General features: G+C 41.7%; 36 protein-coding genes. 20 read left to right on the forward strand and 16 right to left on the reverse strand.

Features of this window, described 5'->3' with window-relative positions:
- The first annotated feature begins 71 nt into the window (after window positions 1-71).
- On the forward strand, window positions 72-887 hold the full coding sequence (locus M23134_RS33390) for a GlxA family transcriptional regulator (RefSeq protein ID WP_002704433.1): 816 nt from the start codon (window positions 72-74) through the stop codon (window positions 885-887).
- Between the two features lie 4 nt (window positions 888-891).
- On the forward strand, window positions 892-1275 hold the full coding sequence (locus M23134_RS33395; RefSeq protein ID WP_002704435.1) for a hypothetical protein: 384 nt from the start codon (window positions 892-894) through the stop codon (window positions 1273-1275).
- A gap of 17 nt (window positions 1276-1292) precedes the next feature.
- Here the strand turns inward: M23134_RS33395 and M23134_RS33400 are convergent, their stop codons facing one another.
- Entirely contained in the window at window positions 1293-1496 is a 204-nt protein-coding gene (locus M23134_RS33400) for a YwbE family protein (RefSeq protein ID WP_002704437.1), read from the reverse strand.
- A 123-nt stretch (window positions 1497-1619) separates the two neighbouring features.
- On the opposite strand from M23134_RS33400, the gene rsmI reads away from it, so the two are divergent.
- A complete protein-coding gene (gene rsmI, locus M23134_RS33405) occupies window positions 1620-2303 on the forward strand; it encodes a 16S rRNA (cytidine(1402)-2'-O)-methyltransferase (protein WP_002704439.1) in 684 nt (227 codons plus the stop codon).
- A gap of 723 nt (window positions 2304-3026) precedes the next feature.
- Window positions 3027-3269: a hypothetical protein gene (locus M23134_RS33415; RefSeq protein WP_002704441.1), complete on the forward strand. Its 243-nt coding sequence runs from the start codon at window positions 3027-3029 to the stop codon at window positions 3267-3269.
- Window positions 3270-3476: 207 nt separating this feature from the next.
- Here the strand turns inward: M23134_RS33415 and M23134_RS33420 are convergent, their stop codons facing one another.
- The 4 genes from M23134_RS33420 to M23134_RS33435 all read right to left on the reverse strand — a co-directional run bounded on the left by M23134_RS33420 (window position 3477) and on the right by M23134_RS33435 (window position 8421).
- Window positions 3477-4808, reverse strand: coding sequence for a DUF4856 domain-containing protein (locus M23134_RS33420; RefSeq protein WP_002704443.1), 1332 nt, complete (start codon window positions 4806-4808; stop codon window positions 3477-3479).
- A gap of 90 nt (window positions 4809-4898) precedes the next feature.
- Window positions 4899-5213, reverse strand: a complete 315-nt coding sequence (locus tag M23134_RS33425; RefSeq protein ID WP_002704445.1) for a four helix bundle protein — start codon at window positions 5211-5213, stop codon at window positions 4899-4901.
- A 319-nt stretch (window positions 5214-5532) separates the two neighbouring features.
- The gene (locus tag M23134_RS33430) at window positions 5533-8172 is read right to left on the reverse strand and encodes a TonB-dependent receptor domain-containing protein (protein ID WP_053337440.1); all 2640 of its coding nucleotides are present in this window, start codon (window positions 8170-8172) and stop codon (window positions 5533-5535) included.
- 24 nt (window positions 8173-8196) lie between these two features.
- Window positions 8197-8421: a hypothetical protein gene (locus M23134_RS33435; RefSeq protein ID WP_002704450.1), complete on the reverse strand. Its 225-nt coding sequence runs from the start codon at window positions 8419-8421 to the stop codon at window positions 8197-8199.
- A 97-nt stretch (window positions 8422-8518) separates the two neighbouring features.
- Here M23134_RS33435 and M23134_RS33440 point away from each other — a divergent pair, with 97 nt between their 5' ends.
- The 5 genes from M23134_RS33440 (at window position 8519) to M23134_RS33460 (ending at window position 17571) form a co-directional block, all read left to right on the forward strand.
- On the forward strand, window positions 8519-10183 hold the full coding sequence (locus tag M23134_RS33440; RefSeq protein ID WP_045114856.1) for a hypothetical protein: 1665 nt from the start codon (window positions 8519-8521) through the stop codon (window positions 10181-10183).
- Window positions 10184-10461: 278 nt separating this feature from the next.
- Window positions 10462-13836 carry a SpoIIE family protein phosphatase gene (locus tag M23134_RS33445; RefSeq protein ID WP_002704454.1) on the forward strand — a complete coding sequence of 1125 codons (3375 nt, stop codon included), beginning with the start codon at window positions 10462-10464 and terminating at the stop codon, window positions 13834-13836.
- Window positions 13837-14077: 241 nt separating this feature from the next.
- On the forward strand, window positions 14078-14932 hold the full coding sequence (gene kdsA / locus M23134_RS33450; protein WP_002704457.1) for a 3-deoxy-8-phosphooctulonate synthase: 855 nt from the start codon (window positions 14078-14080) through the stop codon (window positions 14930-14932).
- Between the two features lie 289 nt (window positions 14933-15221).
- Window positions 15222-16256 (forward strand): transaldolase family protein, encoded by a 1035-nt coding sequence (locus M23134_RS33455; protein ID WP_002704459.1) that lies wholly within the window; start codon window positions 15222-15224, stop codon window positions 16254-16256.
- 340 nt (window positions 16257-16596) lie between these two features.
- Complete coding sequence (locus tag M23134_RS33460) at window positions 16597-17571, forward strand: phosphatase PAP2 family protein (protein ID WP_002704461.1); 975 nt, start codon at window positions 16597-16599, stop codon at window positions 17569-17571.
- Window positions 17572-18404: 833 nt separating this feature from the next.
- On the opposite strand, the gene M23134_RS33465 is transcribed toward M23134_RS33460, so the two are convergent.
- Complete coding sequence (locus tag M23134_RS33465) at window positions 18405-19178, reverse strand: MerR family transcriptional regulator (protein WP_002704467.1); 774 nt, start codon at window positions 19176-19178, stop codon at window positions 18405-18407.
- Between the two features lie 878 nt (window positions 19179-20056).
- Here M23134_RS33465 and M23134_RS33470 point away from each other — a divergent pair.
- Complete coding sequence (locus M23134_RS33470; protein ID WP_157558778.1) at window positions 20057-22579, forward strand: DUF5686 and carboxypeptidase-like regulatory domain-containing protein; 2523 nt, start codon at window positions 20057-20059, stop codon at window positions 22577-22579.
- An 87-nt stretch (window positions 22580-22666) separates the two neighbouring features.
- On the opposite strand, the gene mnmD is transcribed toward M23134_RS33470, so the two are convergent.
- Both mnmD and M23134_RS33480 read right to left on the reverse strand, forming a co-directional pair.
- Complete coding sequence (mnmD, locus tag M23134_RS33475; protein WP_045114869.1) at window positions 22667-23353, reverse strand: tRNA (5-methylaminomethyl-2-thiouridine)(34)-methyltransferase MnmD; 687 nt, start codon at window positions 23351-23353, stop codon at window positions 22667-22669.
- 89 nt (window positions 23354-23442) lie between these two features.
- On the reverse strand, window positions 23443-24198 hold the full coding sequence (locus M23134_RS33480) for a hypothetical protein (RefSeq protein ID WP_045114858.1): 756 nt from the start codon (window positions 24196-24198) through the stop codon (window positions 23443-23445).
- Window positions 24199-24441: 243 nt separating this feature from the next.
- On the opposite strand from M23134_RS33480, the gene M23134_RS33485 reads away from it, so the two are divergent.
- Window positions 24442-24849, forward strand: coding sequence for an OsmC family protein (locus M23134_RS33485; RefSeq protein WP_002704476.1), 408 nt, complete (start codon window positions 24442-24444; stop codon window positions 24847-24849).
- A 63-nt stretch (window positions 24850-24912) separates the two neighbouring features.
- On the opposite strand, the gene M23134_RS33490 is transcribed toward M23134_RS33485, so the two are convergent.
- Entirely contained in the window at window positions 24913-26316 is a 1404-nt protein-coding gene (locus M23134_RS33490; protein WP_002704479.1) for a sensor histidine kinase, read from the reverse strand.
- The gene (locus M23134_RS33495; RefSeq protein ID WP_002704481.1) at window positions 26306-27682 is read right to left on the reverse strand and encodes a sigma-54-dependent transcriptional regulator; all 1377 of its coding nucleotides are present in this window, start codon (window positions 27680-27682) and stop codon (window positions 26306-26308) included. The genes M23134_RS33490 and M23134_RS33495 overlap by 11 nt, the downstream gene beginning before the upstream one ends.
- 404 nt (window positions 27683-28086) lie before the next feature.
- On the opposite strand from M23134_RS33495, the gene M23134_RS33500 reads away from it, so the two are divergent.
- From M23134_RS33500 to M23134_RS33510, 3 genes are all read left to right on the forward strand, one after another.
- Window positions 28087-28569, forward strand: coding sequence for a TonB family protein (locus tag M23134_RS33500; RefSeq protein ID WP_002704483.1), 483 nt, complete (start codon window positions 28087-28089; stop codon window positions 28567-28569).
- A 193-nt stretch (window positions 28570-28762) separates the two neighbouring features.
- On the forward strand, window positions 28763-29563 hold the full coding sequence (locus M23134_RS33505; RefSeq protein ID WP_045114859.1) for a helix-turn-helix transcriptional regulator: 801 nt from the start codon (window positions 28763-28765) through the stop codon (window positions 29561-29563).
- Between the two features lie 163 nt (window positions 29564-29726).
- Window positions 29727-30482 carry an SDR family NAD(P)-dependent oxidoreductase gene (locus M23134_RS33510; protein ID WP_045114860.1) on the forward strand — a complete coding sequence of 252 codons (756 nt, stop codon included), beginning with the start codon at window positions 29727-29729 and terminating at the stop codon, window positions 30480-30482.
- A 238-nt stretch (window positions 30483-30720) separates the two neighbouring features.
- Here the strand turns inward: M23134_RS33510 and M23134_RS33515 are convergent, their stop codons facing one another.
- Window positions 30721-32247, reverse strand: a complete 1527-nt coding sequence (locus M23134_RS33515) for a PAS domain-containing protein (protein ID WP_002704489.1) — start codon at window positions 32245-32247, stop codon at window positions 30721-30723.
- Window positions 32248-32722: 475 nt separating this feature from the next.
- Here M23134_RS33515 and M23134_RS39335 point away from each other — a divergent pair, with 475 nt between their 5' ends.
- The 6 genes from M23134_RS39335 (at window position 32723) to M23134_RS33555 (ending at window position 45510) form a co-directional block, all read left to right on the forward strand.
- Window positions 32723-37282 carry a GEVED domain-containing protein gene (locus M23134_RS39335; protein WP_157558779.1) on the forward strand — a complete coding sequence of 1520 codons (4560 nt, stop codon included), beginning with the start codon at window positions 32723-32725 and terminating at the stop codon, window positions 37280-37282.
- Window positions 37283-37346: 64 nt separating this feature from the next.
- Window positions 37347-37916 carry a hypothetical protein gene (locus M23134_RS33525; protein WP_002704493.1) on the forward strand — a complete coding sequence of 190 codons (570 nt, stop codon included), beginning with the start codon at window positions 37347-37349 and terminating at the stop codon, window positions 37914-37916.
- 413 nt (window positions 37917-38329) lie between these two features.
- Complete coding sequence (locus M23134_RS33530) at window positions 38330-40276, forward strand: RecQ family ATP-dependent DNA helicase (RefSeq protein ID WP_002704500.1); 1947 nt, start codon at window positions 38330-38332, stop codon at window positions 40274-40276.
- A 1230-nt stretch (window positions 40277-41506) separates the two neighbouring features.
- Entirely contained in the window at window positions 41507-42076 is a 570-nt protein-coding gene (locus M23134_RS33535; RefSeq protein ID WP_045114861.1) for a hypothetical protein, read from the forward strand.
- 443 nt (window positions 42077-42519) lie between these two features.
- Window positions 42520-44139, forward strand: coding sequence for a vitamin K epoxide reductase family protein (locus M23134_RS33540; protein WP_002704504.1), 1620 nt, complete (start codon window positions 42520-42522; stop codon window positions 44137-44139).
- Between the two features lie 1128 nt (window positions 44140-45267).
- Window positions 45268-45510, forward strand: coding sequence for a hypothetical protein (locus M23134_RS33555; protein ID WP_002704506.1), 243 nt, complete (start codon window positions 45268-45270; stop codon window positions 45508-45510).
- A gap of 78 nt (window positions 45511-45588) precedes the next feature.
- Here the strand turns inward: M23134_RS33555 and M23134_RS33560 are convergent, their stop codons facing one another.
- The 5 genes from M23134_RS33560 to M23134_RS33580 all read right to left on the reverse strand — a co-directional run.
- Window positions 45589-46383 carry a leucine-rich repeat domain-containing protein gene (locus M23134_RS33560; protein WP_002704508.1) on the reverse strand — a complete coding sequence of 265 codons (795 nt, stop codon included), beginning with the start codon at window positions 46381-46383 and terminating at the stop codon, window positions 45589-45591.
- A gap of 148 nt (window positions 46384-46531) precedes the next feature.
- Entirely contained in the window at window positions 46532-47188 is a 657-nt protein-coding gene (locus M23134_RS33565) for a response regulator transcription factor (RefSeq protein ID WP_002704510.1), read from the reverse strand.
- Between the two features lie 163 nt (window positions 47189-47351).
- Window positions 47352-48158, reverse strand: a complete 807-nt coding sequence (locus tag M23134_RS33570; RefSeq protein ID WP_045114864.1) for a sensor histidine kinase — start codon at window positions 48156-48158, stop codon at window positions 47352-47354.
- Window positions 48131-48796, reverse strand: coding sequence for a hypothetical protein (locus M23134_RS33575; RefSeq protein ID WP_045114865.1), 666 nt, complete (start codon window positions 48794-48796; stop codon window positions 48131-48133). Before M23134_RS33575 ends, M23134_RS33570 begins: the two co-directional genes overlap by 28 nt.
- Window positions 48797-49015: 219 nt before the next feature.
- Window positions 49016-49596, reverse strand: a 581-nt coding sequence (locus M23134_RS33580; protein ID WP_045114866.1) for a hypothetical protein, incomplete at its 5' end; no start/stop codon positions are given.

Raw genomic sequence — 49596 nt, forward strand, 5'->3', positions numbered from 1 at the left:
AAACATTGCCCAAAGCCTGGGCTGTCCCTTGATTATCAATTGGTGTCTCCCAAAATAAACGCAATTTTGAGATGTCACCGTTTACAGTAAAGGCAGATACCACTATTGCCGAGGTGACAGCAGCTGATTTGGTGATTGTATCACCTATTGATACCAATGAGCCTGTAGATGCGGTGTTACAAGAAAATCCTCCATTGTTTGAATGGATTAGGCAACAGTATGCTCAGGGAGCCGAAGTAGTATCTTTGTGTACAGGGGCTTATATATTGGCTGCTACTGGTTTGCTCAACGGTAAAGAAGCCGCTTCGCATTTTTCGGTAATGAGTGATCTTAGGCAAAGGTTTTCGGAGGTAAATTGGCAAAAAGGGGCAATTATTACCGAAAAAGACAGGGTGATTACAAGTGGTGGTGCGTTGTCGTCGCTCAATGCCTTGATCTATTGGTTGCTTAAATATTACGACCGTCATAAGGTGTTGAGCATAGCCAAAAAACTACAAATAGATTATCCACGCACTTCACAAAAGCCTTATTATATCTTTAGTAACCAAAAAAGCCATCAAGATGAACTAGTACTAAAGGTGCAGGAGTATATGGAACAATACCAGGGCGAATCACTCAATTTTGATACATTAGCCGAAAGGCATCATATTAGTCGGCGTAGCCTTAACCGGAGGTTTAAAAATGCCACTGGAGAATCATTGCGCTCATATCAGCAACGCATCATCATAGAAAAAGCTAAAGAACAGCTAGAGCACAAAAACATTACAGTACAAGAGCTTGCTTATAGGTTGGGTTATGTAGATGTGGCTTCTTTTAGGAACCTGTTTTATAAAGTGACAGGTACTTTACCCAATGAATACCAAAAGAAATTTGCACCAATAAGATAGAGAAATGGGAACATACAGCAACCAGGAATGGTATATAAAAGCCGTTCAGCAGTTAACAACAGAATATGGTGATGTGCCGCCTCCTTGGGTATATTCGCCCAATGGACACCCTTATAGTATGGAATGGCGCATGGGAGGGGGCGAATCTCATATAATGATATTAGGTGAATGGCTTGATCAACAAAACTTTGATCAAGAAGCCCGCATTGCCTATATGAGAAAATACCCGCCTCCACCTCGTTGGTTACAGTGGGCAGCACGGTTTATCTGGGCACTCCAAACAACCAAAGATATTGATTTTACTCCTTATTTTGAACAATTGAAATCGTTGGGTTTTGAGGGAGTAGACAATTTTGAAGAAGACTCTAATGATGAGCGTTGGGAATAATTACCTAAACAGTGATTTTACTCCTCTTCTGGCAATATATTTTTTACTCGTCCTACTTCGCCAGTTTCCAGTTGTACCTTGATGCCGTGTGGGTGAGTGGGCGACTTGGTCAATAGTCGTTGTACTACCCCTTTGGTCAGGGCTCCTGTTCGCTGATCGGCTTTCATTACTATTTCTACCAGTTGCCCAGGGCGTATATCTTTTCGGTTTTTACCATCCATAACTTAAATATTTGCTTTTTTTGTTGGAAAACATCTGCCTTTTGGCGAGAATTTGCTGCAAAGTAGTGCGAATTATTTTTTAGCTATAACTTTGCAAACTTAAAGATTTGACTTGTTATAACAATGGATACAACCCAAGAAACGGTTTTATATTTAGTGCCTACCCCCATTGGCAACCTCGATGATATCACTTTGCGTGCCATTAAAATACTACAATCGGTAGATGTAATTTTGGCAGAAGACACCCGCACTTCAGGGGTATTGCTTCGACACCTTGACATTGGCAAGCCTTTGCAAAGTTACCATATTCATAACGAGCACAAAGTACTACAACAACTGGTAGAGCGAATGCAAAAAGGCGAAAAAATGGCGTTGATTTCAGACGCTGGTACACCTGCCATCTCTGATCCTGGTTTTTTGCTGGTGCGTGAATGTCTTAAGCATGAGATACAAATAGAGTGTTTGCCAGGAGCTACAGCCTTTGTGCCTGCTTTGGTCAAATCGGGCTTACCCAACGACCGTTTTATTTTTGAAGGTTTTTTGCCCCATAAAAAAGGCCGACAAACCCGTTTGCAACAACTTGCCGCCGAAACCCGCACTATGGTATTTTATGAGTCGCCCCACCGACTGGTAAAAATGCTCCATCAATTGGCCGAAGTTTTGGGTAAAGACCGCCAGGCATCTGTATCGCGTGAACTCACTAAAATCTACGAAGAAACTGTAAATGGTACTCTGGAAGAAGTAGCTCAGCATTTTGAAGCTAAAAAAGTAAAAGGCGAAATAGTAGTAGTAGTGGCAGGGAGTTAATTACGAATGAATCAATTACGAACCGACCGCAGGGAGCTCTGCGTAAGCTAATTACGAATTTTTCAATTACGAACAGGTCAATCACGAATGAGGAGGAGCAAGCCAAGACAATTCAACCTTAAAAAACATTCCCCTACTTTGGTCTTAGTAAAACGAGACCAAAGCACGCCAACACTCGGAACATCATACACAAGTTGTTGATGGTGTTTCCGATCGGCATTGTTCAGGTCACCCTTTGGTAACACCTTCACAGGAAGTCGTTTATTGGCAGGGGCAAGCCAAGACAATTCAACCTTAAAAAACATTCCCCAGCTTTGGTCTTAGTGAAGCGAGACCAAAGCACGCCAACACTCGGAACTATTTTAATTACAAATGGGTTAATTACGAATTTTTTAATTATGAACCGACCGTAGGGAGCTCTGCCTTTGGCTAATTACGAATGGGCGCGAAGCGAAGCTAAAAATCATCGTATACAGACTGAATTAAAAACATGTCAACTACGGATGAGGAGAGGCAAGACAATTCAACCTTAAAAAGCATTCCTCTACTTTGAAGGCTTATTGTTAATACATTGATTAGCAATGATTTAACTGTATTTTCTCTTGCAAAAGGCAGGTGTTTTTACTATATTTGTTCATACTTTCACGGTGAAAGTAAGCCCAAGAGGTTCAGTTTTCGAAGACATACCTCAAGGGCTTTTGTTACAAATAAAACTTATAACAAATGCAATTTACTGAATTAAATACAGAGGTACAAAACATTGCCATCCCTGAGTCAATTGTAAACATATTTGCCCAAAGCCTTCGTGCCAATTTTGAGGCATTAACGTTTGACGTGGACACCTCTTTAGAGTTGTTCGAAAACCAAGAATATACACAGGTAAAAACTCACCTACAGGCAAGCATTCAACAAATGCAATATTTGCTTAACAACGTAGGTTTGCTGGGTGAACTGGAAAATAAATAAAGTCCTGTAGTTTCAAGTGTTCTATAGGTTCACTTAAACAATTACGAATTGGTCAATTACGAATGGGTTGTTATCTACTTCAGAAAGCTCATCAAATAAGCCACTGAATTTGTTGAAATCATCAAAAAAAAATCCCTTGCAAAACCATCAAGATTTTGCAAGGGATAAATAAACTATCAGTAAGTGTAGACTCAGGACCCAGGCTGTTTACCAGGTAATCACGCTACTATCGTCAAAGCTATAAGTATTTTTCAACGAGGTACGTACTTCTTCTAACTTGGTTTTGTAAGTGGCATCATTCGCCACTACCGGAGCCGTTCCTACCTTGGTTTGCAGGTCTTGCAAAATAGTGTCCGTCATTAGTTTATACTTGGCACTACCATATTGTAGGGCTACCAAAAACCCCTTCATTTCTGACCAGTGTTTTGCCAGGTTAGGAATGTTTTCGTTGGTGGTACCCACCGCCGTCATATCGTTCAATGTTTCGTTGATGTAGTGAATAATAGTAGCGGCAATTACTTTTTCCCAGGTTTGGGCAGCTTTTTTTATTTCTGGCTCTATTACCGTAGCAAAATCGGCTTTGTTGTAGATAGCAGTACGTCCTGCCAAAAAAGCATCAAAGGCTTCTTTAGTAAAGTTGGTATTTTTTGCTCCACCACGGTCACGTTTTCCCGCATTGCGCGAAAAACCAAAGTTATACTCCGAGTGAAAATCAACTTTACTATCACCATTGGCATCTTTGTAAAAAGTCAAGCCGTTTTTAGCTGCCAACGCATCGTCACTATAAGCAGCATAATCGCGAGCAGCTCCAAAATAGCCAAAACCTTCGTCAAAAACGTGTTCCATCACCGTAAAAGGGTCAGCAGATTTACCCTCTCTTTGGCGAGGCTCTGTATTGTTTTCTTCTCCTACCCGATTGAGATAATACCCTGCCCCTTGCGAGTAAGTCAATGCGCCTAACAACACCTTGTTGATCAACTGATTGTAATCTACCTTGGTAGTAGCATCAATGTAAATGTCTTTGCCTGTTTTACCTGCTTGTACATTGGCATCTATTTTATCCAACCATCCCTTGACCAAAGCATCTGCTGTTTGGTTATAACCAATTACTGTAGCATCTGATATTTTACCCGGAATGTTTTTGCCAGTAGCTATCTTGGCATAAAAAGTCTCAGTAAAACTAGCATTGTGCTTGTTTTTGGTAACTGTTTCCAAGTTATCAGTATCTAAGTGATTGTATAACTGCAATACTTGAGATTTCAGATTCACCGGAGGAGTCGCTGCCGTGGCTGCATCGTCAATCAAATGTTTGATGTCTTGCACCAACAAGTTGCGTACTACCTGCCCCGTATAGTCTACGCTACTGATGCCACTTTCAAAGCGACTTTCAAAACTATAGGTAGAAGGCACCTCTAGGGTATTGGTAGAATTACCAGGGGTTACTTCTTCGTTTTTTGCTTTACAAGCATTCAACCCTATACCAGCTGCCAACAATAAGGCAAATTGTATTTTTATTTTTTGTATAGATAAACCTTTCATAACTCACAATATTTATAGCGACAAGGTATAAGCGATAAGCTACAAGTTTTTTGCTTGGCTATTCGTTTAGTCTTGCCTTAAATAATCGTTTTATAATTTACTTTTAATAGATTTAATTAATCCAACCAACATTTTTTGTATTTCAACAATATCATCAAGTAGAGCTATTGGCTCTGACAACATTTTTAACCTCTCTACAAGTAGTAACTGTGTTTCTATTTCATAACTCGATCCCAAAGCGATTTCCAAAAACCGCTTAAGCTCCAATTGACTACTGCGACTACAGCCTTCAGCCACATTAGAAGGAATAGATACAGCTGCTCTTTGTATTTGACTTTTTAAAGCAAACCTTTCATCTACTGGCAAATGCTGCATTAATAAATAGACCTTGACTGTAAAGTCCATGCTTTTTTACCAAACCACCAGTTTTTTAAAATCTCTCATAAGCTCAAGTGTTGATATTAAAGTTGTTATATTTTTATTTACTACTTAAACTCAGCCTTGTCGCTTGAAGCTTATGGCTTGTTACTTAAAACTAAAAACCCAGCTCCTAGTGCATTGGGGATTAAATAAGTTGCCTATTAATTTGGATGAATTTTGTTTTCTGACGAGTCGTGAAAATGGCGGATAGCCATAGCTATCTAACTTTTTTACGAGGAAGTCAGGGGGCAAAAGTCACCAAAGAATATGTGAGTAACTTAGTACCCAATGCACTAGAACCTACTTAAAAACTCCAGCTTACCCCTGCATTAATCTGGCGACGAGCGCCTACCAAAATGCCAGAACTTGCGGTGGGTTCGGGTCGTGAAGGATGAGAATGCAACCTTGAACTAATGTATATATTATCTAAAAGATTTTTGACCGTGGCAAATACCCGCCACTTTTTGTTGAAAGAATAAGAAGCGCTTAGATTGATAAGGTAATAAGCCGGAATGGGTCCTGCATCTCCCCTAAAACCCAAGTATTTACGTTCGTTGCCGTTGGCATCCAAATAAGTAGCATTTTGGACAAAGCCTTCAGTAAGGTTTTCAAAATCGCTGAAAGATTGGCTTACAAATTTAAAATCAGCCCGAAGCGAGAGCCCAAAAGCAAATGATTTAGCCAACCCAATATTTAAAGTATGATTTGGAGCATAAGGCATATCATTGCCACTAATGTCTATAGTGTCTTGCACTGCTACCAAGGTGCCAGAGGCATCAGCGCGATAAGCATCATAACGACTATTCAAGTGAGAAGGCGTCAGGGCATTGACCACCTTTGACTGGAGGTAAGTATAAGCAAAGTTAATATCTGGCAACAAAGCGCTTAGACGAGATAATTTAATGCTTCCGCCAGCTTCCAATCCGGTACTGCGCACCTTGCCCAAGTTTAAAAATACAGCGCTGCGGGCTGCGGCTACCATGTCTTCTATGTCCAGCAGAAAACCCGCTACCTCAAAATTACCCCAGGATTTGTTTACCCTAAATCCTAGCTCATAATTCCAACTTTTTTCGGCAGCCAAGTCAAGCGTGCTACCCGTATTTTGGCTGCCATTGTCTACAAAAGGCAACGAGAAGCTCCCACTTTGCGGAGGAGTAAAGCCTCGGTGTACACCACCAAACAAAGTAAAGTCAGTAAGTGCGGCAAAATTAAACCCAGCGCCAGGCAATACTACCACAGTAGTCTTATCATTGTATTTACTTCCCTGTAGCTTATCTACCACCTCTTGCTCAAAGGCTTCTACCCTTGCCCCCAAACGCATCGAAAAGCGCTCAGTAAATTGAATATTTTGTTGTGCATAAAACGAAAAAGCAGTCGTGGTAAAAGTACGGCTTTGGGCACGTGGCAGGGCTTCGCGAAACTGAGTAGTGGCACCAGTGGTGCTGTCGGTTACACTCACTGTTTGGTAAAGCGCTCCTTCGCGGTCGGTTGGACTGCTACCTACTTTAAAACTATCCATAAACCGTTCGTAATGGTAACGTCCCCCAATATTCAGGGTGGCACCTTTGCCAAACAGCTGATATTCATAGTTATAGTTTTGCTCAATGCCTGCGGTGGCAAAGGTGCGTAAAATGCCAAAATTGGTTTGCCCATTGCCTACCCTTACCAAGTCAGTAGCAGAAGTATAATTTTGGGCTTCTACCTCTTGCCCATTAAGGTAAGCGCCTAAGCTTGTGGCACGAATAAACATATCGTCTTCACGCCACCAGTCACGGTCAAAGTAACTTGCATACCCTTTAGTTACCGCTACCAGGTGTTTATTAATTTGCACCTCATAAATGGCATCCAACGAAGTACGAAAAACCTTGAACTCATCATTCTTTTTAGGGTTAAACCTGGGGTTGGTGCGAAAAGAATACTCTGTCAAGCCAGTGTAAGTAGCCTGATTGTCTTCCATATTGAGGTTGTACTTCAGGTACAGTTTTTTATTTTCTTTGGCAATGATATTGGTCTTTAGAGTCGCGTTTATTTGCTCAAACGTATTATTTTCACGGTAACCATCGCCACGTTTATACAACAGTTGCAGTTCGGGGTGTACTTTGTTGTTGCCCCAACCACCTATTTCGGCAAAAGCACTGGCATAGCCATTGGTACCACCCGTGAGCATGACCATGCCACCAAAGTCTTTACGGGGGCGTCGGGTAATGTAGTTAATCACTCCCCCCATTGTTTGTGGCCCATATTTAATACTTCCGCTTCCTTTGATTACCTCTATTTCTTCCAGTCGCTCTACTGGAGGGTTGTAGTACATATTAGGGTAAACATAAGCCGCAGGTTGAATAGGCACTCCGTCTTCGAGCACCAATACACGGGCACTTCTACGTGGGTTAAGCCCCCTGATACCAATACTTAAGCGTGAGTTACCGAAGCCGTCGTCACCTACACCGTTTACCCCCGGCACATACTCTAGTGCTTCTTGGGTACCCACTGGGGCAATCATTTGAATATCTTCGGTTTTTAAGCGAGTAGCAGTACCAGGCAGTTTACGATAACTTCCGGGAGCATCGCCTATAATTTCTACTGCCGAAAGGGTCAAGTTATTTTCTTTGAGGGATATTTCAAGCGTGGTTTGAGGAGAGAGCGTAGGGGTAATTTGAACCGAGAAGTCGTTATAACCTATAAATTTCACTTTGAGTTGCAAGGGTTGTTTTTGAGAGGTTTGGAGCAAAAACAACCCTTGGGCATTGGTAGAAGTGACCCCAATTATCTTCTCTTTTTCCAGTAAAATCACGGTTGCTCCTACAATCGGTTCACTTTCTTTGGCAGCTTTGACTACCCCTTTTATAAAGTGCCGGGGAGGTGCTTGTGCCCAGGCAATGGAGTAAGCATTCAACCATAAAAACAGTAAAACAAGCACGAGTTTACGACAGTCACCTTGCATCATTCGATTATTCTCTTAGTGAGTGATTTAAAAAGTTTGAGGGTTTGTAGACTGAACATTTAAAAGTGCTACTTTCCTATCTTGTTCCTTGTTTCCATTATTGGTGTCTATTTGGCAATAACTGCCTTGACAGTCATCATCTTTTTTTTTGGTGGGTTCTACTATGGGGTCATCTTCACAAGCCGCCAAAGAACCAAGCACAATAGTGAAGACTAGTGCAAGTTTCCCTATTTTTATAATTATTTTTTGCATGACTTATTTGTAATCAGTCTAATTAAGCGCAAAATAGGAGAATATTGATTTTATTTGCAAGAACTATTTTGATTTATTCTAAATAAAAACTGTAAAATTGAAACCTCAACTTTTGAATGCCCTATCGAAGACATGGAATAGCCCAAAAGCTACTCAAAACGCTACTTTTTGGTGGAGTACCCTTACTATTTGCGTGTTTTCCCGCATATTTACAGCAATATATTATATAGAAGATGTAGACAGCCTTCGGTTTGCCCTGGCTATCAAAGATTACAACCTTGCCACTTATCAGCCTCATTTTCCGGCTTATCCAGTGTATTGTTTCATTGTAAAAATATTTTACGCCATCACTGGGGGCAAACTTGCTTTCTCTTTTACTGTCACTGGGGGGCTTTCTTTGTTTGGGGTGATTTACTTCATTACCAAGATTTATCAACTGTTGTTTCCAGCAATGAAACAGGCATCTAAAATATGGATTGTCTTATTGGTTTTGCTCAATCCTTTTCTTTGGCTCATGAGCAATCGTTATATGCCTGACCTGATGGGGTTAACTTTTTTGCTGGCTTGTGTATACTTGTTTATGAAAGCCTGGCTTGCTTTTGAGGCACCACTGCCTGGGCAAAACGAACACGATCATACCCCAACAGATAAAAACACCCCCAATACCGACGAGAGTTTAGGTGAGGTGGTAAACCGAATAAAATCGTATAGTCACGAAGAACGCAAACTGCGTTATGCGGCTTATAAACCCTACTATCTATGGGCTTTTTACTTGGTCATGGGTTTGCTGATTGGCGTACGCTTGTCTTACTTGCCTTTGCTGTTGGTGCCTGCCATATTACTTGTTTTAAACTTTTTCCGACGTTTGCCTCAATTGTTGTTTTTTGGTGGGCTAGGGGTAGCGGTTTGGTTCATTCCTTTACTCATAGATACTGGTGGATGGGAAGCCTTGCTGCAAATTGCTCAAAAACACTTAGACGGACATTTTAACGAGTGGGGAGGCACAGTCAAAACTGAATCGGGTTATTGGGTGCGAGTGGTGCGTATTTTTCAATATACCTGGGCAGACGGTTTAGGGGCTTATTGGCTCGATAGGCATTGGTTAGGCATTCCGTTCAGTCTATTGATTTATCTGGGGTTTCGTAATTATAAAAAACTATGGGCAAAATCTACTGACTTTCCCAAAGATCAAAAAATGCCAAGTGAAATAAGAGAAAGAATTGTATTGAGGTCAATTATTAACCTCAGCATCTTTGCTTACCTTCTATGGATTTTCTTTTTTCAGAATGTATTATATAAAGCACGCCATATAATGCCTTTTATTCCTTTTATAGTAGCTCGTATAGCTATTGGCATAGGGCAAAACCGAGACCTCAGCGCAGGAATGGCAGTGTTGATGTTGCCATTGTATATGTTTATTACTTTTACGTTGGTTGGGCAACACCGCAAGCCTACTGCCATTGCGCAGGTAAAAAACTATATGGTGAGCCAAGATAAACCACAAAATATATTATACGCGCCCGAACTGGTGGCTTTTTACCTGAAACGGCAACATGACTGGAAGCTTAAGTTTGTGTATGCCGATAAGCCCAATAGTGTGCAATTGATCAAGCAGGCAAAAGTCCAGCTGAAGGGTGGCAAGGTATATAGCCTGATTGACTTAAATAAGGACTTGCACCAGCCAGTAAAAGGCAAGGCTTTTTACCATAACCCTTACGTAAACCGGATGTGGAGCGAACTGAAAGTATACGAATATAAATAGGGGCTGATATGGCTTGAAGAGTGGAATAATTTGCGATTGGAATAGGTGGTAAATACGTGTTTTCATCAGCCAGGCACTCAAATAGTTTGGCTGACAATAATCTTTGTTTATATTTGAACGCACATAAAACAAGCTGCTAACAGAATGGACAATAACGCATAGTAACCTATGTTTGTTACATTACTTTTTTTTGAACAGTACAGAGTTATGCATTGATTTTGTGGCAGTCACTGACTATCCACATCTTCCATTTTATGACAGCGAGCCTTTGACTTATAATGATACAGAAAATATATTTATTGCTATTTACTCACTTTTTGTGCTTCACACTTACTGCCCAGCACTCCCCCCTACACGCCAAACTAGAAGGCATCCCTGCTATTCATAACTATTCGGTCAATGAATACAACGCCGATGTTTTTAACCACGCCATTACCCAAGATAACCGAGGGTTGATATATGTAGCCAACAACGCAGGTGTACTGGAGTATGATGGCAGCCATTGGCGCCTGATTAAACTACCCAATAAGTCACGAGTGTACTCACTGGCAATAGACAAAACCCAAAACCGGGTGTATGTAGGCGGAGTAGGCGAGTTTGGCTACCTTACCCCTAACCAACAGGGCAAAACAGTTTTTAAATCGTTGCTGAAACGGATTCCTAAAGCTCACCGCCATTTTACCCAGGTATGGAGCACCCATGTTACTCCTCAGCATCAAGTCATTTTTCGCACCCATACTGCTATATTTATCTTGTCTGCCGACCAAGCAGCAGTATACCAGCCCAGCCCTCAACATACCTTTCATGTATCGTTTTATGTCAACCAACAGTTTTATGTAAGAGAACGAGGGACTGGTCTGATGAAAATGTCAGGTAATAAACTTGCATTGATACCTGCCGGAGATTTTTTTGCAAAAAAGACGGTATACGCCATGTTGCCCTATGATGCGCAAAACCTGTTGATTGTGAGCCGCAGTGGTATGTATTTGTACGATGGCAAAAAACTCACCCTTTGGAAAAACGAATTACACGAGTATTTAAGTAGCTATCGGGTATACTACTGTAAACCTTTCAAGAAAGATTACTATATCATTAATACCTTAAGAAAAGGCTTATTTATTATTGATAAAAAAGGTAAAATTCACCAGCACATAGACCAGGAGCATGGCTTGATCAACTCTAGTGTGTATCACTCTTTTGTAGACAAAGATAAAAACATTTGGGTAGCTTCTAACCAAGGGCTAAGCCATATAGTGGCAAGCAGTGGGTTTACTTTTTATAACCAAATACTAGGCTTAAACTCTCACTTGTCGGCATCGGCCTATGTAAATGATCAACTGTATGTAGGTACTATGCAAGGGGGGTTATTTGGTGAGACTGAGGTGAGCGCCCAGCACCAGTTTAGGGTGCGCCCTCAACTAAGTAAAATCAATCACTTAAACAACATCCTGGATTTATACGCCCATGAGTATACACTGTTGGTTGGGCACCAAAACGGCATTTGGGCATACAACACCCAGCAAAAAAAAGGCAGAGAAATCACTCAGGAACAAGGGCATTTTGTCCGAAAGTTTATGCCTTTTATACACCAAAAAGACAAAGTATTGGTAAGTACCCGCAAGGGATTGATGACTGTTTTTGAGCAAAACAAAGAATGGAAAGCTTTAGAAATCAAGGGTTTGAATCAGTCTATTCCTTATGTAGCAGAATACAAAGAAAGGCATTTGCTGGCAAGTAACGATAACGGCAGGCTCTCAAAAGTAGTGCTCAATGTTGGTTTAGACAGTATTGTCAACACCAAGCGTTATGACACTATTCAAGGGTTGCCAGCTATGCACGGCAACCGGGTATTTAAAATAAACAATGAAGTAGTCATAGCCACTCACCGAGGCATTTATCAGTACAACGAAGCCTCCGATAAGTTTGTGCCACACCCTCACTTTAGCGAATTGAATCATTGTTGGATAAGCTATATCCAAACTGATGCTCAGGGCAATCTATGGTTGTGGGCAAGTGACCAGAGTAGCGTAATGGAGGTCATGTTTTTGCAAAAAAAGGCTCAAAGTAACACTTATCAGGTAGTAAAGAAGCCCTTCAAAAAACTCAAAAAAAACTTTATGGTATTGGGGAGCCACATCAACCCGGTAGACCACAAAAATGTATTGTTTAGTGCTCCGGAAGGGGCTGTGCACTATAGCCATGATGTAAACCGAAAATACGACCAGCCTTACTTTTGCATCATTCGCAAGGTAGAAAGCATCAGCGACAAAGATTCTCTATTGTTTGGCGGAACCTTTGTCGACAAGCAAGGGGCAGTCACTGTACAACAAGCCCACAAAAAACTGCCCCGTCTTCACTATGATGATCATAACTTGAGGTTTTCGTTTTCGGCTACTTATTACGAAGACCATGACCAACTCGAATACAGTTTTTACCTTAAGGGTTTTGAGTCGCATTGGCACCCCTGGACCAACAACACCGAGAAAGAATATACCAATATTCCAGAAGGTACTTATACCTTTTATGTAAAGGCACGCAATATTTATGGCACCGAAAGCCTGGTCGCAAGTTATTCGTTTAAGATTCGCCCACCCTGGAACCGTACTGTATGGGCTTATGCCGGAATGGTGCTGCTTGGAGGATTGCTGGTCTGGGGAATTGTCAAGCTCAATGTAAGGCGTTTACAAATGCAAAAACGTAAACTGGAAAAAGTTGTAGAGTTAAGAACTGCCGAAGTTCTGGAAAAAAATGAGGCGTTGAGCCAGCAAAAAGAAGAAATTACCATCCAGGCAGAAAGCCTTAAAACTCAGAAAGAGGAGCTTGAAGTACTGAATGAAAGTATCAGCGAAAAAAACCGGGTCATCGAAAAGAAAAACCGCGACATTGTGGCCAGCATCAATTATGCGCGTCGTATTCAATCGGCCATGTTGCCCCCTATGGAAGAAATTACACATTCGTTGCCCGAAACTTTTATTCTATACCGCCCTCGCGACATTGTAAGTGGTGACTTTTATTGGTTTGCCGAGGTAGAGCGTGCTTCGTTGGGTACACCTTCTTCAGACACCATCATCATTGCCGCTGACTGTACCGGACACGGGGTGCCAGGTGCTTTTGTGAGTATGGTAGGCAACGAACTGCTCAACGAAATTGTAAAAATGCGTGGCATACACAAGCCCAGCCTGATATTAGACTGGCTGCACGATGGCATCAAAAGGGTGTTTCACCAAAAGGAAACCAAATCGCGTGATGGAATGGATATCACTGTATGTACCATCAATCAAGACCAAAAGTTGCTACAGTTTGCCGGTGCACAAAACCCTTTGTTATATGTGAAAAATGGTGAAATGACCATTATTAAAGGGGACAAACGCTCGATTGGAGGCAATGCAACCAAAGACAATGCAGGGTATACCAACCACGAAGTAGCCTTGGATGTGCCAGTTACTTTCTACTTATTTTCAGATGGTTACCAAGATCAGTTTGGAGGCCCCAGGGGTAAAAAGTTTATGACCCGAAAATTTCATCAATTATTGCACGAAATATCGTCTCAACCGCTTGCCAAACAAGGAGAGATGTTGGATCAAGCCCTTACAGAGTGGATGGGAGATATTGAGCAAATCGACGACATTCTGGTATTGGGTGCCAGGGTATAGATGAACACAACGCATTTTGGCATATGCCTAAAAGCCTGTCCAGGTTGGACTAAAGACGCAAAAAACAAGGATGCTTTATGGCAATAATCGATTTCACATAGCTTTTATCCATACCCAAGCCCAAAAGCCGCAGTGTAGCCTGCTATCTTCCTGAGTAAAATACTTTTATTATCAAAAGATTCTTTAACTTTGGCGGCAAGTTGTAAGATGTATATCACCTCTTAGACTGAATAAAATAAACATGACGAAAAAAACCGTTCAAGTTGGCGATATTACTATGGGTAGTAGCCAACTATTTCTCATATCTGGTCCTTGTGTCATCGAAGAAGAAAGCTTGATGATGCGCACCGCTGAACATCTCAAAAAAGTAGCCGAAAACCTTGATGTCCCCATTATATTTAAATCTTCTTATACCAAAGACAACCGTAGCTCGGTAGATTACTACCACGGCCCTGGCTTAGACGAAGGTTTGAAAATATTGGAAAAGGTAAAAAAAGAGTTTGGGTTTCCTATACTTTCGGATATTCACCACCCAAGCGAAGCTGCTGCGGCTGGTGAGGTACTAGACATTTTACAGATTCCGGCATATTTATGTATGCAAACTTCGTTGGTGGTAGAAGCTGCCAAAACAGGTAAAGTGGTAAACCTCAAGCATGGGCAGTTTTTGGCTCCCGAAAACATGAAGCACCCGGTAAAAAAAGTTCAGTCGGCCGGCAACGACCGGATTGTATTGACCGAACGTGGCTATACTTTTGGCTACAACGACCTGGTAGTAGACCCACGCAGTTTTTACCACTTTAACCAAATGGGTTATCCTGTAGTGTTTGATGTTACTCACTCTATTCGCAAATATGGTATTCCAAGTGCTGACTCTAAAGGAGGGGCTCGTGAATTTTTACCATCTTTGTCAAGATCAGGAGTAGCCGCTGGGGTTGATGGTGTTTTTATAGAAACTCATCCTACCCCCGAAACTGCCCTGTGTGACGCAGCAAGCCAATTGTGCGTGTACGACATAGAAGAGTTCATGAAGCCATTGCTAGAGATACATGCCATTAACAAAAAATACAACATGTACCCTGTAGCTGAAAATAGCTAAGGAACATGTTCAAAATAAGTGTCGAGATTGAGGGCGTATACTCGAGGCTGGCTGAGGCACTTTTTGCAGTCGTAGCCATAGCTACGGCGAAAACCGATGGCTGCAGCCCTGCTGTGCCGAGCTCTGCCAAAGGCTAAAAGTAACGAAAGTCAGTAAAGAGGATATGTTCTAAACCGGACAGTTATTGTTGAGGGCTACGCCCGAAATCCCGTTTACGGGGCGATCACGTTCCTAAGCGATTATATTTTTAAAAAGTTTGAAAATCAAAGAAATACATTATTAATTTCACATGGAACTATATTTAGACTCGGTCGATTTCAAAGAAATAGAAGAAGCCTTTGACATGGGTTTCTTAACAGGTCTTACTACCACACCTACTTTTATGCATCGTCATGGTATTACTGATATTGACGGAGCTATAGTAAAACTAGCTGGTATGGTGGAGCCTGGTATTTTGCAGGTAGAAGCACTAGGCGACACTGCTGAAGAGATTTTGGCTGAAGCAAAAAGATTGCTTGCGTTGGGCTTAGACATAGAGAAAACTGTTTTTAAGATTCCAGTATCTAATGTAGGCGTAAAAGCTTGTAAATTATTGCGTGACCACGGAATGATGGTAAACGTTCACCTGGTATACACGCTTAACCAAGCATATATGGCTATGCAGGCAGGCGCTACTTATGTATGTCCGTTGGTGGGTCGTTTGCAAGACCAGGGGCACGACGCGTTGACTTTGGTACAAAGCTGTGTGGATGCGGTAAACTATTATGGTTATGACACCAAAGTAATGTTTTCTTCAGTACGCCACGCCGAGCATGTACGCACGGCTATTATGTCTGGTGTGCATACCATTACTGCTCCATGGAAAGTAATGAAAACATTGACCAGCAACAATTTTACTACAGTAGGTACCGATCAGTTTGTAGAGCATACCCGCTTGATGACTGAAAACGTGAAGGATGTAATGCAAGACTTCAACCCTGTAGTAAAAGATGATGAAACTATCTTCGATGCATTGAGCAAAATGACTGAGTCTGGTTTGGGTGCAGTGTCTATTGTAAATGGCACTGGGGAGCTAAAGGGCATCTTTACCGATGGCGACTTGCGTCGTAACCTGAAAGAAAAAGGCAAGGCTTTCTTAGACAACAAAATGGCTGATTGCGTGAGCAGTGCCAACCCTATCACCATTACTCAAGAAGCGCGTTTGTACGATGCAGTGGCTTTGTTTAAAGAGAAAGAAATAGATACCATCATTGTAATGGCTAACAACAAACCTGTGGGTATGTTAGACATTCAGGATTTTGTAAAACAAAATTTAGTAGGGTAATCAACGCTCTTTTATACATATCATCTCCACCCTATTGGTTATCAATAGGGTGGTTTTTTTATTGGTAAATTTTAACTTTACTTGCTTATCTCAATACTCCGCAGTGATTTTAGTCAAAGTTGTTTGCTGGTTATCAGTCATTTATGAATTTAAAAACTATTTAATTGGGTGTTTAGGCATAAAACCGAAACACTTTTAAAAATAAAGTGAGTACGCAATCTTAATATAAAATACTGGTTTACAGCATTTAACAAGGTGAACATTTACTCGAATCAGCTATGGACTATCGACTAAATACTATGGACTATTGTATCTATCACCACAAAATTAAACATACCTTATGTTCAAAACTGATATAAACCACTGGCTGCAACAGTTTGACCACCCGTTTTTTCATTGGTTTTTCGAAGGCATTTCAGCAATAGGCACCGTAACTGTGTTGGTGTTGGTGGTATATGCCATCATTATGGGCGCACATTTCAAAAAAGGTTTTGGCGTAGTCAATATTTTCTTCTACGTGATCATGGTCACCATTTTTTGCAAACACCTCATAGACTACCCTCGTCCTATGGCGGTAGATGCTTCCCTCAATAGTTTTGATCGCCCAATAGGGCAAAACCTGACCAATATTCAACCCAAAGGTTTTTTTGAGCTTTTTTCAGACAATTTGCTTGTGAAAATAAGGCGCAGCAAAGCGGCAAGAGAAGGGTTTCCTTCGGGACATACTTCCTTGATTACTGCCTTAACATTAGGGGCGGCTTTAGTATTCCGTCGTCGTTGGATTTGGTACTTGGGGGCAGGGTTGATCCCCTTGATGATGCTCTCACGAATGTATTTGGCACGCCATTACCTGGGCGATGTGCTAGGCGGGTTCACCATTGGTGTTGTAGTGTCTTTGATCGTGTACAAGGGGTGGAAAGTTGCCAACAATGTTCCTGAAAGCAGTTGGGCTCATCGCCTGTTTTTTCTTTCTGCCTTAGCATTACTTATATTATCTCCCTGGCTACAGGCGTTTCCTACTGGTACTTTTATAGGACTCAATCTGGGCTACGTTATTTTAGCAAGCACCGGGAGGCTTCCAGTACTTTCGTCACATTGGCAACCAAGGGTATACTCTATCTTGGTTTTTGCGGTGTCAGCATTTATCACTACTTATATAAGTCGCCGCTTGGGTTTGGCAACATACAGCCTGGTATCTGCCTTGGTATTTACAGGGTTTGCCCTTGCTTCATTTTTAAGCGCCGCTTTTGTATGTATAAAACTGGGTTGGTGGAGTCAGCCTACACCTCCCCCCCTGTCAGATAACAAGGTGTAGCTTTTGGCTTGAGTTATTTTTTATAATTCTCAGGGTATAGTTTCAAGTGAATGTACTGTTTAATGTTCATTAACTCTTGAATGGTATTTTGTATGTCTTTTGTTGTGATCTCACCATTGGGCTTATAAGATAAATGTTCAAAGTTTTCTTTGTAAAAAGAGCGAGTGCTTAAAGTGTTGAGTCAGTAGTAATTATTTTTTAATTGTGTTTTTTGGGCTTGTTTAACTCATTGCCTTGTACTGATCAAGCCATATTGTTGCACCCTTTTTTTTAAAAAAAGTCCACAGTCCTTGCAAAATTTGGTCATTCCTTACCCTTATTATTGCCTGATACACTGCCAGAGTTTTTGTAGTGTGCTCCAAACTGTACCCCCATCAGTCTTGTTGATGATCATTCTCCTCTAACGCTCCCACATTTACGACAAGCCTTAACTCAGCTTTTTTCTCAGGTTTCACATTTTTTCTAATGTAATATTTCAAGCCATTGCTCAAAGTACCAGTGCTTACTTCAGGATCAAAAGGAATAGGCTGATCAAGGGATTGGGCAGAGGTGTAGTGAAAAAAAACAGCCTAAGCATAAATAGGCTATCCAAAAATGAGTGTTGGAGTATAAACGCATAATTATTTCAAAATGATAAACTATAATAATTGGAAGTTATTTAATTGATAACAGGCACAAAAGTATGAGCTTTTAAAGGGAGGGCAGTTATAGATACAGATCTTCCAATATTATAGTAAATCGCAGATAGCATATAGTAAAATGCAATTTGGAGAAGAGAAAGAGTGAGGTGATTCTATAAAAAAGCCTAGCTGATCACCACCTCAAGCCTATATTTACCTTGCTATTACCCTCATACCATTGTCACAATACACCTCGATAGCTTCGCAAATAAAAGCGGACAAACCCTTGGCATATTGGTCATAGTGAGCAGTAAACCGGGCATCTTCTACATACATTTTGCCCAAGCCACGGTATTGCTCACAGTTGGGGGTCCAAAACTCACAAATATGCAGGTAGTGCTGTTCAATTGTTTTTTGTACCACCAAACTATTGGTTATTTGCCTGGCTTGCATCAATTCTGCCAGCAGTTGTTCAACCTCTTGCCCCTTGGCTTTTATATCAGTCCACTGCTTGTTATTGAGCCCAAGGAGTCTTTCTTCCACTGCCTGCAATTTGTCTTCGCCCCAACGTTGGCTTACTTCCTGGCGGTATTCACTTTTTTGTTCTGGGGTAAACCCTGCATACAATTCTTCATCTGTGATCATGTCTTTGGTATTTTGTAGTCCAACCATTGTTTTATCTATGGTCATTATAAGCTGTTGTATCCGATTGGCTTCTTCCAACAACAAGCGCTTTTGTTGTTCCAGCGATGCATACAGGTCAAACTCAGGGGCATCAAGCAATACTTTGATTTGCCGGAGTGGGTACTTTAGTTCTTTATAAAACAAGATTTGTTGCAAACGCAATAACTCTGTTTTACCATAATACCTATACCCCGACGCTGCTTTGCGTGCCGGAACCAGCAACCCAATCTTATCGTAATAGTGCAGTGTACGAATACTTACCCCAGCCAAACGAGCCAATTGTTTTACAGAATAATTAACCATAGTTGTTTTATTTTTTGTTGGTTACAAATAAAAGCTATGACGTAAGGGTAGAGTCAAGTAAAAAGTGCTTTTTTTTGCGAATAACTTTTAAATTACTTATTATGAGTGAGTTGTATTGCTACTCTACCCTACTATTTTTTTCGCCTCGGTTTGTGTCTCCACAACCGAGTTTACGAGTCCTTAAATACCGAGGCATATCGGTGCTCAGCAAAGCTAAATCGCCTCATCACAGCGTCTGGGAACATTGTGAAGGTTTCGATCAGCTCGTGGAGACACCATAGCCGTCAGGCTAAGAGGAGCATAGTAAAAAAATCACTTAAAAATACCGTCACCGCCTCAGCGAGTGTCCCCACACGCTGATCGAATCGCCAAAATTTGGATACTGAAAGATGTTTCAGGGGTAAAAAAATAGTAGCCTGACGGCTATGGTGGAGACACGAGCTGAGGCGATGACGGTACTAACCTGGGGCTGAATGGTTTTTGTTTGAGAGGAAGCTTTTTATCTTGGCTTTATAAAACCAGTTGCATGCGCAACCTTTAGCACACCTTTGGTGTCTGATATATGGTAGCACCCAAAATAAAACCCTGAGACAAAAGCCTGGGCAATTGCGTTGAAGATAAGAGAATGCGTAGGTGTTTTACTCTAGGATTGAATCTTATGCTTGGTGTTACTATAGAACTTTGTTTTTACACCACTCCTAAAATAAAGTAAGGCGTAGTTTTTTTGTAATATTCGGGAATTACTGATCACTACTCACAACCTGGTGCAAGCAAAACTATCAATGGCAGTACTTTCAACACATTTTGAACAACTGATCAGACGAAACACCCCGAAATATTGAATTATAATCTCTTAAATGATAATTAGAACCACACCAGTGAAAAACACATTTTACTACTTTTGTCTATTGTTGCTAGTGCTTTCAACAGACGCATACGCCCAATTTAAAATTACAGGAAGGGTAAAAGATATAGAAACTGCTGAACCGGTTCCTTTTGCCAATGTATATTTCAAAGGTACCAGCATTGGTATCAACACAAACTTTGACGGATATTTTACCATTAACACCCCCAAGCTATATGATACACTCATGGTGTCGTACATTGGTTATGTCAGTAAAGAGGCCATAGTAGATAAAACAAAAAAAGAACAAACCATCAATTTTCAGCTCAAACCCGAAAACACCAAACTCGAAGAAGTAAAGTTTGTAGCACGCGAAAACCCCTCGTGGGCGATTATGCGGAATGTGATGAAAAACAAAAACAAAAATGACAAACGTCGTTTGGATCAATACGAATATGATAGTTATACCAAAGTAGAGTTTGACATTGACAATGTAAGCGCAAAACTGGCAAAACGCCGGGCAGTAAAAAAAATACTGACCGCCATAGATAGTATAGGTAAGCTTACCGGAGATGACGGCAAGCCATTGATTCCGATTTTCATGTCTGAAACAATGTCTAAGTATCACTATCGCCGCAACCCCAAGAAAACCAAAGAACATGTACTCAAAAGTAAAATCACGGGAGTAGGAATCGAAGATGGTTCTATTGTGTCACAGTTGATAGGAGCTAGTTTTCAGGAATATAATTTTTATACCAACTGGATGAAAATTGCCCAAAAAGATTTTGTGTCGCCACTTGCCGATGGTTGGCGTTTGCATTATCGCTATTTTTTGATGGACAGTGTGCAACTGGGCAAACACTTTTGTTACAAAATAGACGTGATACCTAAGAGTAAACGCGACTTGGCATTTGAGGGAACCATTTGGATAGACAAAGCTACTTATGCACTCAAGCAAATAGATGTGCGGGTAGACAAAAAAGCCAATATTAACTTTCTTGAAAAGATAAAAATTCAGCAAACCCTGGCTCCTACCGACAAAGATGCCTGGCTACCTACCAAAACCAGGGTGTTGATAGACATTGCCGAACTTACCAGTAATACCGCAGGGCTGATTGCCAAGTTTTATGTCTCGAACAAGAACTTTGACACCCAAACCAAACACCCATTGAGGTTTTACAATGACCAGATTCAGGTAGCAGAAGACTTTAAACTGTATGACGATGATTTTTGGATAAAAAATCGCCACGATTCATTGACTACTGCCGAAAAAAACACTTACTCTATGATTAACAATATCAAAGAGTTGCCCGTGGTAAAAAACTGGGTAGAACTCATCTCTATTCTGGGCACTGGTTACAAATCTGTGGGAGCTGTAGACATTGGAAACTACCTGTTTGCTTATGCCCTCAACAATTATGAGGGGCACCGTTTTAGATTGGGGTTCAGAACCAACGGTAAGTTTAGCCGGAAGATTGGGTTTAATGGATACCTTGCCTATGGCGCCTGGGACAAAGAGTTTAAGTATGGGGTGGGCATGGACTATATTATATCACGCAAGCCCTGGACTACCTTTAGCGTGAGTCATACCCACGATATTTTACAAGCGGCTATTCCTGTAGACGACGATCGCTTACCTAATTTATACCTTGCTTCTATTCGGTTTTTCAACATTACCAATACCAACCTATATTTACAGCGTGATACTAAAATCACCTTGCAAAGTGAGGTGCTCAAAGGTTTGAACTTAAAAGTACGTTTGCGTAACCATACCTTTGAAACCCTGCCCGATTTGCCTCAGCACTTTGCTTATTATACAGCGCCCGATCGTACCGACTCGCCTGTCAATACCGAGTTTGTCAATACCGAATTAATGGCTGAGTTGCGTTGGGCACGTCGCGAACGTTTTATTCAGGCAAGCAATCGGCGCATAAGTTTAGGCACTAACTATCCTGTGGTTACCTTTCGTTACCGCCTGGGTATTCCAAGTTTTATTGCAGGTTTTATCGACAGCGATTTTAGCTATCATAAATTCACCCTGGACATAGACCAAAAGTTTCGTTTTGGCACTTTTGGCAATGGTTCTTACCAAATTTCGGGAGGGTATATTCCTTCACAACTGCCCTACCTGCTGTTGTTTCGTCACTTGGGTAATCAAACCATCTTCTTCAACAATTACGGGTTTAACCTTATGAACTACCTTGAGTTTACCAGCGATACGTATGCGTCTTTTCGTTATGAGCATACTTTCGAGGGGCTCATATTTAATCGTATTCCGCTGTTTCGCCGTTTGAAGTGGAGAAGTTTTGCTGAGGTAAATATGTTGGTAGGCACATTGCGTTCAGAGAATTCCGCCATCATTCCTTCCGTAGCACCCGATGGCACCCCTATTCAAGGAGCCGCCTCATTGGGCGATATGCCGTATGTAGAAGTAGCTTATGGCATAGAAAATATTTTCAAGTTTTTGAGGGTACATTTTCTCCACCGAATTACTTACCTTGATCGACCGGGCGTGAGAAACTTTGGGGTGAAACTATCTGCCAAGTTTTCTTTATAACCGCATACACCTGACTTATAAAAAAGCGACAAACTCTCAGAGGGTTTGTCGCTTTTTTTATAGTCAATCACCACCAGCTGGGGCTACTTATACCGCTTTCCCTCTGGTCATTTCTCGCTTAAAATGAGGTCCCGGCAACGACTCAAGTTCAAAACCTGCGGCTTTCAAATCCCGTTTAAACTGCCCTTTGGCACAGTAAGTCACCAATATTGCGCCTGAGGCAAGGTGTTGCCTTATCCCCTGAAGCACTTCTAGTGTCCATATTTCGGGATGCTTAGAAGGAGCAAAAGCATCAAAATAAACCAGATCGAAGGTAGGTATATTTTCAAGGGCATGTTGGGTAAATAAAGCTTCTATAGTGGCAGGCGCTTTATACAACTGAAAGCTGCTTTCTACTGCTTGCCATTCGTTCCAGGGGCACTCATGCAATCCTTTGTACAAGTCTGCTGCACTGGGTTGGTCAATTAACTGTGGATAGTTGAGTTGCTCTACCACTGCAGATGGCACAGGAAAAGGCTCTACCCCAAAGTAATTGATTTTGTGTGAAGTGCGGTGTACCTCCAGCGCAGTAAGTAAGGCGTTTAGCCCAGTGCCAAAGCCCACTTCCAAAATAGTAAGTTCAGTTTTGTGCTCCAATAAATACTTTAGCCCAGCGTCTATAAACACATGGTGAGATTCTTCAATGGCTCCTCGGCGCGAATGATAAATTTCATTGAAAGTTTTGCTAAATAAGGTATGTGAGCCATCTTCGGTCTCTATGATTTCGATGTTCATGACAAATTCTATTTTAGGGGTAAAACTAAAAAGAATCAGCCATTGAGCATTACCCAATGGCTGATTCTTTTATAACATTGTGCCTGTGTTTATTTCCTTGTACCAAAGAAAATAGTCAGGTACACCGATGAAAAAAACTGTCGGTTAGAGATGGGGGCAACAGAAGATGGATTTTGAAGCAACTCTATTTTTCTGGTAAAGGCCTCATAATGAAAACCAGCTTCAAATCCAGTCACACTATTTTTAAACGCGCCAAAGTCAAAACTAAAACCCAACTTGGCATTGATTCCAGGTACAATGCTTGCGTTTTGGAACCCTTCTAAAAAATTGCCTGCCCCTACAATTTGACCAGGATCGTGTATATCAGGGTCGAACGGGACAGAAGTAATGCTTTGGTCCTGAATATTTTGATACAACACATGGTAAGGTTTTTCGATACCAATTGAGGCTCCTACTGCTATCACTGCCGACACCTGCACCCCTTCATCGGGGGCCTTGCGGAACAAAATGATGTCGCGACCATAAGTAGGGCGGATCACATACAGATAATTTACCTTATTGAAAATATAAGAGTTGCCTGTAAAGCTATTCAGGCGGGTTTCTTTGTTATGTTTTACGTTGACTATTTCTACACCAAATGTAGAGTATTGGCGCATTTTAACTGTATTGCGCAAGGCAGAAATTTTAAACATTACCCCTCCTATCAACCCTCCATTGGTATTAAAATTTACTCCATATATAAACTCACGGCTATAAATTTCATCTTGTGAAAGCAACTGCGCCCGAACCGCACTCAATGGCCACAAAGCCATCCATAAAATACATATAATTGTTTTTAATTTCATTAGAATTAAGAATGTTGTGGTAATGAAATGATGCGCGGTAGTGTGTATACAACCTTATTAAAACTACCATGTTTTACCGTTAAAAAAAAACTTTTGTGGTTTAGACTATCAAAATTATATAATTTGCCAGCAAAATAACAAATGTTGTAAACAAAGCATCTATTCACCTTGTGTGCTTTGCATACTATTTATTTACATTAACTTGAAAAAACGTCTTTTCGTTTCAAAACTATTTTATTAACAATGGCAACAGCAAGTACTATTTATACTGGAGAGTTGAGAACTTCATCTACTCATCTCAAATCTGGCAATACATTGGTAACCGATGCTCCTACTGACAACCACGGCAAGGGAGAGACTTTTTCTCCTACCGATTTGGTAGCCACTGCTTTGGGCGCTTGTATGCTCACGGTCATGGGCATTTGGGCAAGAACCGCCGATATCGACCTGACCGATACCCAAATAGAAACAACCAAAGTAATGGGTAATAATCCACGCAGAGTGTCTGAAATACACGTCAACTTTCAGTTTCCGGCAAGTTTGCAATTGACCGAAGCACAGCAAACCAAGCTCAAAGAAGTAGCCTTAAACTGCCCGGTAGCCAAAAGCCTGAGTACTGACCTCAAGCAAATGGTTACTTTCAGTTGGTAGACATCAAAAAACACCCACCACCACTATGGCGGGTGTTTTTTATTATTTTGTTGATGTTAGGCTTTAGGCAAACCTTAAGGTAAACACAGTTTCGACCTGTGGGGTAGAGTTCACATTGATGGTACCACCATGCAAACGCATCACTTGCCGCGACAGGCTCAATCCAATGCCTGAACCATTTTTTTTGGTAGTAAACAAAGGTATAAATACTTTTTTCTTTGCCTCCTCGCCAATCCCTGTTCCGTTGTCATATACCTTAATCACCACCTTCCCTACCTTGTCGGTGCTCGCAATAAGGCTAATTTGCTTATCTTCTTTGTCTTCTACGGCATGGGTAGCATTTTTGAGTAAGTTGATCAATACCTGTTCCAACAAGTGAGGGTCAGCAATCAACTGTAGGTTTTTAGGGTAGGTTTGACAGGAGAACCGTATGCCTTGCTGTTTCATTTCTTCTTTGAGCAGGGTATTGATAGATTCAAAAAGCTCTTTTACCGACAAGGTTTGTAAATCGGGCAAGGGAATTTTGGTCAGGTTACGGAAATCACGCACAAAATGAATCAGTCCTTCCGACCTGCGTTGAATGGTGCGCACTGCCTGGTGCACATCTTCCAACGATTCAGTAAAATAATCGGCAGGTAGCCTGATTTTTTCTTCTTGTGTACCTTGTTGGTGTTCCTCAATTTCTTTTTTATAATATTCCAGGTCTTCGTGTACCGTAGCCGACAAAGAAGCAATGGGCGTAACCGAATTGATAATTTCGTGGGTCAATACCCTGATCAGGTTTTGCCAGGCTTCCATTTCTTTTTCCTCTAGTTCACTCTGAATGTCCTGCAACGACACTATCTTGAACTGTTTGCTTCGCAGGGTAATATTAGTAGCACGTACAATCAAGTGCGCAATTTCTTCGTTCATTGTCAGCTTTACCACCTCACGGGTTTTATCCGAGATACTATTTTCTTGTGCAATCAACTGTACCAAAGGCTGGTGAGTGTCGCGCAATTGCTTGATATGGCTCAAGTGGTTGATATTTAACAACTTTTGAGCAGCACTATTGATCAGCTGTACACTGCCTGTGTCATCCAGCACCAACAAGCCAATGTCTATGTGTTGTACAATGGTTTTGAGGTAATGGTATTGTGCTTCTTTTTCGGCACGCACTTCCTGAAACTTTTGAATGACCCGGTTAAATTGCGTATTGAGGTTGTCAAAAGATTGCCCCAAACCCCTCGAAGTATAGGTTTGAGAAAAATCATCATATTCTATCGAATCTAAAAACTTACTGTAGGCAACATTGGTGCGTTCAGTGTACCTGATGAGCATCCCTACTTGTATAAAAATAATACAACTGAGGGTAAACATAGAGATGTAATAGCTTGTCTGGAGTAACAGCCAAGTGAACCCAAAGATACTCAAAGCCAGTATCAATATTCTGAAAATGAGCCCAGTACGAAAGAGTTTAAATACCATATTTTTCTAATCTTCGGTACAAAGATGCCCTGGTAAGCCCCAACTCACGAGCAGCTTTAGATATATTGCCATTGTATTTTTGTAATGCTTTTTCAATGACTGTTTTTTCCATTTCATCCAGGTTGAGTGTATTCAGCTGATCGCCCTCAGTCGATTGTTTTTGACTCAAAAAGAAAAAATCGTCGGGTTGAATCAATGCTTCATCGCTCATAATAACGGTGCGTTCTATGGCGTGCTGCAGCTCTCGTACATTGCCTGGCCAATGGTATTGTTGCAAACGGGTAAGGGCAGCAGCACTCAGTTTTTTTTCGGGACGTTTGTATTTTTTTGCATAAGATTGCAGAAAATGACGCGCCAGCAACGGAATATCTTCGCCCCGTTCGCGTAATGGAGGCAAATACACTTCTACCGTGTTTATTCGGTACAACAAGTCTTGCCTAAACTCCTTTTGGGCTATCATGTCATCAATGGGCATGTTGGTAGCACATATCAAACGAATGTCTATAGGCACAGCCCGCGATGCCCCTAGCGGAATCACTTCCCGGTTTTGCAATACGGCGAGCAATTTGGCCTGAAGGTTGAGCGGCAGGTTGCCTATTTCATCTAAAAATAAAGAACCCTTATTGGCAATTTCAAACCTGCCAATGCGATCTTCTTTAGCATCAGTAAAGGCGCCTTTTTTGTGCCCAAAAAGTTCGCTCTCGAACAGTGTTTCGGCTATGGCACCCATATCTACCCCAATAAAGTCTTTCGAAGCACGGCTCGACTGCTTATGCAAAGCCCGCGCTACCAGCTCTTTACCAGTACCATTTTCGCCCAGAATCAATACATTGGCATCGGTTTTTGCTACTTTCTGAATAATTGCTTTGACGTTTCTCATTCCAGCACTTTCGCCCAACATATCGCCAAAAGGTTGCTCCAGGTCACGTACCAACGTTTGTTTGGCTTGCTTTAGGGTCGTTACTTCTTTGCGGCTGCTATTGAGCTGGGCTGCCGCCGATATGGTAGCAATCAGTTTTTCGTTTTGCCAGGGCTTGAGCACAAAATCGGTAGCCCCTTCTTTCAAAGCTTCTACGGCAAGCTCTACTCCCCCATAGGCGGTAATCATAATCACCACCGCCTGAGGGTCACGCTGAATAATTTCCTTCAACCAAAAAATACCTTCTTTGCCAGTAGTAGTATCTTCTACAAAATTCATGTCCAACAAAATCACATCATACGAGTCATGATTGAGCAGAAAAGGGATTTTTTTAGGGTTTTTCTCAATAATTACTTTTTGCGCATGGCGCTTAAGCAGCATCTTGGCAGCAAGCAAAATGTCTTCATCATCGTCTACAATTAATATGTTTCCCAGCTTTTTATCCATCGTGCTTATATTTTTTATGTTTTGTTGTTGTCCAAAGGGGCTAAATCAATGCCAAGCCATCTGACAGCGTGTAAAGTAGGTTTTCGGATAAATCAAGTTAATAAATTGACCGTTAGCGAACAAAAATTGCATCGAAAACGAACAGTTGACGGGTGAAATTAAGCAGAAACTTTTTGCGAAAAAGGAAATGAAGTTTTTATGAAAAAAAATCGTAACTTAAGTAAAACTACAAAAATAACCTAGTCCACAAAACGACATCTCTGGCAGGGGTGCTTTTTCAAAAAATAGTTCCATAGCTTTGGCTATGCAAAGATTTTTTTCATCGCCCACCTACCAAATATTTTGTTCTACTGGAATACTTTATTTTTTACGTTTTACTAAGACAAGTTCGTACGATAAAATTTATGAAAAAAGCCCTGATCATATTGATTTTGTGCAGCATTGGCAAACTATGGTGGAACACTGCCGACGCAGATGTGCCCAGTGAACGGACTATGCTTACCCAGGGCATACCAATAAACTTGCCCCAAAACAAAAGACTTCAGTATTTTTCTGCTGATATTTACCACGAAATAAGCTACCCTACACAAGCTCTTAATCATTGCATTACGGGGTGCGTCAAAGTACGCTTTGGTGTGTATACCAATGGCGCCTTGAGCAAAATAATTGTGAGTCAGGGATTGGGCTACGGGATTGACGAAGAGGTGTTACGCGCTTTTAAAAACTGTAAACGTCCTACTTTGCCAGTCTTGCAAGGCGACCAAATCGATCGAGTATTTGAGGTAGCCATACATTTTACAATCAATGGAATGCCTTCGGCTGACTATTTCGGGTTTTTAATCAACTCCAGAACCATACGACCTTGTTTGGCAGAAGAAAATATCTAAAAAAGCAATACATCATACAAAAACGATCACGTTTCATTTTTTGTGCCTTTTTTGTTTAAACTTCTGATAGTCAACGCTCAAAATCTAATTTACACAAACTCTGAAACCTTAACACAAAAGCAACTATCCAGTGATTAAACAGTATCATTTACACAAAAACGATTATTCAAAACTGCACTTCGAGGTACAACCCATGCGCCCATACTTCGAAAAAAAACATACGCATTGCATCAAGCCCCATCGCCATTCATTTTATCAGATTTTATGGTTTTATGAAGCGGGCAATCACTTTATTGATTTTGAGGTACATCAGTTGCCAGCCCAATCTTTGACCTTCTTAGACAAGCACCAGGTACATTATTTTTGCCCCGAAGCTGCCAACCAGGGAGTACTCATTCATTTTAATGATTATTTTTTGATGCACCAGCAAAGCGAGGTACCCAAATCTTTGCGTTATTTATTGTTTAATGGGTTGGGCAACCCCTCCAACGCCCCAATCCCCCACGAATATTTGCCCAAAATGACGCAACTGCTTACTTTGATGCAAGACGAACTAAAGCAAACACGTTTTCAACAAAAAGAGTTGTTATACCATTTGTTCAGCAGTTTTTTAGTGTTGATAGAACGCATAAACCGCCAACAAGCCACCAATCCTGCCCCACCCTCCTTGGGTGACGCTGAGTTGCTGTTTGCTTTTCGCAAAACTGTAGAGCAACACCTCGCCACTCCGCTTAGCATTGGTCAAATTAGCGAAAGCCTGCACATACACAGCAAAAAACTGTCTGCACTTACTCAAACCCACTTGCATCAAACCCCCGCCCAATTTATTGCGCAACGCAAAACCCTTGAAGCCAAGCGTTTATTGTCTAACACTACACTGTCTATCAAAGAAGTTGGCTATGCCTTAGGTTTTGAGCAAGCCACTTATTTCACCAAGTTTTTTAAAAAACAAGCCTCCCTTACTCCCAAAGACTTTAGAGCAAGCCTGCCCTAATTTACCATTCTTGTACCTGATATTACCATTTTGCCCGCTTTGCCGCCCCTACCTTTGTGCTATCAAATATTAAGAACAACCCAGTGCCTCTGACGCGTTATTTCAGCGACTTAGAAGAGGAGGAACTCGTTTGAGGTACATTTATCAACAAAAAAAAATCACGATGAACAAACAAGCCATTGTTATTGGAGGCTCTAGTGGAATGGGCAAAGCAAGTGCTGCTTTATTATTAAAAGAAGGGGCAGAAGTAGTCATTGTAGGACGCAATAAACAAAAACTGCAAAGCGCGCAAGAGGAACTCAGCACCTGGGGCACAGTACATACCATTTCGGCAGACTTGTACGATGCTGCCCAGGTACAAGACTTGCAACAAACACTGACCAGGCAATACACCAATATTAAGTATTTGGTAAATGCTGCCGGATATTTTAAGCCCAAACCATTTTTGGAGTATACCATTCAAGACTATGACACTTACCTGGAACTCAACAAAGCCATGTTTTTTATAACCCAAACCATTGCCCATCAAATGAAAACTACCGGAGGAGGAGCCATTGTAAATATTGGCTCTATGTGGGCAAAGCAAGCCATCAAGGCTACCCCTTCTTCGGCTTACTCTATGGCTAAAGCCGGGCTGCACAGTTTTACCCAACATTTAGCAATGGAGCTTGCCGAATTCAACATCAGGGTAAATGCAGTGTCACCAGCGGTGGTGATTACCCCTATTTATGAAGCTTTTATTGAACCTGCTCAAGTAAAAGAGACATTGCAAGGTTTCAACGACTTTCACCCTATGGGGCGTATTGGCACCCCCGAAGATGTGGCAAAAGCGGTACATTTTCTATTGACCGACCAAAGTGCCTGGGTAACGGGGGCTATCTGGGATGTAGATGGTGGAGTAATGGCAGGAAGAAATTAAATACACAAAAAAAACAGGAAGCTACCTAAGTACATGCTTCCTGTTTTTTATAGTAAAATATAACTAAATTCTTACCCTAAGTGATCTGAAAAAAATAAGATGTGCCAATTTAAGAAAATATATTGTTCTCAGACGATTCAAAAAAAACGGTGCATAGCCAAAGCTATGGGGCTTTTTTTTTGAGAAGAATGAGGGCAATAGATACACTTTAATGGCTCAAATTATTTATGAAAGATCACTAAAAGGCATTAAACGAGGGTACCTGCCCAAACAAAGATACTTCGTTGAAATGAGGGGTGCTGTGTAGTACCTCGAAAAAGTGATGAATACTGGCGACTTTACCCTGATTGGTTTGAGGTACAATCAATGCCTTTACTTTTACATAGTTGCCCGATTGCGTAGTAAATGTCAACGGTAAATCTTCCACTTTTTGTCCAGCTTTTGCCTTTGTCACTGCCAACTGGTAGGGCAACTGTGATACTTTGTGTAAAATGTCTTGCATAAATACGCCTGACGGGTGGGTATTTTCCAGTTCTAGCACTTTGGCCAAAGTTGGGTCAGTATATTCTACTTTGCCCTCCAATGACACCCGTTGCGATACCTTAGCAGTTTCAAACGACTCCGTTTGTGCTTCCACTACTGTCATAGGTTTTGCCGTCACCCCTTGCGTATTAGTATCAGGTACTTGAAGCAGGTTATTTACCTGAATTGGTTCTTCACTCGTTGGTTGAGGAGTGGTTTTTTGTGCCAATATCACTTTGCTTTCAAGTTCAACAAAGGTGGCCAGAGTAAAACTACTGCTCTCTTCCTGAGTAGCTGCTGCATCCTCTTCGGTTTCTAGTTCAAAGGTAGCCAAAGTAAAGTTTTTGCTTGTTTCTATGGTTTCATAGCGTGTCTTCTCCACTCCCTTTATAGTAAGGTTTTCAGTATATCCCGCTTTCGCTAAAACTGAGGATTCTTTTGCCTTGTCCAATCCGCCGGAAAGAGAAGCAGTAATACCTATATGTTCCGCTTCCGCTAAAACTGGCATTTCTTCTACCTTGTCCAATTCGTCGGAAATAATGGTAGCAGCATCTATAGGCTTTTGTTCCGCTTCCGCTAAAACTGGCATTTCTTCTACCTTGTCCAATTCGTCGGAAACAGAGGCAGTAGTACCTATATGTTCCGCTTCCGCTAAAACTGGCATTTCTTCTACCTTGTCCAATTCGTCGGAAACAGAGGCAGTAACATCTATAGGCTTTTGTTCCACAGTATGCTTCAAACCTTGCTCCCTATTTTCAGCTTCCGTTAGTGCATCTTCCAATTGAGTTTCTACTTCATCTCTGGCATCGCCTTGGTGCAAGCTTTCAACTTTTACCGTAACCACCAACACATCATCTACCGCTTCGGCACGGTGGGTTATTCTTTTGCCTTTACGTGCCAACAATGGAAACTCTATATTTTCTTCGAGTGGTGTATGATACAAGAAAGTGCGTAAATAGTTTTGAAAAAAACTATGGAATGGATTAATATTGAGTAGTTCTATCAACCGCTGTCCAATCAAGTCTTTAAGACTCTTACCCATCATTGCTCCAGCAGCTTCATTTGCTTCTACAAAAATAAAGTCATCGGGACGGTTATAACGGTTATGGCAAGGAGCCAGTACAAATTGTATGCTCTCTGGTGCTTGTAGCAGCCACTGTACTACAGCCCTTTGTCTTGAAAATTTTTTCTGTTTTCCTGCACTTACTAGAGGCGAGTTTGTTAAAAAATAGTTCTTACCCATTGTTCATCATTCTTAGTGTTAAAGTATAAGCTAGCTTATCTGTTAATGAATAATAGGGCAGCAAAAACCATCCTTTTAACACTATGAAATAATTAAAAAATCGATGAATAAATCAAAATAAGTAATTTTACCTATTGTTTATTAGTAACAAACCTTAAATAACAAAAAAAGTGCTTCGAAAGTGAAACTTTTTTTAGTAGAAAAAGTGCCTGTATTGGGTATAAAACCATTATATGTAGCCTGACAGCAACTAGACTGCTGATATATCAATGTCACAAATATCACTCTGTTCCATAAGCAACCAATCAACTATAGCAGGGCGAATGCGTAAACAGCAATATATAAGATAAACACAAAAATACTCCAACCCACTTATTCACCCTTTGCACACATTCGCTTCAATAGTATCCCAACTTGGTTAAACACAAATGACAAAGGCAATAAGTATGCAACAACCTTTACAATAATTACAACTATGAATACCTTTAAATTTTCGATTATTTCACTCTCCTTTTTTTTAATTAGTATCACTCTTGGACAGGCACAGGAGTGGACACAAAAAATGCAGCAAAAAAACGCTAACTTCTATGACATTAAAAAATCATTTGATGAATACTGGCAAGACCGCCCCTACCAACGCGCCCGAGGTTACAAACAATTTAAACGCTGGGAATACTTTTGGGAAAAAAGGGTATTACCCAATGGTTCGTTCCCACAAGCAGGTATCAAACAAGCAGAGTGGAGCAAATATGTGCAAGCCCACCCCAAACTAAAAAACGGTCACACTCAACGTACCACAGGGTCTGGCAACTGGAGTTCACTGGGTCCTAGCTCTTCTCCTGGAGGGTATGACGGAGTGGGACGCATCAATTGCGTGAGTTTTGACCCTCAAAATGTCAATACTTTTTATGTGGGTACTCCTGCCGGAGGACTCTGGAAAACAACCAATGGAGGCTCCAGCTGGACCAATCTCACTGATAACTTACCCATTATTGGCGTATCCTCCATTGCCATTCACCCCTCTAATGGTAACATTATGTATATAGCCACTGGCGATGCTGATGGAGGCGACACCCCAAGTTTGGGCGTTATGAAGTCTACCGATGGAGGGGCCACCTGGAACACCACTGGTTTGAACTGGCAAATGTCGCAGGGCCGGCAAATTTCAGTACTGTTGATTCACCCCAACAACCCCGATATTTTGGTAGCCGCTACTTCAGAAGGTATCTACAAAACCACCAATGCAGGAGCAAGCTGGTCGTTGAGTGCTTCAGGATTCTTTCGCGATTTAGAACTCAAGCCAGGCACTCCCTCTACTATGTATGCCACCGGACGAGGCAGTAATAGCAGCCATCAGGTATTTGTATCTACCAATACCGGCAGTAGCTGGACACAAACCACTAACTTTAGTGGCAAGGGCAGAGTAGCCATTGCTGTTTCGGCAGCTAGTCCTGGTTTTGTGGCGGCGGTTGCCAGTGGTGGAGACAATGGTTTTGCGGGGTTTTATACGTCCAATAATAGCGGCGCATCGTTTTCGCTGACCTACAGTAGTGCTTCTAAAAACCTGTTGGGGTGGGACATTAACGGAAATGATACCGGAGGACAAGGTTGGTATGACCTTGCCATTACTGTTTCGCCTACCAATGCCAACCTTATCAATATAGGAGGTGTAAACAATTGGCAAAGTACTGATGGTGGCTCAAGTTGGACAATCAATACTATGTGGTACAGCACCGGAAAAGTGGCTACAGTACACGCCGATAAGCATTACCTGGTATACCACTCTGGGCAAACCAGTACAATGTATGAATGCAACGATGGGGGAATTTATAAAACCACCAATGGGGGAACAACCTGGACCGACCTTACCAACGGAATGGCTCACACACAGTTTTATAAAATAGGCGTCTCACAAAGCAATGCCAACTATGTGGTAACAGGTGCTCAAGACAACGGTACCAAGCTCAAATCGGGTGCTACCTGGGCTAACATAGGCGGAGGCGATGGTATGGAGTGTATCATTGACCCTACCAACGAAAATATTCAATACTATAGCATATACTATGGGCGCATTACCCGCCGTATGAATGGCTCATATTCTACTATTTCTGACAATGTACCTGGCAAACCCAAAGGCGCCTGGGTTACACCTTATGCGCTTGACCCCAGCAACCCTCAAACTATAGTGGTGGGTTATAAAGACGTGTACAGATCTACCAACCGAGGCGATAGCTGGAGCAATATTTCTAATGGACAAACGGGCACTTCCAACCTCAACGCAGTACTAGTGGCTCCATCAAGCTCCAATACCATTTATGCCTCCAGTTATAGGGCTATTTACCGCACTACCAACACCAGTAGCTGGAGCAACATTACCAGCAATTTACCAGTATCCAGCAGTGCTATTACCTACATTGCGGTAGCTGCCAGCGACCCAAACAAGGTATGGGTTACACTATCGGGATATTCAAGTGGTCACAAGGTTTATCAAACAACCAATGGAGGAAGCAGTTGGGTAAACATTTCTGGTTCTTTGCCCAATTTGCCAGTAAATTGTATTGTAGAAGATGCCAACGCCAACAATGGTAGTTTGTATATAGGAACCGATGTGGGTATTTTTTATCGCAACAATGCTTTAGGCGACTGGATCAGCTTTAGCAATGGCTTGCCCAATGTGGTAGTCCGTGAACTGGAAATTCAAAAGGCCACCAGCAAGTTAAAAGCAGGCACCTATGGGCGTGGTCTGTGGGAGTCAAACTTATACAACAGTGCAGCATCGCCTACTGCCCCAAGCATTACCAGCTTTAGCCCTACCAGTGGCAACATAGGCACATCGGTAACCATTCAGGGTATTAACTTTTCGGGCGCTACTGCGGTCAGGTTTAACGGAGTGGGTGCAGTTACTTTCAATGTAGTTTCGACTACTCAAATAACGGCTACAGTGCCTACAGGAGCTTCTACCGGAAAAATAACCGTTACCACAGGCAATGGTACCAGCGCAAGCACAGTGAACTTTAGTTTGGGTACAGGTGGTGGAACCACGGCTACCTATTGTGAGTCTAAGGCAAACTCAACCGATGATTCACGCATAGAGAAAGTAGTATTTAATACGATTAATAATAGTTCGGGCGAAACCGGCAATACCCAAAATGGAGGTTGCGTAAGTTACAGCGATTTTAGTTCGGTATCAACCAATGTGGTGCAAGGGCAAACCCATAGCTTGAGCATTACTTTGGGCACTTGTGGCGGAGAATATAGCAAAGTAGTGAAGGTTTTTATTGACTGGAACCACGACGGTGACTTTGACGACGGGGGCGAAGAAGTAGCAGCTTCGGCAGTGATGAGCAACGGGGTATTTACCCAAAATATCACGGTGCCTTCGGGAGCCACCAACGGTACCACCCGTATGCGGGTAGTATGTCGTGAAAAAGAATCAGGAGATAATGCTGCTACTGCAGTGAGTAATACCAAAGCTTGTGGTACTTACTCCTGGGGCGAAACCGAGGACTATAGCATTGTGATTGGCACCAGCGGCTCTGCTCCGGTCATTAGTGGTTTTTCGCCCACCAGCGGAGTAGAGGGCAACCAAATAACGATCAATGGCAGTAATTTTACTGGTGCTGGCTCGGTGTTGTTCAATGGGGTAAGTGCTACTTTTAATATCATATCATCGGCACAGATCACAGCCATAGTACCTGCCAATGCCACTACGGGTAAAATTAAAATAGCGGCTACGGGTGGGGTTGCCGAAAGCCCGGCTAATTTTACGGTGGGCAATGCAACGTATTGCAAATCGGGACCTGACCCTTCGCTGGAAAGTGCCTCAGATGATTCACGTATCGACAAAGTGGTTTTTGGCAGCATTCACAATGTTACCAATGCTCAATGTGCGACCTATAGCGATTATACCAGCATTGCTACCCAAATCACTCCAGGGCAAACTTTACCCTTGGCGATCACTTTGGGTACGTGTGGATCAGAATACAGCAAGGTGGTAAAAGTATTTATTGACTGGAACGGTGACCGTGATTTTGACGATGCCAACGAAATAGTGGCAGTTTCGGGCGTGATAGGGAGTGGCAATTTTACCAAAAATATTACTGCTCCTACCAATTTGACCAATGGTAATGTGAGGATGAGAGTAGTATGCAGAGAAAAAATAAACAATGACGCCACCAATCAGGACGCTGTTGACAATACAAAAGCCTGTGGTTTTTTTCAGTGGGGCGAAACCCAAGACTATACGATTCAGATTACAGGCGGAAGCAGTGGAGGAGGAAATACAATTACTTACTGTAGCTCAAGTGCGGGCGATGATGCCGACTCTCGAATAGAACGGGTAGTATTTAATACCATAGATAATAGCTCTGCCAGTGGCTGTACTACTTATAGCGACTTTACCTCAAAAAGCACCTCTGTAGAAGTGGGTAAACAGTACACTTTAAGCGTTACTTTGGGCACTTGTGGGACTGACTACAGCAAAGGTATCAAGGTGTATGTGGATTGGAACAGGGATGGGGATTTTGATGACAGCGGCGAAGAGGTAGCAGCATCTGCTATGATGAACAATGGCGACTTTACAGCAAATATTACAGTACCAGCCAACGCTACGGGTGGCACTACAAGAATGCGCTTGGTACTGCGTGAAAAAACCAGCAATGATGCAGATAATAGTACAGCTTTGGCAGCAATTAAACCTTGCGGACAATACAGTTGGGGCGAAACTGAAGACTACTCAATCATCATTCCGGGGGGAGTTAATGGCATAGGTGATACCTTATTTGCCAAAGCGGTGAGTGTATCGCCCAACCCGGCAAATGATCGGGCAGTGGTAAAAATAGACAATTTTGCTCAAGGGGAGGTTACACTCCATTTGTTAACGGCAGCTGGGGTGAACGTGCGTTCGTGGAAAGTCGTCAAAAATCATCGGGCATTGAATATTCCTCTAGTATTAAGTCATCTTGCCAAGGGAGTGTATTTGCTACAAGTGAAGCTGGGCAACTCGCACACTGTCAAACGGATGATTAAAAATTAAAACTCATTTTATTAAATAGCAAAGGCCTTGTAAGCTCATCTTACAGGGCTTTTTTGAAGAAAAAATGGATACAGAATCAGTAAAAAAAGAGCTTGTAGAACTGCTCACCAAGCCTCCACTACCCAACACCTCCATTACTACCCTGTATGGCATAGGCAAAGATAGAGCAAGTACATTATGTAATGAATTATTGCAAAGAAAAGCCTTGTCGTTGATGATTCCCACGGCAATACTACAAAGCTACTTACCCCGCGACAAGGTGATCAAGCAAACATTAAGCTTAGGGCACACTGTCAAAAAAGCTATAGACTATAAGCGCTTTGGAGGACTCAACATTTACGCTTACATCGAAATACAAGCCATTCCTGAGGCTGCTCCTGGCATTTCTATCATAGAATCATTGCCTCCAATACTTGAATACGCTGACGATACTAACAAACACGAGTCGTGGCAAGTATTCGACAGCTTGCCTTTTATTTTCAAATCTATTGTAAACTACGCCCGGCTGTATCACATACAAGGGGTTCGTTTTGTGGTAACCAATGCCAGGTACCACCCAATAGACTATCGCAATTATACCTATTACATTTGTGTGGTCAAGTGCCTAAATAAGGTGTTTGGGGTAAACCCATAAACTTTCTCTATCAGCCTCCTTGTTTTACAAGTGCTGGTAAGTATGAGCAAGCAATTAATCAAAACCAAGGTTTATAGGACTATGTGTTGGTGGAGATGCAAAAGCGTACGCTGGTTGTTTGTAAGAAGTGAGTAAAAAAATATTTGAACCTGTGGAAATATAAATTTTGGCAGACTTCTTTCATCATTCTTCAAGCTAAGTGCCTTAATATCAAAGGTAAGAAAACTGTGCCAGATTTGACCCAAAAAAATCCTCGGTTTTATCACAAAAAACTCCCCGATTTCTCCTGTTTTCTTTGTATATTAGATGTCCAATTTTGCAAAGAATAGTGACTCTGCCCAATAGCAAAAAACAAAAGTTTTGTACCTTTGCAAATTACCGTTTTATCACTTACTACAACAATATTCAGGTACATGTCAAATGCCACGCCCAACATACACGCCATCCTTAAACAATACTGGGGATACGACAGCTTTCGTCCTTTACAGGAAGACATCATTATGTCGGTGCTGGAAGGACATGACACCCTTGCCCTGTTGCCCACTGGCGGAGGCAAATCTATTTGCTTTCAGGTGCCCGCTATGCAGTTAGAAGGAATATGTATTGTAGTATCGCCTTTGATTGCCCTTATGAAAGACCAAGTAGCGCAATTAGAGAAAAGAGGCATTACGGCAACGGCTATTTTTTCGGGCATGAGCCCCAAAGAAATAGATATGACCCTGGAAGACGCCGTCAATGGAAAATACAAGTTTATTTATGTGTCTCCAGAACGTTTGCGTACCGAAATATTTCAGGAAAGGGCAAAGCGCATGCAGGTGGGTTTGCTGGCGATCGACGAAGCCCACTGTATTTCGCAATGGGGGTATGACTTCCGCCCGCCTTATTTACAAATTGCCGAATTTAGAACGCTTATTCCTGAGGTAGCTACCATTGCCCTTACTGCCACTGCTACCCAAAAGGTAAAAGAAGACATTCAGGATAAACTGGCGTTTGGCGAAGATAAACAAGTGTTTCAAAAAAGTTTTGCTAGAGCAAACCTTTCTTACTCCACACTTTACGAAGAAGACAAAGACCGAAAACTCATCAATATACTCAATCGAATTGAAGGCTCAGCGGTGGTATATGTGCGCAACCGTCGTCGTACCCGTGAAGTTGCCGAATTAATTCGCAAAAATGGTATTCGGGCTGACTTTTACCACGCTGGGCTCTCCAATGAACAACGCGACTACAAGCAAGCTGCCTGGATTGACAATAAAATAAGGGTAATTGTCGCCACCAATGCTTTTGGTATGGGCATAGACAAACCCGATGTACGGGTGGTGGTACACATGGACCTACCCGACAACCTGGAGGCGTATTATCAGGAAGCCGGACGTGCCGGGCGTGACACTGAAAAGGCTTATGCCGTAGCCCTGTTTGATCATAATGACATTATCAACCTGGAAAAAAAGGTCATGCAGTCCTACCCCGACATAGACGTGATCAAGGCGGTATACCAAGGTTTGGCCAATTATTATAACCTGGCGGTCAACAGCGAAAGTTACGCCAGCCACGACTTTGACCTGACGCATTTTGTCAAACAATACAATTTTGACAGCATGCCGGCTTATTATGCCCTGAAAACACTGGCACAAGAAGGTTTGATTCAATTTAATGAATCTTATTATAACCCCTCCAAAATATTGTTTAAACTCAGGTATTCAGACTTGTACGAGTTTCAGATCAAAAATCCGTTTATGGAACCCTTGGTCAAGCTCTTGCTGCGGATGTGCGGAGGTGAGGTGTTCAATCACTTTGTCACGATCTCAGAAAATGCCCTGGCAAAATACCTGCGTACCAGCACCCAGCAAGTAATGAAACAGTTGACCCAGTTGCAGCAACAATACGGGGTAATAGAGTACCAAAGGCAAAAAACCAAGCCACAAGTGGTGTTTTTGACCCCTCGCTACGACGCCCACAAGCTACCACTTGATGTAGATGCACTTGAAGTTCGCAAGCAACGCGACTTAGACAAGGTAAAAGCGGTGACGAATTATATCAAACATAAAGATCGCTGTCGAACTCAATTGTTGCTGGAGTACTTTGGTGAGGTGTCGTATGACCCTTGCGAAGTATGCGATGTATGTGTAAAGAAAAAACGTCAACAAGAAAAGCAAAAAGGCAACCTAGAAAACCCTTTTCCTACTCGAAGCAAGCAAATTTTAACCCTCCTCAAGGAGGAGTCGCTGCCTGTACAAACCTTGGTAGACAAGGTAGATGCAGACAAAGACGAAGTACTTGAGGTAGTACAAAAAATGGTGGATGTACAACAAATCATTTATCTGGACAATGGTAAAATGGCGATTAATAAAGGGGCTTAGGCACACTAAAACGCTCGCTAAGGAACATGTTCAAAATAAGTGTCGAGATTGAGGGCGTATACTCGAGGCTGGCTGAGGCACTTTTAGCCTTTGGCAGAGCTCAGCGCAGCAAAGCTGCAGCTATCGGGTGTGCCCTGAAACAAAGCACAACAAGCTTTGTATGCTATAACTAAGATGGTGGTAGACCCACCAAAGGCGATTTACAGGAATAGCCTTTAAACCACTCTACGGTGCTATGACAGTAATGTTTTGGTATTGAACGGCTAGAGAAAAGGCTCCGCTGGTACGGAGTCAGGTGTGAATAAGAGAGATGAACGCAAGTGAACCAATGAAGAAGTGTCGAGAACAGCTACTTGTTGTCAAAACCAGACTTATCCGATAAAGTTTGGGACAAAGCATAGAGCGTACCCTGTCAAGTGTCTATGTGGCAACCGTCATTAAGTTGGCATGACTCTTATTTAGGCTTAGTTATGGAACAGGGGAAGCCCTCTATGATCATTAAGGGAAAGTACAAGTAGCGATCCTACAAGGCGAATACTGAGATGATAGAGGGTGGCGGATGAACTCGTATTAGTGTAGAAGCTTCTGTAATGGAAGTGGAGCGAAGGGGTTCAGTTATACAGTTTTCAAGTTTTTAACAACTTAATAATATGAGGAGGATTAAAAGCGACAAGACAAAGTCATTACCATTTTATCACTGGAATACAGGAGTTAAATTATGATGATTTGTATAACAAGAGCCGTGTGATGGGAGACTATCACGCACGGTTCTGTGAGAGATTTGGGGTGAAAATCCCCTTATCTACTCGACTTTGCGGGCAAGGCAACATCCGGGGGATGTTGAGCCAGACCGTGGGACGGTACTACGGACAATAAAAGCTCATAGTCCCGGCGGAACTGCCGGGGTAACGAAAGTCAGTAAAGAGAACCGCAGAACGAAGTTCAAGCTCTGCGAAGCTAATATGTTCTAAACCGGACAGCTTCAGATTTCTTATCGGGGTTATTGTTGAGGGCTACGCCCGAAATCCCGTTTACGGGGCGATCACGTTCCTAAGCATTTGCATGTAAATGACCAGGTTTGCGGGTAGTCGATAGCTATATGCTTACTTTCTACCTCTTTTCCTCTCCAAAAATACCCCTTACGTATAAAATCACCAACGGGGTTGTTTTTTTCATGGTACATTTAAGTAATGAACCCTGAACAAGTTCACTATGAAAAAGACTTACACTATGAAAAAGACTGCATTTATTTTACTCTGGGCAATTGTTGCCTTGTCATTGCTGAATGCTTGTGGCAAAAAAAACGAAATAGTACCCACCAACAACCTCTCAAACAATACAGGAATCCGCTTTGATCTTAAAGAGTTTATTGGCATTTACGACGCTCAAATGGTTAATTATGCCGATGCCTATTCGTTGGTAGTTTCGCGTACCGAAGAGGGCTTTAACGGCAACAAAGTGTGGATAAGCGCCAAGTGGAACCGGGTAAATGGAACTAAGGTGGCAGTAGAGCTTACCAACGAACAACCCAATGGCGATGTAACGGTGGCCATTCCTAAACAAATCATCCTCGACTCGCTAGAGATAGAGGGCAAGGGCACTTTCTATTATTACAATGACGACTTTTACCTTGACATAGACTATAACCTCAGCAATGGCGCCGAATCCAATAGTTTTGGTATGATAGCGATCAAAAAAGTATACAGTCAAAATGTAATTGTCAATGTAAATGTAGATTGCTCATGTGAATGCACCTGTGATGGCAACGATTGCGACTGCGTTTGTGATTGCGAAGAATAACGATGGGGTACCTACCTTGGCATATTTAGGCACTTGTCAGGGGTTGTCCTTGTTACGCTTATTACCTTAAAGCATAGTCTTGTTCGTATTTCAGGCAAGGTGATGCTTTTTTTTTGTTTTATGCTCATTTAAATCATTCAAAAAGCTATTTTTGTTGTTTACTATTACCAAGCTATATACCAATAGTCCATAGTATTTAGTCGATAGTCCATAGCCGATTCGAGTAAATGTTCACCTTGTTAAATGCTGTAAACCAGTATTTTACATTAAGGTTGCGTACTCGCTTTATTTTTGAAAGCGTTTCGGTTTTACGCCTAAACATCCAGTTAACTAGTTTTTAAATTCATCAATAACTGATAACCAGCAAACAACTTTGACTAAAATCACTATGGAGTATTGATATACACAACATATTATTAAAAAATATAATCATCTCATCCATAATGCGTAAACAAAGATCTGATTTTGAAAATTTACCTATTGCCAGTAAATATTTCCTGCAACAACTGGGAGCTAAAGTTACTCCACAAACTATAGAACGCCAACTCACTACTCACCCTGCGTACCCCTCTGTGCTATCGCTTTCTGAAACTTTGTCAGACCTGTCAATAGAAAACATGGCAGTGAGCATTACTACCGATCGGCTCGAAGAAGTTCCATACCCGGCAATAGCCCACTTTAGCAGAGGACATTTTGTGGTACTCGATGGACTCGAAAACGGGCAGCTCACCTATTTCGACCCAGCCAAAGGTCACGTTACCCAATCTGTAGAAGAGTTTGCAGCAGAATGGTCGGGGGTATTGCTTATGGCAGAGTTGGACGAAGAAACTCACTTGGGCGAAGCAGATTTTATATTCAAAAAATACCGTACACCGCTCATTATTGGCGCATCTATGATGTTTTTTGTGCTAGGGCTGGTAGCAGGTTTTGTCAATTTTAAGGTTGCCTGGGCTACTTGGTTGCCTCTGTTGGGGCTCAAAGCAGTAGGACTAACTACTGCCGTATTACTCATTCTCAAGGAAGAAGGCATAAGCAATGCTTTGGTGCATAAAATATGCGATACCAACGCCAAAACCAGCTGTGGACAAGTACTCGATTCGCCGGCAGCCAAACTATTTGGCTGGCTCAAAATGTCGCACCTTGGCTTTATCTATTTCGCGGGCGGCAGCCTTGCCTTACTCACCTCGCTTACCTCAGGCAATTTATTTTCTATTGCGGTTTGTCTGGGGGTGTTTACTATACTGGCGTTGCCTTATACCATTTTTTCGGTATACTATCAGGCAATGGTGGTCAAAAAATGGTGCTTACTCTGCTTGGCGGTACAGTTGATTTTCTGGCTGGAATTTGCCGCTGGTTTTTCTTTATGGAGCTATGATAGCCGTTTTTTCAATGCCACAAGTATTTTACACATTGCCGTTACCTTTGGCGTAGTGGTGGTGTTCTGGTTGCTGTTCAAACCTGGCTTTCGCCTCAAAAAAGAATTGCTTGAACAAGAAGCCAAGCTCAACTTTTTCCTTAAAAACGAACAAATTATGCGGGGTGTCCTTGAAAGTGCCCCTCACGCGTCGCCTGTCAACTTCGAAGATCAGGTGATACTAGGCGACCCCGAAGCTCCTATAGAGGTAACCATGATCAGTAATGTATTTTGTGGTCCTTGTGCCCAAAAACATGAGGCATTGGTAAAGTTAATGAGAGAACTACCTGGTATACTGCGGGTACAAGTATTGTTTACTGCCAAAAAAGAGCAAGAAGATGAACAAAACAAAGTAAGTCAGCACCTGATAGGTCTGCATTACCAATATAACCAGGCGCAATGCCTCGAGGCTACTTCTTTTTGGTATAAGCATAAAGACTATACAGCTTTGGTCAAAAATTATCCCCTGACAGAAGATAGTCTAGAGAAAGCCAAAAACCTACACATACAACACGCTTACTGGGTTGACCAAGAGCAAATCACTGGAACTCCTACCCTATTGGTACAAGGCAGACAGTTGCCCGTTGGATTTGATCTGGAAAACTTTAAGTCTTACTGGCGTAATATGGCAATGGTAGAAGATGAATAAGCCTTTTTCAATTACGAATTGTTTAATTACGAATGGGCGCGATGCGAAGCTAAAAAATTATCGTATGGGTTAATTACGAATTACGAATTTTTCAATTACGAATGAGGAAATAGACTGGAGGGAGAAGGGGTTATTCAAGCCAAGACAATTCAACCCTAAAAAAAACATTCCCCTGCTTTGGTCTTAGTGAAGCGAGGCCAAAGCATGCCAACACTCGAAACATCATACCCAAGTTGTTTGTGACGTTTCCGGTCGGCATTGTTCAGGTCGCCCTGCGGTAAGACCTTCACAGGAAGTTGTTTATTGGCAGGGGCAAGCCAAGACAATTCAACCCTAAAAACATTCCCCTGCTTTGGTCTTAGTGAAGCGAGACCAAAGCATGCCAACACTCGAAACATCATACCCAAGTTGTTTGTGACGTTTCCGGTCGGCATTGTTCAGGTCGCCCTGCGGTAAGACCTTCACAGGAAGTTGTTTATTGGCAGGGGCAAGCCAAGACAATTCAACCCTAAAAACATTCCCCTGCTTTGGTCTTAGTGAAGCGAGGCCAAAGCACGCCAACACTCGAAACATCATACCCAAGTTGTTGGCGGTGTTTCCAATCGGCATTGTTCAGGTCGTCCTAAAAAACGTTTACCAGCTTTGGTCTTAGTGAAGCGAGGCCAAAGCATGCCAACACTCGAAACATCATACCCAAGTTGTTTGTGACGTTTCCGGTCGGCATTGTTCAGGTCGCCCTGCGGTAAGACCTTCACAGGAAGTTGTTTATTGGCAGGGGCAAGCCAAGACAATTCAACCCTAAAAACATTCCCCTGCTTTGGTCTTAGTGAAGCGAGACCAAAGCACGCCAACACTCGAAACTATTTTAATTACGAACCGACCAGAGGGAGCTCTGCTTTAGCTAATGGGCGCAAAGTGAATCCTGCTGGCGCACGTCGTCCCCGCGTGTGCTTTGAAATAAGTTTATCGTTAACGCATTGATTTACAATATTTTGAATACATTTTTTCTTGCAAAAGGCGGGCTTTTTCACTATATTTGTTCATACTTTCACAGTGAAAGTATGAACAAGAGGTATTAGATTGGAGTCTTCCCTCAAGGGCTTTTAGCAAACTAAAAAATCTACTAGAATGCAATTTACTGAATTAAACGCAGAGGCACAAAGCATTACCATTCCCGAATCAATTGTAAACGTATTTGCCCAAAGTGTACGTGCCAACTTAGAAGCGCTGATGCTTGACGCAGATATGCCTTTAACACTGTTCGAAAACCAAGAGTACGAACAAGTAAAAACTTACTTACAGGCAAGTATTCTTCAAATGCAGTATTTGCTCAACAATGTAGAGCTGTTAGATACGCTACAAAAGAAATAAGCTTCACAAACAAAAAGCCCTGATATACTTCAGAGCTTTTTGTTTGTATAAAAAAACATACAGTTTTTTCACCTTTCCTTAAAAACTCATTTTTACCTGTGGCAATGCCTTCTGAATCCGGTCTTTTTCTGATATAGGCAGAGGGTTACCATATAAGTAAAGTTCCTTGAGTTGCACAAGGTCGCCAATGTTGACAGGCAGTGAGTGCAGTTGGTTGCGACGCAAATCCAACGAACGTAAATTAGTCAAGTACCCTATTTCATTGGGCAACATCAACAGCTTATTTTCGCGTAGGTCAAGCGTGTCTAGTTCTTCCAGGTTGCCCAATTCAGCAGGCACCTGCTTTAGTTGGTTGCCCCCCAAATGTAATTTGCGTAAGTTTTCAAGTTTACCAATTTCTTTAGGCAGGCGAGTCAATTGCCCTTGAGTAAGCCAAAGTTCTTCAAGTTGGCGCAAACGCCCTATTTCTTTAGGTAGTTGGGTCAGCGGATTTTTATTGAGGTTCAATTGTTTCAGGTGCTTCAAACTGCCTATTTCGCGAGGCAGTGTATGCAGTTGATTGCTGTTGAGGTTGAGCAACAACAAGTTTTTGAGGTAAGCTATTTCCGCTGGTAAGCGCTTTAGGTAGACACGGCTAATCCATAATTCACTAATATTTGCTACTACCTGCACAAAACCATAGGTAAGGCAAAGCAATATTTTTTCTTGTTTATTAATCAGGTATTTCTCCAACACCTGCGGAACTCTCTCTCCCGCTCCCTTTAGCAACTGAAAAGCCAGTTCTACTTGACTACTTTGACCGCTTTCCAACAGTTGTTTTATTTTACTAATAAAGTCAGGGCTAGTGGTAATGTAATTGTTGTTTGTTAACATACCCGAATTAATTTTGGTTATATATCAGTTTTTGTCATAGTGTTATGTTACAGTACGTAAAGTATGAAATTATATTCGGGTATTTCTCTTTATTTTTATTTATCTGGCGGTTGTGCTCTTGATACAATTCAGGGTTGCCCTGGCTTATCTAAATCTCCACCAACTCATTTTTGAGCGCAAAAACCACTAATCCGGCAGTATTTTTTGCCCCTGTTTTTTCCAGTAGATTTTTTCGGTGCCCTTCTACTGTGCGATTACTGATAAACAGTTTTTCTGCCATTTCGGGGGTAGTAAGTTCCTTGCAGATCAACTCTAACACTTCTTGTTCACGTTTGGTCAACTCTATGCTGTTTTCAAACTGAGGCTTACCTTTAGCCCTTTTTTTCTGGTTAAGCCCCTTGAGCATTACTGTAGATATGTGGTTGTTGAAATAAAAATCTTTTGCCATAACTGTTCCTATGGCATGCACTAACTCGTCAGGATCGGTATTTTTGAGTAGGTAACCATTGGCGCCTAGTTCGAGACAATGAATGATAAACTTCTCTTCGTCGTACATAGATAAAACAAGCACCTTTACTTCAGGGTATTTGGCTTTAATTATTTTGGTAGCCTCCATTCCGTCCATTACGGGCATTTTCAAGTCCATCAATATCACATCAGGTGGTTGTGCGTCTACTTTGTCTATCAGTTCTTTGCCATTATCGGCACCATAAACAACCTCGATATTGTCATCAAGCTCTAGAATAGTGACCAAGCCTTTGCGAAAAAGCACGTGATCGTCAGCAATTGCTACTTTAACTGGCATAATTTATAATGTTTGTAGGTTTCTCAAGACAAGCCCCGACTTTGACGGTTGATGCAAAATGTAGGTAGTATATCAAAAGGCAAAGGGCTCCAGATAAATCATCCGGTAGAGGTAAAAGGATGAAGTTATTATACGCAAATATAGAATAGCAAGGTAATAATTTTTAAGCAGTATTACTCAATATATTTACTTGAGTTCCACCTTCGGGAGGGCTTGTATAGTTGAGGCTTGCACCTAATACCTGGGCACGGCTTTCGAGGTTTTTTAAGCCCAACCCCTTGGTGCTTTCCTTACTTTGCATCAAAGCATTGGCGTCAAAACCCACTCCATTATCTTTAAATATAATCTTTAGGCTTTTCGGAGTATAATGGATAAACAAGTTGACTTGGGTTGCCTGGGCGTGTTTAAGGGTATTATTGAAGAGTTCCTGGATAATCCTGAACAAGGCAAGTTCCTGGGGCTGGGACAGGCGTTCTTCGGTTACCTGATGCTCAAAATTTACCAATACGGCATCTGCCTGATTAATCCGGTCACAAAGCTCTTTGGCAGCTTCTACCAACCCAAAGCGATCCAACGTAGCGGGGAGTAAGTCTTTAGAAATGGTACGTACACTGGTTATAGTAGTTGCAATCAAATCTTTGGTTTTACCTACCATTTTGCCTGCCTTTGACTCTCTTTCTACAAACTTCTCTATTTGTTTGGCAAATAAATTAATTGTAGACAGGTTGGCGCCTACCTCATCGTGCAAATCCTTGGCTATTCTGCGGCGTTCGTTTTCCTGGGTTTGCAAACTAGCCTCTAACAAGGCTTTTTGTTGTTCTATTTTTATTTGTTGTAGCTGTTCTTGTTGGGCAAGCAAACGGCGTTGATACACCAAAAAAAACACGATTACTGCCATTGCCAGCAGTAGCATACCTACTGTGCCGATAAGTAGCATTGTGCCTACTCCGAGTTCTCCCGACTGAGCCATAAACCTATTGTGTAAAATATATTATGAATGATATTCAAGAACGAATGTATATTCCACATCAATAATAATAAACCTTTGTCAGAAACAATATAATTGCTGAAAATAAATAAAAACAGGCTGCCTGAAAAGTAAATTAAAATGCCGGTATTGACCCAAAACATGGGTGCCTTTTCTAAATACCTTACTTTTAGTTCCCTCAACATTTTGTAAAAATAAGACAGCGCAAATATGATAAGCAAAAGGTTGCTAATGGGGCGGGAGTAAGTGTTGAAAGTATAAATAGATTGGATAAATAAGCTATTGATAATAGAAAATATAGTGAAGGCGATAATAATCACAGGAATCACATAGCGCGCATAAGTTTTATGCAGGTACAATTGGTACATCCAGGCAAGTAGCGCAAACTCTATGACTACATACACATGCAAAGCTGGCAAATTGGGTAGTTTATAAATTGCCAGGGTGCGGGCTACTATTTCAACCAAGACCCCTACCCATAATAAAATACTCAAAATTTTTAAGGGAAGCGTCTGTTTTTTAAAGAGGATGATTGCCAGTATTGCTGGTAGTAGAATAGAAGCTACTGATACATTAGCCAGTACAAACGACCAATTAATTGTAAGAAGTAATGAATACATAGTTTTTAAGTTGTTTTTAAAAATAGGAAGTCATCTCGACTTTTTTGATGAAAATGGTTGCTTTTGTTCGATAACGATGATTTTTTTTTGAAGCATAGCAGTACTATGGTAATAAAAAATATCGAAGCTAGTAGACAAAATGAGCCATTTGTAATTCATTATTAAAAGTTGAGACGACTTCTATAAGCGAACTATCAAAAGTTCACTTATATCATTTTTTTACAAACGACTGCCACCGCCACCGCCGCCACCACAAAAAGGTGGGCAAGGAGCCGCAAACTCTAGCGTTACTACCCCTCCTGTACCACTTTCTGTGGTTTCAAATTTTACTTGAGGAGGTATGTTTAGTGCAGTGCCAATCATAGGGTCTAATTTAGTCTTTTCGTCTTTTTCACTAAATACTACCCGCAAAATAGGACGGTATGCAAAAGGGTGTCCGTATCCAGGGTTAGGGTCGCCTGCCCCCATAAAGAAGAACAGGTTGCTGACCTCAAGTCCTGGGTTAGATTTCAGTATATCCTTCAAGTCCTGTACATCCTGAGACGAGTAGGTATAAAATGCAGCCCTCTCTATTTCGGTCACCTTAGTGAGTGAGTCGGTGATAGGTGCGTGAAAACTATCTATAATATCATTGGTTGCGCGGGTGTTCCAACCATCGATATACAACTTTGCCAGCGAAAAAGGAATAATGGTCGTCTGTGAGTGTACAGGCAAATTACTGTTATTTTCGTCAAGTTGTTTTTCTATACTTTCGGCAAGGTAGCAACCAGTATAAAGCGAATCCGTATTGTTGCCTGTTA

This window comes from Microscilla marina ATCC 23134 (assembly GCF_000169175.1).
GTDB classification, from domain to species: domain Bacteria; phylum Bacteroidota; class Bacteroidia; order Cytophagales; family Microscillaceae; genus Microscilla; species Microscilla marina.

Coding starts and splice junctions, on each gene's coding strand:
- M23134_RS33565 (WP_002704510.1), bottom strand. CDS start 47,188: ATGCCAGTTAAAGTAGCAATTGCTGACGATCACGTGCTTTTTCGCAAA.
- M23134_RS33460 (WP_002704461.1), top strand. CDS start 16,597: ATGTTCAAAACTGATATAAACCACTGGCTGCAACAGTTTGACCACCCG.
- M23134_RS33495 (WP_002704481.1), bottom strand. CDS start 27,682: ATGGATAAAAAGCTGGGAAACATATTAATTGTAGACGATGATGAAGAC.
- M23134_RS33560 (WP_002704508.1), bottom strand. CDS start 46,383: ATGTTAACAAACAACAATTACATTACCACTAGCCCTGACTTTATTAGT.
- M23134_RS33390 (WP_002704433.1), top strand. CDS start 72: ATGTCACCGTTTACAGTAAAGGCAGATACCACTATTGCCGAGGTGACA.
- M23134_RS33455 (WP_002704459.1), top strand. CDS start 15,222: ATGGAACTATATTTAGACTCGGTCGATTTCAAAGAAATAGAAGAAGCC.
- M23134_RS33540 (WP_002704504.1), top strand. CDS start 42,520: ATGCGTAAACAAAGATCTGATTTTGAAAATTTACCTATTGCCAGTAAA.
- kdsA (WP_002704457.1), top strand. CDS start 14,078: ATGACGAAAAAAACCGTTCAAGTTGGCGATATTACTATGGGTAGTAGC.
- M23134_RS33415 (WP_002704441.1), top strand. CDS start 3,027: ATGCAATTTACTGAATTAAATACAGAGGTACAAAACATTGCCATCCCT.
- M23134_RS33400 (WP_002704437.1), bottom strand. CDS start 1,496: ATGGATGGTAAAAACCGAAAAGATATACGCCCTGGGCAACTGGTAGAA.
- M23134_RS33490 (WP_002704479.1), bottom strand. CDS start 26,316: ATGGTATTTAAACTCTTTCGTACTGGGCTCATTTTCAGAATATTGATA.
- M23134_RS33515 (WP_002704489.1), bottom strand. CDS start 32,247: ATGGGTAAGAACTATTTTTTAACAAACTCGCCTCTAGTAAGTGCAGGA.
- M23134_RS33480 (WP_045114858.1), bottom strand. CDS start 24,198: ATGAAATTAAAAACAATTATATGTATTTTATGGATGGCTTTGTGGCCA.
- M23134_RS33525 (WP_002704493.1), top strand. CDS start 37,347: ATGGATACAGAATCAGTAAAAAAAGAGCTTGTAGAACTGCTCACCAAG.
- rsmI (WP_002704439.1), top strand. CDS start 1,620: ATGGATACAACCCAAGAAACGGTTTTATATTTAGTGCCTACCCCCATT.
- M23134_RS33435 (WP_002704450.1), bottom strand. CDS start 8,421: ATGCAAAAAATAATTATAAAAATAGGGAAACTTGCACTAGTCTTCACT.
- M23134_RS33445 (WP_002704454.1), top strand. CDS start 10,462: ATGATACAGAAAATATATTTATTGCTATTTACTCACTTTTTGTGCTTC.
- mnmD (WP_045114869.1), bottom strand. CDS start 23,353: ATGAACATCGAAATCATAGAGACCGAAGATGGCTCACATACCTTATTT.
- M23134_RS33465 (WP_002704467.1), bottom strand. CDS start 19,178: ATGGTTAATTATTCTGTAAAACAATTGGCTCGTTTGGCTGGGGTAAGT.
- M23134_RS33485 (WP_002704476.1), top strand. CDS start 24,442: ATGGCAACAGCAAGTACTATTTATACTGGAGAGTTGAGAACTTCATCT.
- M23134_RS33505 (WP_045114859.1), top strand. CDS start 28,763: ATGCGCCCATACTTCGAAAAAAAACATACGCATTGCATCAAGCCCCAT.
- M23134_RS33425 (WP_002704445.1), bottom strand. CDS start 5,213: ATGGACTTTACAGTCAAGGTCTATTTATTAATGCAGCATTTGCCAGTA.
- M23134_RS33535 (WP_045114861.1), top strand. CDS start 41,507: ATGAAAAAGACTGCATTTATTTTACTCTGGGCAATTGTTGCCTTGTCA.
- M23134_RS33555 (WP_002704506.1), top strand. CDS start 45,268: ATGCAATTTACTGAATTAAACGCAGAGGCACAAAGCATTACCATTCCC.
- M23134_RS33530 (WP_002704500.1), top strand. CDS start 38,330: ATGTCAAATGCCACGCCCAACATACACGCCATCCTTAAACAATACTGG.
- M23134_RS39335 (WP_157558779.1), top strand. CDS start 32,723: ATGAATACCTTTAAATTTTCGATTATTTCACTCTCCTTTTTTTTAATT.
- M23134_RS33420 (WP_002704443.1), bottom strand. CDS start 4,808: ATGAAAGGTTTATCTATACAAAAAATAAAAATACAATTTGCCTTATTG.
- M23134_RS33510 (WP_045114860.1), top strand. CDS start 29,727: ATGAACAAACAAGCCATTGTTATTGGAGGCTCTAGTGGAATGGGCAAA.
- M23134_RS33395 (WP_002704435.1), top strand. CDS start 892: ATGGGAACATACAGCAACCAGGAATGGTATATAAAAGCCGTTCAGCAG.
- M23134_RS33500 (WP_002704483.1), top strand. CDS start 28,087: ATGAAAAAAGCCCTGATCATATTGATTTTGTGCAGCATTGGCAAACTA.
- M23134_RS33430 (WP_053337440.1), bottom strand. CDS start 8,172: ATGATGCAAGGTGACTGTCGTAAACTCGTGCTTGTTTTACTGTTTTTA.
- M23134_RS33570 (WP_045114864.1), bottom strand. CDS start 48,158: ATGGCTCAGTCGGGAGAACTCGGAGTAGGCACAATGCTACTTATCGGC.
- M23134_RS33575 (WP_045114865.1), bottom strand. CDS start 48,796: ATGTATTCATTACTTCTTACAATTAATTGGTCGTTTGTACTGGCTAAT.